51 protein-coding genes (1 of these 51 running past the window's edge) are annotated in these 54,392 nt (G+C 72.7%); 18 read left to right on the forward strand and 33 right to left on the reverse strand.

Annotated features, from left to right (window positions below):
• Positions 1–445, reverse strand: a 445-nt coding sequence (locus VFR90_RS08170) for a DNA polymerase ligase N-terminal domain-containing protein (RefSeq protein ID WP_326405615.1), incomplete at its 3' end; no start/stop codon positions are given.
• Positions 446–457: 12 nt separating this feature from the next.
• Positions 458–1,396: a non-homologous end joining protein Ku gene (gene ku, locus VFR90_RS08175; protein ID WP_326405616.1), complete on the reverse strand. Its 939-nt coding sequence runs from the start codon at positions 1,394–1,396 to the stop codon at positions 458–460.
• A gap of 170 nt (positions 1,397–1,566) precedes the next feature.
• Between ku and VFR90_RS08180 the strand changes: the two genes are divergently transcribed.
• Complete coding sequence (locus tag VFR90_RS08180; RefSeq protein ID WP_326405617.1) at positions 1,567–1,971, forward strand: polyhydroxyalkanoate granule-associated phasin; 405 nt, start codon at positions 1,567–1,569, stop codon at positions 1,969–1,971.
• A 22-nt stretch (positions 1,972–1,993) separates the two neighbouring features.
• On the opposite strand, the gene VFR90_RS08185 is transcribed toward VFR90_RS08180, so the two are convergent.
• Positions 1,994–3,181, reverse strand: a complete 1,188-nt coding sequence (locus tag VFR90_RS08185) for a sensor histidine kinase (RefSeq protein WP_326405618.1) — start codon at positions 3,179–3,181, stop codon at positions 1,994–1,996.
• A 154-nt stretch (positions 3,182–3,335) separates the two neighbouring features.
• A complete protein-coding gene (locus VFR90_RS08190) occupies positions 3,336–5,228 on the reverse strand; it encodes a PAS domain-containing hybrid sensor histidine kinase/response regulator (RefSeq protein WP_326405619.1) in 1,893 nt (630 codons plus the stop codon).
• 90 nt (positions 5,229–5,318) lie between these two features.
• Here VFR90_RS08190 and VFR90_RS08195 point away from each other — a divergent pair, with 90 nt between their 5' ends.
• Entirely contained in the window at positions 5,319–6,689 is a 1,371-nt protein-coding gene (locus tag VFR90_RS08195) for a class II fumarate hydratase (RefSeq protein ID WP_326405620.1), read from the forward strand.
• Positions 6,690–6,731: 42 nt separating this feature from the next.
• Entirely contained in the window at positions 6,732–7,859 is a 1,128-nt protein-coding gene (locus VFR90_RS08200) for a phospholipase D-like domain-containing protein (protein WP_326405621.1), read from the forward strand.
• On the opposite strand, the gene VFR90_RS08205 is transcribed toward VFR90_RS08200, so the two are convergent.
• The 3 genes from VFR90_RS08205 to VFR90_RS08215 all read right to left on the reverse strand — a co-directional run bounded on the left by VFR90_RS08205 (position 7,856) and on the right by VFR90_RS08215 (position 10,229).
• A complete protein-coding gene (locus VFR90_RS08205) occupies positions 7,856–8,881 on the reverse strand; it encodes an SDR family oxidoreductase (RefSeq protein WP_326405622.1) in 1,026 nt (341 codons plus the stop codon). The genes VFR90_RS08200 and VFR90_RS08205 overlap by 4 nt on opposite strands.
• A 31-nt stretch (positions 8,882–8,912) precedes the next feature.
• Positions 8,913–9,431, reverse strand: coding sequence for a pyridoxamine 5'-phosphate oxidase family protein (locus VFR90_RS08210; RefSeq protein ID WP_326405623.1), 519 nt, complete (start codon positions 9,429–9,431; stop codon positions 8,913–8,915).
• A gap of 96 nt (positions 9,432–9,527) precedes the next feature.
• Positions 9,528–10,229 carry a methyltransferase domain-containing protein gene (locus VFR90_RS08215; RefSeq protein WP_326405624.1) on the reverse strand — a complete coding sequence of 234 codons (702 nt, stop codon included), beginning with the start codon at positions 10,227–10,229 and terminating at the stop codon, positions 9,528–9,530.
• A gap of 121 nt (positions 10,230–10,350) precedes the next feature.
• On the opposite strand from VFR90_RS08215, the gene VFR90_RS08220 reads away from it, so the two are divergent.
• Positions 10,351–11,712 (forward strand): PQQ-dependent sugar dehydrogenase, encoded by a 1,362-nt coding sequence (locus tag VFR90_RS08220; RefSeq protein WP_326405625.1) that lies wholly within the window; start codon positions 10,351–10,353, stop codon positions 11,710–11,712.
• The gene (locus tag VFR90_RS08225) at positions 11,709–12,143 is read left to right on the forward strand and encodes a CBS domain-containing protein (protein WP_326405626.1); all 435 of its coding nucleotides are present in this window, start codon (positions 11,709–11,711) and stop codon (positions 12,141–12,143) included. Before VFR90_RS08220 ends, VFR90_RS08225 begins: the two co-directional genes overlap by 4 nt.
• 168 nt (positions 12,144–12,311) lie before the next feature.
• Here the strand turns inward: VFR90_RS08225 and VFR90_RS08230 are convergent, their stop codons facing one another.
• The gene (locus tag VFR90_RS08230; RefSeq protein WP_326405627.1) at positions 12,312–12,944 is read right to left on the reverse strand and encodes a hypothetical protein; all 633 of its coding nucleotides are present in this window, start codon (positions 12,942–12,944) and stop codon (positions 12,312–12,314) included.
• Positions 12,945–13,127: 183 nt separating this feature from the next.
• Between VFR90_RS08230 and VFR90_RS08235 the strand changes: the two genes are divergently transcribed.
• From VFR90_RS08235 to VFR90_RS08245, 3 genes are all read left to right on the forward strand, one after another.
• Positions 13,128–14,414, forward strand: a complete 1,287-nt coding sequence (locus VFR90_RS08235; RefSeq protein ID WP_326405628.1) for a zinc-binding metallopeptidase family protein — start codon at positions 13,128–13,130, stop codon at positions 14,412–14,414.
• 110 nt (positions 14,415–14,524) lie between these two features.
• The gene (locus tag VFR90_RS08240; protein WP_326405629.1) at positions 14,525–15,862 is read left to right on the forward strand and encodes a hypothetical protein; all 1,338 of its coding nucleotides are present in this window, start codon (positions 14,525–14,527) and stop codon (positions 15,860–15,862) included.
• A 106-nt stretch (positions 15,863–15,968) separates the two neighbouring features.
• A complete protein-coding gene (locus tag VFR90_RS08245) occupies positions 15,969–16,208 on the forward strand; it encodes a DUF378 domain-containing protein (RefSeq protein WP_326405630.1) in 240 nt (79 codons plus the stop codon).
• A gap of 33 nt (positions 16,209–16,241) precedes the next feature.
• On the opposite strand, the gene VFR90_RS08250 is transcribed toward VFR90_RS08245, so the two are convergent.
• The gene (locus tag VFR90_RS08250; RefSeq protein ID WP_326405631.1) at positions 16,242–16,442 is read right to left on the reverse strand and encodes a hypothetical protein; all 201 of its coding nucleotides are present in this window, start codon (positions 16,440–16,442) and stop codon (positions 16,242–16,244) included.
• A gap of 123 nt (positions 16,443–16,565) precedes the next feature.
• On the opposite strand from VFR90_RS08250, the gene VFR90_RS08255 reads away from it, so the two are divergent.
• Positions 16,566–17,390 carry an SDR family NAD(P)-dependent oxidoreductase gene (locus VFR90_RS08255; RefSeq protein ID WP_326405632.1) on the forward strand — a complete coding sequence of 275 codons (825 nt, stop codon included), beginning with the start codon at positions 16,566–16,568 and terminating at the stop codon, positions 17,388–17,390.
• A 41-nt stretch (positions 17,391–17,431) separates the two neighbouring features.
• On the opposite strand, the gene rpoN is transcribed toward VFR90_RS08255, so the two are convergent.
• Positions 17,432–18,922: an RNA polymerase factor sigma-54 gene (rpoN, locus tag VFR90_RS08260; RefSeq protein WP_326405633.1), complete on the reverse strand. Its 1,491-nt coding sequence runs from the start codon at positions 18,920–18,922 to the stop codon at positions 17,432–17,434.
• A 274-nt stretch (positions 18,923–19,196) separates the two neighbouring features.
• A complete protein-coding gene (locus VFR90_RS08265) occupies positions 19,197–19,451 on the reverse strand; it encodes a hypothetical protein (protein ID WP_326405634.1) in 255 nt (84 codons plus the stop codon).
• A gap of 140 nt (positions 19,452–19,591) precedes the next feature.
• On the opposite strand from VFR90_RS08265, the gene VFR90_RS08270 reads away from it, so the two are divergent.
• The 3 genes from VFR90_RS08270 to VFR90_RS08280 all read left to right on the forward strand — a co-directional run bounded on the left by VFR90_RS08270 (position 19,592) and on the right by VFR90_RS08280 (position 21,169).
• A complete protein-coding gene (locus tag VFR90_RS08270; RefSeq protein ID WP_326405635.1) occupies positions 19,592–20,149 on the forward strand; it encodes a hemerythrin domain-containing protein in 558 nt (185 codons plus the stop codon).
• Positions 20,150–20,228: 79 nt separating this feature from the next.
• A complete protein-coding gene (locus VFR90_RS08275; RefSeq protein WP_326405636.1) occupies positions 20,229–20,741 on the forward strand; it encodes a hypothetical protein in 513 nt (170 codons plus the stop codon).
• A 116-nt stretch (positions 20,742–20,857) separates the two neighbouring features.
• Positions 20,858–21,169: a BON domain-containing protein gene (locus tag VFR90_RS08280; RefSeq protein ID WP_326405637.1), complete on the forward strand. Its 312-nt coding sequence runs from the start codon at positions 20,858–20,860 to the stop codon at positions 21,167–21,169.
• A 54-nt stretch (positions 21,170–21,223) separates the two neighbouring features.
• Here VFR90_RS08280 and VFR90_RS08285 read toward each other — a convergent pair whose 3' ends face one another.
• Positions 21,224–22,204, reverse strand: coding sequence for a YihY/virulence factor BrkB family protein (locus VFR90_RS08285; protein ID WP_326405638.1), 981 nt, complete (start codon positions 22,202–22,204; stop codon positions 21,224–21,226).
• 89 nt (positions 22,205–22,293) lie between these two features.
• Here VFR90_RS08285 and VFR90_RS08290 point away from each other — a divergent pair, with 89 nt between their 5' ends.
• Complete coding sequence (locus VFR90_RS08290) at positions 22,294–23,571, forward strand: AI-2E family transporter (protein ID WP_326405639.1); 1,278 nt, start codon at positions 22,294–22,296, stop codon at positions 23,569–23,571.
• A gap of 25 nt (positions 23,572–23,596) precedes the next feature.
• Here VFR90_RS08290 and cueR read toward each other — a convergent pair whose 3' ends face one another.
• Positions 23,597–24,031, reverse strand: coding sequence for a Cu(I)-responsive transcriptional regulator (cueR, locus tag VFR90_RS08295; RefSeq protein WP_326405680.1), 435 nt, complete (start codon positions 24,029–24,031; stop codon positions 23,597–23,599).
• Between the two features lie 8 nt (positions 24,032–24,039).
• The gene (locus tag VFR90_RS08300; protein ID WP_326405640.1) at positions 24,040–26,271 is read right to left on the reverse strand and encodes a heavy metal translocating P-type ATPase; all 2,232 of its coding nucleotides are present in this window, start codon (positions 26,269–26,271) and stop codon (positions 24,040–24,042) included.
• A gap of 222 nt (positions 26,272–26,493) precedes the next feature.
• Here VFR90_RS08300 and VFR90_RS08305 point away from each other — a divergent pair, with 222 nt between their 5' ends.
• Entirely contained in the window at positions 26,494–27,654 is a 1,161-nt protein-coding gene (locus VFR90_RS08305) for a glycosyltransferase family 4 protein (RefSeq protein WP_326405641.1), read from the forward strand.
• Positions 27,638–28,198: a phosphatase PAP2 family protein gene (locus VFR90_RS08310; protein ID WP_326405642.1), complete on the forward strand. Its 561-nt coding sequence runs from the start codon at positions 27,638–27,640 to the stop codon at positions 28,196–28,198. Before VFR90_RS08305 ends, VFR90_RS08310 begins: the two co-directional genes overlap by 17 nt.
• Before the next feature lie 7 nt (positions 28,199–28,205).
• Here the strand turns inward: VFR90_RS08310 and VFR90_RS08315 are convergent, their stop codons facing one another.
• Together VFR90_RS08315 and VFR90_RS08320 are read right to left on the reverse strand one after the other, a co-directional pair.
• The gene (locus VFR90_RS08315; RefSeq protein ID WP_326405643.1) at positions 28,206–29,105 is read right to left on the reverse strand and encodes a DUF2334 domain-containing protein; all 900 of its coding nucleotides are present in this window, start codon (positions 29,103–29,105) and stop codon (positions 28,206–28,208) included.
• Positions 29,102–30,409, reverse strand: coding sequence for a glycosyltransferase (locus VFR90_RS08320; RefSeq protein WP_326405644.1), 1,308 nt, complete (start codon positions 30,407–30,409; stop codon positions 29,102–29,104). The genes VFR90_RS08315 and VFR90_RS08320 overlap by 4 nt, the downstream gene beginning before the upstream one ends.
• 74 nt (positions 30,410–30,483) lie before the next feature.
• Between VFR90_RS08320 and VFR90_RS08325 the strand changes: the two genes are divergently transcribed.
• Complete coding sequence (locus VFR90_RS08325) at positions 30,484–31,533, forward strand: DNA topoisomerase IB (protein ID WP_326405645.1); 1,050 nt, start codon at positions 30,484–30,486, stop codon at positions 31,531–31,533.
• On the opposite strand, the gene VFR90_RS08330 is transcribed toward VFR90_RS08325, so the two are convergent.
• From VFR90_RS08330 to VFR90_RS08390, 13 genes are all read right to left on the reverse strand, one after another.
• Complete coding sequence (locus tag VFR90_RS08330) at positions 31,478–32,875, reverse strand: hypothetical protein (protein ID WP_326405646.1); 1,398 nt, start codon at positions 32,873–32,875, stop codon at positions 31,478–31,480. The genes VFR90_RS08325 and VFR90_RS08330 overlap by 56 nt on opposite strands.
• 444 nt (positions 32,876–33,319) lie before the next feature.
• Positions 33,320–34,753 (reverse strand): hypothetical protein, encoded by a 1,434-nt coding sequence (locus VFR90_RS08335; RefSeq protein ID WP_326405647.1) that lies wholly within the window; start codon positions 34,751–34,753, stop codon positions 33,320–33,322.
• Positions 34,754–34,867: 114 nt separating this feature from the next.
• Entirely contained in the window at positions 34,868–35,815 is a 948-nt protein-coding gene (locus tag VFR90_RS08340) for a glycosyltransferase (protein ID WP_326405648.1), read from the reverse strand.
• Positions 35,815–36,909: a glycosyltransferase family 9 protein gene (locus tag VFR90_RS08345; RefSeq protein ID WP_414676515.1), complete on the reverse strand. Its 1,095-nt coding sequence runs from the start codon at positions 36,907–36,909 to the stop codon at positions 35,815–35,817. Before VFR90_RS08345 ends, VFR90_RS08340 begins: the two co-directional genes overlap by 1 nt.
• 35 nt (positions 36,910–36,944) lie before the next feature.
• Positions 36,945–37,970: a glycosyltransferase family 2 protein gene (locus VFR90_RS08350; protein ID WP_326405650.1), complete on the reverse strand. Its 1,026-nt coding sequence runs from the start codon at positions 37,968–37,970 to the stop codon at positions 36,945–36,947.
• A gap of 140 nt (positions 37,971–38,110) precedes the next feature.
• A complete protein-coding gene (locus tag VFR90_RS08355; RefSeq protein WP_326405651.1) occupies positions 38,111–39,955 on the reverse strand; it encodes a carbamoyltransferase family protein in 1,845 nt (614 codons plus the stop codon).
• Positions 39,952–41,094 (reverse strand): glycosyltransferase family 9 protein, encoded by a 1,143-nt coding sequence (locus tag VFR90_RS08360; protein WP_326405652.1) that lies wholly within the window; start codon positions 41,092–41,094, stop codon positions 39,952–39,954. The genes VFR90_RS08355 and VFR90_RS08360 overlap by 4 nt, the downstream gene beginning before the upstream one ends.
• The gene (locus tag VFR90_RS08365) at positions 41,091–41,690 is read right to left on the reverse strand and encodes a D-glycero-alpha-D-manno-heptose-1,7-bisphosphate 7-phosphatase (RefSeq protein ID WP_326405653.1); all 600 of its coding nucleotides are present in this window, start codon (positions 41,688–41,690) and stop codon (positions 41,091–41,093) included. Before VFR90_RS08365 ends, VFR90_RS08360 begins: the two co-directional genes overlap by 4 nt.
• 11 nt (positions 41,691–41,701) lie before the next feature.
• On the reverse strand, positions 41,702–43,027 hold the full coding sequence (locus VFR90_RS08370) for a glycosyltransferase family 4 protein (RefSeq protein ID WP_326405681.1): 1,326 nt from the start codon (positions 43,025–43,027) through the stop codon (positions 41,702–41,704).
• Positions 43,028–43,148: 121 nt separating this feature from the next.
• Positions 43,149–43,430 carry a hypothetical protein gene (locus tag VFR90_RS08375; protein ID WP_326405654.1) on the reverse strand — a complete coding sequence of 94 codons (282 nt, stop codon included), beginning with the start codon at positions 43,428–43,430 and terminating at the stop codon, positions 43,149–43,151.
• 96 nt (positions 43,431–43,526) lie between these two features.
• Positions 43,527–44,012: a DUF421 domain-containing protein gene (locus VFR90_RS08380; RefSeq protein WP_326405655.1), complete on the reverse strand. Its 486-nt coding sequence runs from the start codon at positions 44,010–44,012 to the stop codon at positions 43,527–43,529.
• A 27-nt stretch (positions 44,013–44,039) separates the two neighbouring features.
• Positions 44,040–44,435, reverse strand: a complete 396-nt coding sequence (locus VFR90_RS08385; RefSeq protein ID WP_326405656.1) for a hypothetical protein — start codon at positions 44,433–44,435, stop codon at positions 44,040–44,042.
• Positions 44,436–44,478: 43 nt separating this feature from the next.
• Positions 44,479–44,751, reverse strand: coding sequence for a GlsB/YeaQ/YmgE family stress response membrane protein (locus VFR90_RS08390; protein ID WP_326405657.1), 273 nt, complete (start codon positions 44,749–44,751; stop codon positions 44,479–44,481).
• A 279-nt stretch (positions 44,752–45,030) separates the two neighbouring features.
• Between VFR90_RS08390 and VFR90_RS08395 the strand changes: the two genes are divergently transcribed.
• Positions 45,031–46,464: a sigma-54-dependent transcriptional regulator gene (locus VFR90_RS08395; RefSeq protein WP_326405658.1), complete on the forward strand. Its 1,434-nt coding sequence runs from the start codon at positions 45,031–45,033 to the stop codon at positions 46,462–46,464.
• Positions 46,465–46,506: 42 nt separating this feature from the next.
• Here VFR90_RS08395 and VFR90_RS08400 read toward each other — a convergent pair whose 3' ends face one another.
• From VFR90_RS08400 to VFR90_RS08415, 4 genes are all read right to left on the reverse strand, one after another.
• On the reverse strand, positions 46,507–49,206 hold the full coding sequence (locus tag VFR90_RS08400) for a hybrid sensor histidine kinase/response regulator (protein ID WP_326405659.1): 2,700 nt from the start codon (positions 49,204–49,206) through the stop codon (positions 46,507–46,509).
• A gap of 105 nt (positions 49,207–49,311) precedes the next feature.
• A complete protein-coding gene (locus VFR90_RS08405) occupies positions 49,312–50,106 on the reverse strand; it encodes an SDR family oxidoreductase (protein WP_326405660.1) in 795 nt (264 codons plus the stop codon).
• Positions 50,107–50,138: 32 nt separating this feature from the next.
• Complete coding sequence (locus VFR90_RS08410; RefSeq protein ID WP_326405661.1) at positions 50,139–50,675, reverse strand: hypothetical protein; 537 nt, start codon at positions 50,673–50,675, stop codon at positions 50,139–50,141.
• A 38-nt stretch (positions 50,676–50,713) separates the two neighbouring features.
• Entirely contained in the window at positions 50,714–53,476 is a 2,763-nt protein-coding gene (locus VFR90_RS08415) for an ATP-binding cassette domain-containing protein (protein WP_326405662.1), read from the reverse strand.
• Positions 53,477–53,567: 91 nt separating this feature from the next.
• Here VFR90_RS08415 and VFR90_RS08420 point away from each other — a divergent pair, with 91 nt between their 5' ends.
• On the forward strand, positions 53,568–54,392 hold the 5' portion of the coding sequence (locus VFR90_RS08420) for an SGNH/GDSL hydrolase family protein (RefSeq protein ID WP_326405663.1). Its footprint extends 132 nt past the window's final position; 825 of the gene's 957 nt are visible here — the first part of the coding sequence; it begins with the start codon at positions 53,568–53,570; its stop codon lies beyond the right edge, outside the window.

Genomic DNA, 54,392 nt, shown 5'->3' on the forward strand with positions numbered 1-54,392 from the left:
GGAGCCACTTGCGGCGCTCGTCCGACCAGCGCCTGAGCGTCCAGCCGCCGACGAGCTTCTCGCCGTCCAGCCAGAATGAGAGCTGCCCTTCGTCGAGCGAGCCGCTGAGCGGCTCCCAGGTGCCGCGATCCCACACGATCACGGGCCCGGCGCCGTACGAGCGCTTCGGTATGACGCCCTCGAAGTCGCCCCAGGAGAGCGGGTGGTCCTCGACCTCCATCGCGAGCCGCTTCACCGCGGGGTCGAGGCTCGGCCCCTTCGGCACGGCCCAGCTCTTGAGCACGCCGCCCCATTCGAGCCGGAAATCGAAGTGCAGCCGGCGCGCCCAATGCTTCTGGATCACGAAGCGCCAGCCGCCGCCGAGCGCCTCGTTGCCCGAGGGCTCGGGCGTGTGCGCGAAGCTGCGCTTGCGGCGGTAGGCGTCGAGCGCGGGTTCGCGGCGCATCGCCGATGGGCCTCAGGCGGCGCGTCGGTTCGAGCGCGCGCCGGCCTTCGGGGTCTTGGCGGCCTTGCGTGCCGGCGCCTTCGCGTCGCTCGGAGCGGCTTTCGACTTGCCGCCGTCCTTGCCGCCGCCGAGGCTGCGCCGCAGCAGCTCGGTCAGGTCGACGATCTGCGCGCCGGAGCCCGGATCGCGCGGCGCGGTCTCGGCCTTCTCGACCGTCTCCACCTTGCCGGCCTGCGCCTTCAGCTCCACCAGCCGCAGGATCTCTTCCTTGAACGAATCGCGGTGCTCGTCGGCATGCCAGTGCGCGCTCATCTCCTCGATGAGCTGCAGCGCCATCTTCATCTCGGCGTCCTTCAGGTTGCCGCGGCCCGCCGGCGGCAGCGTCAAGTCCTCCCAGGACTTGATCTCGCCGCCCCAGCGCAGCAGGTTCAGCACCAGCGCGCGGCCCGCCGGCACCAGCACCGCGAGGTGCTGCTTGGTCTGGATCACCACCCGCGCGACGCCGACGCGCTGCGCCGCGATCAAGGCCTCGCGCAGCAGCGCGTAGACCTTCTCGCCGCGCTGGATGGGCGCGATGTAGTACGGCCGCTCAAGGTAGACGAAAGGGATCTCGTCGGCGCGGATGAAGCTTTCGATCTCGATCGTCTGCGTCGACTTCGGATAGGCCTTCGCGATCTCGTCGGGCGTCAGCACCACGTAGCGGCCGTCCTCGATCTCGATGCCCTTGACGATGTCGGCGGGCGCGATCTCCTTGCCCGTCTTCTTGTTGATCCGCTTGTAGCCGACCGGCTCCATCGTGCGGCGATCGAGCCAGTCGAAGTCGAGGCCCGAGGACGAGGTCGCGGAATAGAGCGCGACCGGGATGTGCACCAGGCCGAAGCTGATCGCGCCCTTCCACAGCACGCGCGCCGGGCGGGTGCTGGTGTCGGCACGGGGGTCGGAAGCAGCCATGGTCGGCGCAAGAGGTTCGGTCGGGCCTCATGGTGGGACGGCCCGCTGCCGCGTTGCGCCCGGCAAGCGCGCGCCGGGCTGTAGGAATCGGCCGCGTGTGCAGGCGCGTGCCCCACTGCAGCACGCCGGCGGCCCACACTGCGTGATCGTCTTCAAAGCAGGAGTTCGCCGTGGCCGCCCGCCGTCGCTCGACCCAGTCCCTCGCGCTCCAATCGGCCGAACTGGCCTTCGCCGCGCCGCAGGTCGTTGCGCACCGCCTGACGCGCTTCGCGCAGAGCGGCCATGCGCCCAGCCTCGCCGACCAGCGCGAATGGATGCTGATGGGCACCGAGAAGCTCGCCGCCTTCAACGAGTCCTGGATCGCGGTCGGCATGGAGTTCTGGCGCATCCAGCAGCGCCAGGCCATCGCGCTGATGTCGGCCTTCACCTGGCCGTGGCTGCCGAAGCCGGCGGCCTGGTCGGCCGGCCGCGCGCAGCGCGACGCGCTCGCGATGGCCGCGCTCGCGCTCGCGCCGGTGCATCGCAGGGCGGTGGCGAACGCGAAGCGACTGGTAGCAGTGCGTCGATCGGCCTGAGCGCCGGCGCTCGCTCCGAGTCTTAACCGGCCACCGGCAGCTTCAGCACGAACTCGCTGCCGTGCCCCGGCCCGGCGCTGAACGCCGCGAGGCTGCCGCCGTGCAGCTCCGCGAGGCCGCGCGCCAGCGCAAGGCCGATGCCGAGGCCGCCCTGCGCCCGGCTCGCGTCGCCGTGGGCCTGCGAGAACATGTCGAAGATCGATTCGAGCGCGCCCGGCTCGATGCCGATGCCGTCGTCGCGCACCCGGATCGCGACCAGGCTGCCCGCGCGCTCGGCCGTCAAGGAGAGCCTGCCACCGGGCTCGGTGAACTTGGCGGCGTTGGTCAGCAGGTTGGCAATCAGCTGGGCGAGCCGCAGCGGGTCGGCCTCGAGCCGGCACGCGGCGTCGGGCAGCGTCACCGCGAACGCGTGGCGCCGCTCCTCGATGCGCGAGCGCGCGGTCTCGATCGCGGCGTCGATCACTTCGCGCAGTTCGACGCTGCGGCGCTGCAGCACGAGCTTGCCGCGGGTGACGCGGCCGATGTCGAGCAGGTCGTCGAGCAGCCGCGCCATGTGGCCCGACTGGCGTTTGACGATCTCGCAGGCCCGCGCGCGATCGGCCTCGGGCACGCCGGGCATCGTCAGCAGCGTCGCGGCGGTGCGGATCGGCGCGAGCGGGTTGCGCAGCTCGTGCGACAGCACCGCGAGGAAGCGGTCCTTGCGGCGGTCTTCCTCGGCGAGCCGCTGCTTCGCGAGCACCTGCTCGGTGGTCTCGTTGCACAGCATCAGCACGCCGCCGACGCCGTTCGGCGCGTCCGGGTCGTCGATCGGGCTGTAGCTGTAGGTCCAGTAGATCGGCCGGTGCTCGCCGTGGCGGCGAAACGGCACGAGGTGGTCGCGATGCCAGGTGGCGCCGCGCCCGGCCATCACCTGCTCCACCTGCGGTCCGATGATCGGCCAGATCTCGGCCCAGGCGCGCGCCGCGGGCGCGCCGAGCATCGCCGGGTGCTGCTCGGGCCCGAGCGAGGCGCGGTAGGCGTCGTTGTAGAAGCAGCGCAGCTCGGCGCCCCACATCACGAACACCGGGTGCTGCGTCGTCAGCGCGAGCCTCGTGACGGTGCGCAGCGGCGCGGGCCACTGCTCGGGCGCGCCCAGCGGCGTCGCGTCCCAGGCGAAGGCGCGGATGCGCCCGGCCATCTCGCCCTCGCCTTGCAAGAAGTGGTGGGGCATGGCGGATCGCAGCGAGGCGCCTAGAGCAAGCCGCGCGGCACGGTCGTGGCATCTGCACACGCCGGACCCACCGGCAACCGCCGCCGATCCGGCTTCGCCGGGCCGCCGGCGGCGCGCCCTTGATGGGAAGCGGCGAAGCCGCAACGGGGGTGGGTCATACCGTTTGCGCGATCCAGCGCGACAGCTCGTCCAGATCGACCGGCTTGGTGAAGTGCGCCTCGAAGCCCGCGGCGATCGCGCGCTCGCGGTCGGCGGTCTGGCCCCAGCCGGTGAGCGCGGCCAAGCGCAGCCGCAGTGCGTCGTGGTCGGCGCGCAGCTTCTGCGCGACGGCATGGCCGCTGAGCCCCGGCATGCCGATGTCGAGCAGCGCGATGTCGGGCCGCCAGGTGGTCGCGACCGCGAGCGCCTGCTCGCCGTCGTGCACCGCGCGCACCTCGTGGCCGTCCAGGCGCAGCAGCGTCGCGAGCATGTCGGCCGCGTCGACGTTGTCATCGGCCACCAGGATGCGGCGCGCGAGCGCGTGCACGCGGCGGTCCTTCGCGTCGTCGCCGGCACGCGGTGGCGGCGGCATCAGCGGCAGTTCGATCACGAAGGCGCTGCCCTGGCCGAAGCCCTCGCTGCGCGCCTTGATGCTGCCGCCGTGGCGCTGGATCACCTCGCGCGCGACCGCGAGGCTCATGCCCAGGCCGTGCGGCATCGCCGGGGCGTGGTCGGCGGCGCTGGGCTCGGGCGTCTGCACGAACATCGCGAAGATCGATTGCAGCGAATCGCTCGCGATGCCGATGCCGTCGTCGCGCACCTCGATCACCACGTGGTGGCGTTCGCAGCGCGCCTCCAGCTCGATGTTCCCGCCCTGCGGCGTGTAGCGCGCCGAGTTCGACAGCACGTTGGTCAGCGCCTGCGTGAGCCGCACCGCGTCGCCCTTCAGCCAGACCTCGCCCGGCGGCAGGCTCACCCGCAGCTCGTGCGACTTGCCTTCCATCGCGGGCTGCACCGCGTCCACCGCGCTGTCGACCACGCGCGCCAGCGTGATCGGCTCCAGCTTCATCGCCAGCCGCCCCTGCGAGATGCGGGCGATGTCGAGCAGGTCGTCGAGCAGCTGCGCCATCTGGCGCGTCTGGCGTTCGATCACCTCCTGCGCCTGCTGGCGCTGCGCCGGCTCGGCGCGCGCCGAGCCGAGCACGCGCGCCGCGCTGCGCAGCGGCGCGAGCGGGTTGCGCAGCTCGTGGGAGAGCACGTGCAGGAAACGGTCCTTGCGCCGGTCGGCGTCGCGCAGCGCCTCGACCGCGAGGCGCTCGTCGTCGACGTCGTTGCAGCAGCCGACCCACTCGCGCACCGCGCCGCCCGCCTCGACCAGCGGCGTCGCGCGCCACATCACGTGCCGGAAGCGCCCCGAGGCCGCGTGCCGCAGCCGGGCGTTGACCTGCAACGGCACCGCGGCTTCGCAACTGCGGCGCCACTCCATCGCGAAGCTCGGCTGGTCGTCGGGGTGCAGCGCGGCGACCCAGCCGAGGCCCTCGTACTGCGACCAGCGCTGGCCGGTGTAGAGCTCCCAGGCGGGCTGCGGCGTCGCGAAACGGCCGTCGCGATCGGTCGTCCACGTCAGGTCGCTGACCACGCGCACCAGCGCGCGATAGCGCTGCTCGCTGCGTTCGAGCGCGGTGGCGCGCAGCTTGCGCTCGGTGATGTCGGCCACGACGCCGATCATCCGCAGCGGCCGGCCGCCGTCGTCGCGGATCACGTGGCCGCGGCTGGCGACCCAGCGCCAGCCGCCCTGCGGGCGCTGCACGCGCAGTTCGGCGTCGTAGTCGCCCTCCTGCAGCGCCTCGCTCGTCAGGCGGCGGTTGCGCGCGACATCGTCGGGGTGCAGGCGCGACTCGAAGTCGTCGTAGCGGATCGGCGCGTCGAAGTCGACATCGAACAGCGCGCGCGCCCGTTCGTTCCAGCTGATGCCGTTGGCCGCGATGTCCCAGTCCCAGGTGCCCATCGCCGCGGCGTCCAGCGCGAGTTGCAGCCGGCTCTCGCTGCGGCGCAAGCGCTCTTCCATCCTCGTCGCTCCCCACCAAGTTGAGCCGGCCAAGGTGGCAAGCCGCATGCCTGTCGATTCGACCGGGTGCCGCGTTTGCCTTCGCCCGTCATGACCGAGCCGACCGCCTCGCCCGAGGACGCCTCCAGCCCATGGGGCGCGCAGACCGAACTGGCGCTGCGGCACTTCGCGATCGGCGAGGAGCGCATGCCGGTCGAGTGGATCCAGGCCTTGCTCGCGCTCAAGGGCGCCGCAGCCGCGGTGAACGGCCGTCTCGGCCAGCTCGACAAAACGCTCGCCGAGGCGATCGACGGCGCCTGCGCGGAGCTGCTCGAGCGCGGCGACGCCATGCAGGACTTTCCGCTGTCGATGTGGCAGTCGGGTTCGGGCACGCAGAGTCACATGAACGTCAACGAGGTGGTGGCCCGACGCGCCGAGCGCCGTCTGCGCGACGCGGGCCGCGACGCCCGGGTGCATCCGAACGACGACGTGAACCGTGGCCAGTCGTCGAACGACATGGTGCCCAGCGCGATGCACGTCGCGATCGTCGTCGCCGCGCAGACGCGGCTGCTGCCGGCGATCGACGTGCTGTCGGCCACGCTGCGCGCGCAGGCCGACCGGCATCTCTCGCTCGTCAAGCTCGGCCGCACCCACCTGCAGGACGCGGTGCCGATGACGCTCGGCCAGGAGATCGGCGCCTGGCAGAGCCAGCTGCTCGCCGGCCGCCGCGCGCTGAAGGACGCGCTGCCTGCGCTGCACGAGCTGGCGGTGGGAGGCAGCGCGGTCGGCACCGGGCTCAACACGCATCCGCTGTTCGGCGCGGACGTCTGCGAGGAGCTGTCGCGCCGGCTCGGCTTCGCGTTCTCGCCGGCGGCCGACCGCTTCGCCGCGCTCGCCGGCCACGAGCCGGTGGTCGCCTTCCACGGCGCGCTGAAGACGCTGGCGGTGGCGCTCGCGAAGATCGCCAACGACGTGCGCCTGCTCGCATGCGGCCCGCGCGCCGGCTTTGCCGAGCTGCGGCTGCCGGCCAACGAGCCGGGCAGCTCGATCATGCCGGGCAAGGTCAACCCGACGCAGTGCGAGGCGCTGGTGATGGTGTGCCACCAGGTGATCGGCAACGACCTCGCGGTGACGCTCGGCGCGGCAGCCGGGCAACTGCAGCTCAACACTTGCAAGCCGCTGATCCTGCACAACACGCTGCGCAGCCTGCGGCTGCTGACCGACGCGCAGAACTCCTTCGAGCGCCACGCGATGCGGGAGCTGGCGGCCGACGAGACCCGCATCGCCGCGCTGCTGCAGCGCTCGCTGATGCTGGTGACCGCGCTCAACCCGCACATCGGCTACGACCGCGCCGCGCGCATCGCCAAACGCGCCCATGCCGAAGGCACGACGCTGCGCGAGGCGGGCGTCGCCGAGGGCCTCGACGCCGGCGACCTCGATCGCTGGCTCGACCCGGCCGCGATGCTCGGACCGCGCGGCTAGGCGCCGACGGGCAAGGCACGCGGCTTGCCGCCGGAGTCGGTCATGCCGAGCACGCCGCCGCGTTTGCCGATCAGCGAGCCGCGTGCCCTGGCCCGGTGGCCGGGCTCGGGCACGGCCGACGACGGCATCGCGCCACCTTCGCCCGCCCCGGCGCCGCCGGTGCCGATCGAGCGGGCGCACGCCCACCAGCTCGTCGAAAGCCTGGGCCGGCCGTTGAGCGCCGGCAACCGCGTCGAGCCGCTGCTCGGCGCGTCGCGGCTCGCCGAGGCGCTGCAGCGCGCGATCGACGGCGCGGTGAACCACATCAACCTGTGCGGCGATCTGGTGCCGGCCGCGGCCGGCGAGCAGCTGGCCGAGCGGCTGGTCGGCCGGCTGCGCGCGGGCGTGAAGGTCAACCTGTGCTGCGAGGGGCACGGCTCGCTCGCCGCGGGCGCCGCCGCGCTCGAGCAGCTCGCGGCCGCCGGCGTCAGCCTGTGCGGGCCGGCGCCGCCGCGCGGCGTGCTGCACGCCTGGGTGCCGTGGTGGCGGCCCACGGCGGCGAAGGCGGCGCCGATGCTGATCGTCGACGGGCGCCGGGCGATCGTGGGTGCCGGCGCCGATGGCGGGGGCGGCACCGCGGGCGAGGCGAACTTCGCGCTCGCGATCGAGGGCCCGGCGCTGCAGCGGCTGCAACGGCGCTTCCTGCGCGAGTGGCTGCACCGTTCGCGCCAGCCAGTGCAGCCAGCACGCTACTTCCCTCCGCTGTTGGTCGCCGGCACCCAGCGCCTGGGCATCACCGACGGCGGCGACGCGGCGCCCGCGCTGCGCGCCTTGCACGACGCGCTCGGCATCGCCTGCGTCGGCGTGAACCTGGTCGCCGCGACGCCGCCGGGGCGGCGGCTGCGGCTGGCACTCGCGTCAGCAGCCGAGCACGGCGTGGTGGTGAACATCCTGCGCAGCGGCCTGGCCGACGCGACCGCCACCGCGAGCCGTTGCTGGACCGCGCTGGAAGACCGCGGCGTTCGCGTGCATGCGCTGCGCGAAGGCGACGACGCGCCGCCGCCCGGCCTGTGCACGATCGACGGCGTGTGGTCGGGCTTCGCCGCGAGCGACAGCGCGCCCGGGCTTGTGGTGCTCGACCGGCCGCTGGCGCGCCGGCTCGAGCAGTGGCTGCGACCCGGGCAGGCCTAGATCGCCCCCACGCTCCCGGTGATCGGCAACACCACGCCGGTGATGTAGCCCGAGCACGCCGGCGCGGCCAGGAAGACGTAGGCCGGCGAGATCTCCTCTGGCTGGGCGGCGCGGTGCAGGTCGGTCTGCTGGCCGAACTGCGCCACCTTCTCCGCCGGCGAATCGGCCGGGTTCAGCGGCGTCCACACCGGGCCGGGCGCGACCGCGTTGACGCGGATGCCGCGCTCGGCGAGGTTCTTCGCGAGCGACTTGGTGAAGGCGTGGATCGCCCCCTTGGTCGTCGAATAGTCGAGCAGCTGCGGGCTGCCCTCGAGCCCGGTGACCGAGCCGGTGTTGAGGATCGAAGCGCCGCGCTCCAGGTGCGGCAGTGCGGCCTTGGCCATGCGCATGTAGCCGAGCACGTTGGTGTGCAGCGTCTCTTCCATGCGTGCGTCGTCAAGGTCTTCGAGCGAGGCCGCATGCAGCTGGAAGGCGGCGTTGTTGACCAGCACGTCCAGCTTGCCGAAGCGTTCGATCGTCGCGTCCACCGCGTGCTTGCAGAAGGCCGCGTCGCGCACGTCGCCCGAGATGGCGAGCGCCTCGCGGCCTTCGGCCTCGACCAGGCGCACCGTCTCTTGCGCATCGTCGTCCTCGTCGAGGTAGGCGAGCGCGACGTCGGCGCCCTCGCGCGCGTAGAGCACCGCGACCGCGCGGCCGATGCCGGAATCGCCGCCGGTCACCAGTGCGACCTTCCCTTCGAGCTTGCCGCTGCCCTTGTAGTCCGGCGCGGCGAAGCGCGGCGCAAGATCGAGCGCCGCCTCGCGGCCCGGCTTGGCGAGGTGCTGCGCGGGCAACTGCTGCGGCTGGTCGCGCGCGCCGGCCTGCACCGGCTCCGGCTTCTTGCTCTTCTCGCTTTTCGCGTTCTCGGGCTTCGCCGGCTTGCCGCCCGATTGCGAGGCATCGCGCTCGTCCTGGCCGCGTTGCAGCGCGCGCTGGCGCTCGGCGGTGTCATGGGCCGCGGAGGCCCAGCGGGTGTCCTTCATCGCTCGTTCCTCGTCGTCGCGGCGCGCGGCGTCATCGCACGCTGACGTGGCCGTGCTCGGTCATGTCGGTCGGCGGCTTGCCGGTGACGGCCGCGCTCGCCATGCGCCACAGCTGCACCAGCTTGCTCTGCTTCACGTCCCAGTAATCGGCGTGGCTGATGGCGACCTTCACCAGCGCGAGGTCGGGATCGTCGAGCCCGCCCGGGAACCAGGCCTTGGTCGTCGGCGACCACAGCTGCTCCTTCTTCGCGCGGTCCTCGCTGATCGTCGCGCGGCCGGAGACGCACACGTAGCTGTCCTTGTCGGTGTCCGAATAGGTGATGCACACCGAAGGATCGGCCTGCAGGTCGGCCACCGCCTCGCCCTGGCGCGACATGAAGAACCACAGCGTCGCGTTCTCGTTGTCCTCGCGATCGAAGCGCGAGTTCTGCGTCGTCATCGGCCGCGAGTGCATGTAGCCGTCGGCATGGTGCGTGGTCAGCATGCCGAACTTGATGTCCTTGATCAGGTTCCAGAGTTGCTCCTTCGCGACGGCGCCGGTCTGTTCCATGACTGCTTCCTTTCGATGGCTCTCGGAGCCCTCGATTCGGCAAGCGCCGTTCCCATTCGGGCCGCGCCGCAAGGCTTGCCGTCCGTTCGCGCCGCGCTAGGCGCAGTGCACGCTCGGGCGCGTCTCGGTGTCGGCGCAGGGCTTGCGGAAGAAGTCGTAGCGATGCCGGCGCCAGCCGGGCACGCACACCGTCGCGGCGCGCAGCGGCCGGAACAGCGTGCGGTGGAACAGCCGCAGCGCCGGCAGCGCCTCGAGCGCGAACGGCCGGCGTCCCGGGCGATCGTTCCACCCGACGATCAGCTCGCCGCCCGGCCGCAGCACGCGGAACAGTTCGCGCAGCGCGCGGTCGGCGCTGTCGACGTCGTCGAGGCCCCAGCCGATCACGCCGTTCATCAGAACGACGTCGAAGCTCTGCGGCTCGAGCGCGTCGCCGAGCTCGCCGAGCGCGCCGACGACGTGCCGCTGCGAACTGCCGTAGCACGCCATCGCCGGGTCGCGGTCGACGGTGACGTAGCGGTGCCGCGGCAGCAGGGCCTCGTAGCCGCGGCTTTGCAGGTGCGTGCCGACCGACAGCAGCGACAACGGCGCGTCGCTGCGCGCGTAGTGGGCGAGGATCACGTCCTCCAGCAGGCGCCGGTCGGCGCTGCGGCGATCGAGCAGCACCGCGGTGCAGCGGCGCAGCAGGCTTGCGCCGCTGCGCAATGCACCGGGCAGGTCCGCCGCGAAAGCCGGCTCCAGCCCTGCGCCGGGCATCGGCTCCGGCGGGGCGAGCGGCGACGGTGACGTGTCGAGGTGCATCCCACCGCGACAAGGGCAAGCCGCATGCCTTCGCATCGCCTCGCCACGGGCCGCGAATCGGGTACAGCCTTTGCCGACGGCGGGGCGACGCTTGTCCCGCCTCTCTTCACCCGTACACCGCATGCCCTACACCTCTCCGACGTTCTTCGGCCGCCTCGGCGTGTCGCTCGCCGCCGCTGCGGCGCTCCTCGCCGGCTGCGGCGATTCGGCGAAGCTGAAGGTGGTCGAAGGCACCGGCCCCTCGCCGCAGCTGCCGCCGCCGCACAAGACGCTGCTGCCGACGGTCAACATCGCGCCCGCGAAGGGCTGGACCGAAGCCCAGCAGCCCAAGCCCGCCGACGGCCAGCGCGTGCAGCCCTTCGCGACCGGGCTGGACCATCCGCGCTGGCTGCTGGTGCTGCCCAACGGCGACGTGCTGGTCGCCGAGAGCAATGCGCCGCCGCGGCCCGAGCGCAAGGGCCTGCGCACCTGGGTGATGAACAAGGTGATGGCGCGCGCCGGCGCCGGCGTGCCGAGCGCCGACCGCATCACGCTGCTGCGCGACGCCGACGGCGACGGCGTCGCCGAGATCCGCCACGCCTTCGCCGACGCCGACGACGGCCTGCACTCGCCCTTCGGCATGGCGCTGGTCGGCGACCGCCTCTACGTGGCCAACACCGACGCGGTCGTGAGCTTCGCCTACAAGCCGGGGCAGACGCAGGCCGAGGGCCGCGCGCAGCGCGTCGTCGAGCTGCCGGCCGGCCCGCTGAACCATCACTGGACGAAGAACCTGATCGCCAGCCCCGACGGCAAGAAGCTCTACGCGACGGTCGGCTCGAACAGCAACGTCGCCGAGCACGGCATGGCCGCCGAGGAAGGCCGCGCGGCGATCTGGGAGATCGACCCCGCGGCGAACACCAAGCGCCTCTACGCGAGCGGCCTGCGCAACCCCAACGGCATGGCCTGGGTGCCCGCCAGCGGCGCGCTGTGGACGGTGGTCAACGAGCGCGACGAGATCGGCAGTGACCTCGTGCCCGACTACATGACCTCGGTGCGCGACGGCGGCTTCTACGGCTGGCCCTACAGCTACTACGGCAAGACCGTCGATGCGCGCGTGAAGCCGCCCGCGCCCGAGAAGGTGGCCGCGGCGATCGCGCCCGACTACGCGCTCGGCGCGCACACCGCCTCGCTCGGCCTCGTCTACAGCGACCGGAACGCGCTGGGCGCCGGCTTCCAGCAAGGCATGTTCATCGGCCAGCACGGCTCCTGGAACCGCGAACCGCTCAGTGGCTACAAGGTCGTGTTCGTGCCCTTCAAGGACGGTCGGCCCGACGGCATGCCGAAGGACGTGCTCGGCGGCTTCCTCGATGCCGAGGAGCGGGCGCTCGGCCGGCCGGTCGGCGTCGCGATCGACACGCGCGGCGCCCTGCTGGTGGCCGACGACGTCGGCAACGCCGTCTGGCGCGTCAGCGCCGCCACCCCCACCGCGCAGGCGCCGCGATGAAGACCGTGGCCGAGGTGATGACGCGCGACGTCGTCTGCGTCTCGCCGGACGACACGCTGCAGACCGCCGCCGCGCGCATGGACGAGCTCAACGTCGGCGCGCTGCCGGTGTGCCGCGACGGCCGCCTGCTGGGCCTGCTGACCGACCGCGACATCGCGGTGCGCGCCTGCGCGGTGGGCCTGTCGCCGCGCACGACGCGCGTGGACGACGTGATGACCGAACCCTGCCGCTACTGCACGCCGAGCCAGGCGGTCGATGCGGTGCTGCGCCAGATGGGCGACCTGCAGATCCGCCGGCTGCCGGTGCTCGACGACCACGAGAAGCTGGTCGGCATCGTCGCGCTCGGCGACCTGGCCGAGATCAGCATCAACGGCGTGGACGCCGCGCTGCGGCGCATCTCGACGCCTTCGCGCCCCGACCGCGCCGCTTGACGGCCGATCGGGTTCGGCGGTTGCCGGGTCCGTGGCGTCAGGCCGCGACTCGCACGCGGGTCGCGCCTTGCTCGGAGGGGCCGGCTTCGAGTCCTCGCCGGCCCGGGCGAACACCGGTCGCCGCGGGTCGGCCCGCGCGCTGCGCGGCCTGACACCCCCGGCGCCGCGTTACGGGGCGGGCGGGTCGTCGTTGCCGCCGGGGGCGCGCAGGCCGCCGAGGATGTCCTTCATGAGCTTGTCGGCCCGGTCGACGTACTTGAGCAGGTTCTCCTGCGTCGCCTCGTCGAGCTTGCTGAAGACCTCGGGCTCGAGCAGCGGCGTCATGCCGTTCAGGGTCTCGACGATCCGCTGGCCGTACAGCATCGGATTGGTCTGCCAGTTGTCCTCGATGTTCTCGAGGTCCTTCTTCTTGTTGCGCATGTAGGCGTCGGCCTTGGCCGGATCGGCCTGCACCTCGGCGAGCGACGGGATCTTCTCGTTGGTCTCGATGAAGTCGAGACCCATCTCGATGAGTCCGGTCAGCTCGTTCTTGAACGCCTGATCCTTCATGTCCCAGTCTTCGGAGCGCAGCACCTGCTGCCACTTCTTGACCTGCTCCTTCATCGACTGGACGCCGCCCTCGGGGTCGGTCTCGAACTTCTTCGCCGCCTCGGCGAACTTGTCCTTCGCCCGCTCGAGGTAGGCCTCGCGCTTTTCGGGATCGTCGGCCAGCGTCGTCTTCTTCGGCGCGCCGGTCTCCTCCGGTGGATCGTTCCGGGTCGGCTTGACCGGGCGGTTGGCGGTGATGGGTGGGACGGACATGATCGCGGCCTGAAGCTGTAGAAGGCTCCGATGCTCGTGACCGCCCGCTGTGGTCGGCTGTGGTTTGCGAAGCGGGGTGCGAACGAGCGAAGCCGGTGCGTTCGCAGCCGCGCCGCCGGGCCCGCTCGCGGACGATGCGGTACGACGCTTGCCCTCAATGCGGTTCACCGCTTGCAGATCCTGATGAACGCCCCCACCGATCCGTTCGACCCCGCGCCGCCGGCGACGGCTGCGGCCCCGGCGGCCGGCCTGCTGCGCCGCCGGCCGGTGACGCGCCGTTCCTTCGTCTGCCAGTGCGGCCGGCCGATCTTCTTTCGCAACAGCCGCTGCCTCGCCTGCCTGCGCCCGCTCGGCTACGAACCGGAGTCGGGCGAGATGCTGGCGCTCGAGGAGGCCGACGCGAGCGGCCTGTGGCGCGCCAGCGGCGCGCATGCGGCGAAGGTGCCCGGGCGCTGGCGCCGCTGCGCGAACCTCGACACCCCTTCCGGCTGCAACTGGCTGCTGCCTGCGCCGCCCGACGCGAGGGGCCAGGAGCCGCCGCCCGCCCCCGACGCCGGAGGCGACGCGCTCGCGCCGCTCAAGCATCAATGCCGCGCCTGCCGCCTGAACCGCACCGTGCCCGACGCGAGCGACGCGGCCGGCGCGCTGTGGTGGGCGCGGGTCGAGCAGGCGAAGCGGCGGCTCGTGTCGTCGCTGATCGCGCTCGGCCTGCCGGTGGCCTCGCGGGTGGCCGAGGATCCCGCGCGCGGCCTCGCCTTCGACCTGCTGCGCCCGGCGCCGAACCAGCCGGTCTCGACCGGCCATGCCGACGGCGTGATCACGCTGAACCTGGAGGAAGCCGACGACGTGCAGCGCGAACGCACGCGCGTCCAGATGAAGGAGACCTACCGCACGCTGCTCGGCCATCTGCGCCACGAGGTCGGCCATTACTACTGGCAGCGGCTGGTCGACGGCGGCCGCTGGCATGCGCCGTTTCGCGAGCTGTTCGGGGACGAGCGCCTCGACTACGCCGCCGCGCTCGAACGGCACTACCGCGAAGGCCCGGCGCCCGACTGGGCGACGCGCTGCGTCAGCCCCTACGCCAGTGCGCATCCGTGGGAGGACTGGGCCGAGACCTGGGCGCACTACCTGCACATCCTCGACACCCTGGACACCGCCACCAGCTTCGGCCTGCATCGCCAGCGCGCCGACGGCTCGATGCTGCCGTTCTCCGCCATCGTGCTGCACGGCGGCAGGGAAGCGCGCGACGGGCCGCCCTTCCTGCCCTTCATCAACGCCTGGATCGAGCTGACGGCGGTGATGAACGAGTTGGCCCGCAGCATGGGGCAGGCGGATCTCTACCCCTTCGTGCTTTCGGCGCCGGCGGTGACGAAGCTGCACTTCGTGCACCAGGTCATCTACGCACGCCGCGAGCGCCGTGCGAGCCCGCGGTCGAGCACCGCCACCGGCACCCGCCGTGCCCAGGACTGAGCCGCAGCGCCGCGGAATAGCGCTTGCCCGAATCGATGCACTGGACGGCGCGACGCGGCGGGGCCGCGTGTGCAGGACCAGATCCACCAGCATCGACGAAAGGACTCGACATGCACAACGACCAAGGCGGCCGCCAGGGCGCATACGGCGGCAGTGACGATCGCGACTGGCGCGAGCGTCAACAGGAACAGCAATCGGGCGGGCGCGGCGGGCGACAGAGCTACGGCCGCGACGACCAGGAATCCGGCTACGGCAGCCAGCAGGGCGCGAGCTTCGGCGGCGGCCAGCAAGGCGGCTGGGGCTCGCAGGGCCACGGCGGCCAGCAGGGCGGCAGCTTCGGCGGTGACTGGCGCGAGCAGCGCGGCGGCCAGGAAGGCCGCCAGTACGGCGGCGCCGGCCAGCAAGGCGGCTCGTCCGACTACGGCATGCGCATGGGCAGCTCGGGCGCCGGCGGCGCCGGCTACGGCAACTACGGGCAGGACTACGGGAGCGACTACCGCTCGCGCGGCGGTGGCCAGGGCGGCGGCGGTCAGGGCTTCGACTGGCGCTCGCGCCTCGGCGAAGGCTCGAACGAGTACGGCCAGGGCGGCTCGCCGGGCCAGCAAGGCGGGCAGCGCTACGGCTCGGAGTGGTCGGGCGGCTCGTCGTCGCGCGGCTACCAGGGCGGCTACCAGGGCGGCGGCGGCCCCCAGCACCAGCGCGGCGGCTACGGTGGTTCGGAATGGGACGCCGGCGGCGGCTCGCAAGGCGGCTATGGGCAGCAGGGCTACGGCCAGCAGGGCTACGGCGGCGAACAGCAAAGCCGCTACGGCCGCGGCCAGCAAGGCGGCCAGGGCGGCTGGGGCGGCAGCCAGCAGGGCTACGGCGGCTACGGCGGCTCGACCGGCGACTCGATGCTGCGCGGCGGCAGCTCGGGGCAGTCGACCAGCGGCTGGTACGGCACCAGCACCGGCGGCCATCACCCCGACCACGACTACCACCAGTGGCGCGAGGACCAGTTGCGCTCGCTCGACAACGACTACCACTCGTGGCGCCAGGACCGCTACCGCAAGTTTTCCGAGGACTTCAACCAGTGGCGCAGCTCGCGCAGCGCACCTGCCGGCCTGAGCGGGCAGCAGGGCCAGGGCACGAGCGGCGGCAGCAGCGGCAGCAGCGGCAGCGACGAGCTCTCGAGCGGCATGTCGGCCGCCAGCTCGCAGCGCGGCGGCCAGGCGAGCGGCCAGCAAGGGGGCGTCAGCAGCAACACGATGAGCAGCGGCGCGCACGCCACCGGCGGCTCGTCGCCGGGCTCGGGCAGCAGCTCGATCGGCAGCGGCTCGCAAAGCGGCAGCGGCTCGAGCGCGGGGTCCGGCGGCTCGGGCAGCGCCTCCGTCTCCGCCAGCGCCCCGGGGCGCAGCGGCTCGGCCGGCGGCAGCGAGAGCGGCTCGGCCGGCTCGAAGTCGCGCTGACGGGCGCGCGTCCCGGGCCGGCCCGGCGCGCAAGCGTCGGGCCGGCTTTTTCACGAGGCCGTCGAGCGCCCCGATCTCGAACCGCCCCGCACCCCGAGGAACTCCCATGAACCGTTCGACGCCTGCCCCCGCGCCCAGCCGCGGCCTTTCCGCCCTTTCGATCGTCGCGATCGTGCTGTTGATCGTCGGCGGGTTGAACTGGGCGCTCGTCGGCCTGTTCGGCTTCGACCTGGTCGCGACCGTCTTCGGCGGCTTCAACCTCGCGAGCCGCGCGGTCTACGTGCTGGTGGGCATCAGCGCGGTGGCGGCGATCTTCATGCTGCCGCGCATCACGCGGCTGAGCTGAGCGCGCAGGCCGCGGCCCGCGGGCCGTGGCGCTTCAGTCGTAGCCCTTGCTGACGTTGTCGAGCGCATCGCGCTCGCGCTGCATCGCCTTGCGCGTGGCCGCGTCGTCCTTCGGCGGGCCCTTCTCCTCCTTCGACACCTCGTTGCCGCTGCCGGGACGATCGGGCTGGATCGGATCGGCGCGGCGTGGCGTCGACGACGGAGGGGTCAGGGAATCGGGCTTGCTCATGCTCATCGTGCACCTCGGCTTGATGGGTCAAGCGTGGCAAGCGGGATGCCGCCGCGCAGGCATGCATGCCGCGGTCCCGTCCTTGCCGGGCCAGGGGCACCCCCTGCCACCTTCGTGCAAGGCCCGACGATGAACAACGCCACCTCGACCTCACCCACCTCGTTCTCTCCGCCGTCCATGCGCCCGCTCGCGGTCGTCACCGGCGCGTCCTCGGGCATCGGCCTGGAGCTCGCAGGCTGCTGCGCGGGCGCAGGCTTCGACCTCGTGATCGCCGCCGACCGCGACCTCGGCGCGGCCGAGCAGCGACTGAAGGCGGCCGGCGCGGCCGTGCAGTCGGTGCAGGTCGATCTGGCGACGCGCGCCGGCGTCGAGGCCCTGCTCGGCTGCGTGGACGGCCGCCCGGTCGACGCGCTGCTCGCGAATGCGGGCCAGGGCCTCGGCCACGCCTTCCTCGACCAGCCCTTCGACGACATACGCCACATCATCGACACCAACATCACCGGCACGCTCTACCTGATCCAGCGACTGGGCCTGCGCATGCGCGCGCAGCGCCGCGGCCGCATCCTGATCACCGGCTCGATCGCGGGCTTCATGCCCGGCACCTTCCAGGCCGTCTACAACGGCAGCAAGGCCTTCATCGATTCGTTCTCGTGGGCGCTGCGCAACGAGCTGAAGGACAGCGGCGTGACCGTCACCTGCCTGATGCCCGGCGCGACCGACACCGACTTCTTCGCGCGCGCCGACATGCTCGACACCAAGGTCGGCGCCAGCAAGCACAAGGACGATCCGGCCGACGTGGCGCGCACCGGCTTCAAGGCCATGATGGCCGGCGAAGGCGACGTGGTCGCCGGGCTGAAGAACAAGCTGCAGGTCGCCGCGGCCGCGGTGACGCCGTCGTCGATGCTGGCCGAGTCGCACCGCAAGATGGCCGAGCCGGGATCGGCGAGGAAGTGACCCACCCGTTGCGGCTTCGCCGCTCGGGCGGATTTCCGTCGCTAGGCCGCGACCGCGCCGTGGCGCCGGCGGCGTTCGACCGCTTCGATCTTCAACAGCTGCCGGTACTTGGTGACCGTGCGCCGCGCGACCACCAGGCCCTGGCGCGCGAGCTGGCGCGCGATCTCGGCGTCGGACAGCGGATGGTCGGGCTTTTCGGCTTCGATCATGTCGCGGATCAGGCCGCGGATCGCGGTGCCCGAGCAGCTCGCGCCGCTTTGCGTGGGCATCGCGCGCGAGAAGAAGTACTTCAGCTCGAACACGCCGGCGGGCGTGGCCATGTACTTGTTGTTGGTGACGCGCGAGACGGTCGATTCGTGGATGCCGACCTCGTCGGCCACGTCGCGCAGGCCGAGCGGCTTCATCGCCATCGGCCCGAACTCGAAGAAGTGCTTCTGGCGGCGCACGATCTCCTGCGCGACGCCGAGGATGGTCGCGAAGCGCTGCTCGATGTTGCGCAGCGTCCAGCGCGCTTCCTGCAGGTGCGCCGACATCTCGGTGTTCGGCCCCTCGGCCGCATGCGCGCTGCGGTGGCGCTGGAACATTTCGGCATAGACCTTGTTGAGCCGCACCCGCGGCGCGATCACCGGGTTCAGGCTCACCGTCCATTCGCCGCGCACCTTGCGCACGATCACGTCGGGCGTCAGGTACTGCGCGCCCGAGCCGCCGTAGCGCCAGCCGGGGCGCGGGTCGAGCCGGCGGATGCGGTCGCACACGGCTTCGACGGCGATCGGGCTCAGCTCGAGCGCCTTGGCGAGGCCGGAGATGTCGCGCGCCGCGAGCTGGTCCATGCGCTCGTCGACGATGCGGCGCGCGAGCCGGCGCTGCTCTTCGTTCTCGATCGAATTCAGCTGCAGCCGCAGGCATTCCGCGACGTTGCGCGCGCCGACGCCGGCCGGCTCCAGCGCCTGCACGCGGGTCAGTGCGATCGACAGCTCGTCGGGCGAGGCCGGCGGATCCAGCTGCGCGATCTCGATCAGCTCCGTCAGATCGAAGCGCAGGTAGCCGTCGTCGTCGAGCGACTCGACCACCGCCTTGGCGAGCAGCAGGTCGCGCATCGGCAGCGGCATCACGTTGAGCTGGCTGTGCAGGTGGTCGTGCAGCGAAACCTCGACGGCCATTGTGTCCATCGAACTGAGATCGCCGTCCTCGTTGAGGCGGCGCGAAGCGGCCGAGCCGTCGCGCTGCCAGCTGTCGCGCTCGCCGTCGTATTCGCCGCCCATCGCATCGAGGGCGCTGCGCGCTTCCTCGCCGTCGGCGCCGAGCGGCGCGCCGAAGCCGTCGTCGACCATCGGCGTGTCGGCCAGCGGCGGCTCGATGCCGTCGGCCGAATCGTTTTCCTCGGCCTCGAGGAAAGGGTTGCGGCCAAGCGCGTTGCGTACTTCTTGTGCGAAGTCGATCGACGAGAGCTGCAGCAACCGCACTGCATGCTGCAGGCGGGGTGAGAGCGTCGGCTGCTGCCGATGGTCGAAACGCAACACGGTGGAGTTCATGGGCATCCTGGGACGGGCTTCGCAAGCCGGGTTTCGGGCGAGGCCGCAGCGGCGAGACGCGCGGCACGAAAGGTGGAATGCGAGCACTTATGCAACGCCCATGCCGCGCTGCACGAACCGCCGCGGTCGGCCGGCCGATCCAGCGCGAAGCCAGCATCCATGCGGCTTTCCGCGCCGTCCTCCATTGCGCCGGCGACGCGGCGCGCGCCGCGGCCTCGTCACATTGACGGCGGCGGGAGCGAAACTTGCCGCAAGAAGCGCTGAGGGCTTTTCGCTAGCTGCGCTTCAGGCGGCGGTAGACCTCGTCGGTCACGGGCAGACGATCGGTGTCCTGGCGGCCGCTCGCGACATCGTCGTACGCCTTCTCGCCGATCGGGTCGGGCGAAGCTTGCGCGCTGTCGGTGGATTCGTCGCGCTCGTGCGGCAGCCGCCCGCGCGGGTTGTCGCTGCGCGCCGGGTGCACCCGTGCCTCGCCATCGGACTCGAGGTCGGCTTCGGGCTCGATCGGCGGTGGTGTGGGGCGGTTCATGGTGGGCTCCGGTCGGGACGGCCGACGTGGCTCGATCCGTGGTCGGCCGTTCAGGCAGCCGCCATGCCCACCAGGGTGGCGGCATGGCCCTTGCCGATCCGTCGGGAGATGCAGCCTGCATCGCTCATTCGGAGAACCCCATGCCCACGACCAACCGCAGCTCGTCCGCCACGTCCAAGTCGTCTGAAACCCGCAGCGCGAACAAGGCGCGAGACGAAGCGATCGCCATGCTCAAGGAAGACCACAAGCGCGTGAAGAAGGCCTTCAAGGAATTCGAGAAGCTCGAAGACAGCGAAGACCAACAGGTGCGCCAGGCGCTGGTCGAGCGCACCTGCGCCGAACTGACGATCCACGCGATGCTCGAGGAGGAAATCTTCTACCCCGCCGCGCGCAACGGCGTGAAGGAAGAGGACCTGATCGAGGAAGCGGAGGTCGAGCACGCCAGCGCGAAGCAGCTGATCGAGCAGCTCAAGCAGATGGAGCCCGACGATCCCAAGTACGCCGCCACCTTCACCGTCCTCGGCGAATACGTCGAGCACCACGTGAAGGAAGAGGAGAACGAGATGTTCCCGCAGGTCTCGAAGTCGAAGGAGATCGAGTGGGAGAGCATCTGCGAGCAGATGACCGCGCGCCGCACCGAGCTGATGGAGCAGATGCTGCCTGCCGAAGACGGCGAGGAAACGAAGGGCAGCCACTGAGCGGCACTGCGCACCGCGTCGGCGAGCCACGGGCACCCGACTTGCCTTCGTCGGTGCGTCATCACTGCAAGGAGAGCGCATGGGCGCCGACGAGCATCACAGCCTGGGCGTGTTCAAGCCGGTCGGCCATGTGGTCGTGTCCTTCCCGAGCGCCGATCAGGCCGGCGCGGCACGCAAGGCGCTTGCCGATGCGGGCCTCGGCGGCCAGGGCGCGCTGCGCTACTACACCGACCGCGAGATGCTCGAACAGATCGACCACGACCTCGCTCATGCGAGTCCCGTGGCGGGCGTCGGCCAGGAGCTGAACCTCGTCAAGGCGCACCGTGTGCTCGCCGAGCGCGGCTACCACTGGCTGGTGGTGCCCGCATCGCGCGACGCGCTCGCGCAGCAGGTGGCCGACATCTGCCGCGAGCACGGTGCCGAGCGCGCGCAGTCCTACGGCCGCTTCATCATCGAAGAGCTGATCGTGCGCGACAGCGACGAGCAGCAGTTCGCCGAATCGCCCGATCGCGGGCTCGATGCAGGCACGCCTTCGGGCACCGAGGCCGAGCGCACCCGCATGCGCCCCGGCGGCGACGAGCCGGGCCGTTGAGGCGCGGTCGGCGCCGCGACGCCGCTTCGGGCGCGCGATTTGCCAAGTGCGGTCACGGCCCGTCGCAGCGTGACGGGCCGATCGCGAAACAGGGCCTCAGCCCGTAAGGAGCATCCATGCATCGAAAAATTTCTCTTGCAGTCGTGTGCGGCGCTTTGCTGCTGGGCGGCGCCGGTTGTGCCGTCAGCGACGGCCAGAGCTCGACGGGCCAGTACGTCGACGACGCCACCATCACCTCGCGCGTCAAGGCGAGCTTCGCCAAGGACAAGGAAGTCAGCGCGATGCGCATCAACGTCGAGACGCTCAACGGTCTGGTGCAGCTGTCGGGCTTCGCCGCCTCGGAGGCCGAGCGCCAAAGGGCCGCCGAGCTCGCGGGGAGCGTGCCGAACGTGAAGTCGGTGCGCAACAACATCCTCGTGCGCGGCTGACCGAGCCGGCTCGCGGCGGCGCCCGCCGCCGCGGCCGCCGGCCCGCCCGAAGCATCAGGCGTGTGCCGGCTGCTGCGGCTGGCGGCGCAGCTCGTCGTCAATGCGCCCGACCGCGGCGCCGTACAGCAGGATCTGCGACGAGTAGTACACCCACATCAGCAGCACCACGAAGGACCCGGCCGCGCCGTAGCTCGAAACGAACGACGCGCGTCCCAGGTACAGCCCGATCAGGGTCTTGCCCACCGCGAACAGGCCCGAGGCGACGATCGCCGATAGCCACGCCGCGCGCTTGCTCGGCGGGCGGTCGGGCAGCCAGCGCAGCAGCGCTGCGAAGGCCACCGTCAGCACCGTCACCGTCAGCGCGAAGTCGACCAGCGACACCAGCGGCGCGATGAACTCGAAGCGGTGCGTCAGCGTCGAGGCGATGCCGGCCGCCGTCGCGCTCACCAGCAGCGAGACGATGGCCAGGAAGCCGAAGCCCAGCAGCAGCGCGAAGGCGCGCAGCCGCACGCGCAGGAAGGTGCCGACCGGCGATGCCGTCGGCGTGATCCGCGCGACCGCGTTGAGCGCGGCGCGCAGCGCGGCGAACACGGTCGAGGCGCCGATCAGCAGCGTGGCGATGCCGATCGCCGCCGACACGCCGCCGGCCGGTGCGCGCCAGGCATTGGCGATCAGGCTTTGGATCGCCTCGGCCGCGGTGCTGCCGACCAGCCCGGCGATTTCCGCGACGATCTGGCCACGCGCCGCCTCCGGCCCGAACACCGTGCCGACGACCGCGATCGTGATCACCAGCAGCGGCGCGAGCGCGAACACCGTGAAGAAGGCGATCGAGGCGCCGAGCGAGGAGCCGTCGACGTCGACCCAGCGGATCGCCGCCAGCACCGCGACGCGCAGCGTGTGCGCCAGGCGCGGCGGCAGCCGGCGGGCGGCCCGGTCGAGCCAGGCGGGCATCGCGTCGTCGGCGTGCGGCGCCTGCACGGCGGACACCGGCGCGGCAATCGGCGCGGACGGTGCGGAGGGAGCGGATGCGTTCATGGCGTGCGGGAAAGTGGGGGCTGCCCAGCCCTCCGGCACGAAAGATGCCCACGGCGCCGGTGGACCAACCGCCGCCCCCGACTGTCGCCGTGCCCTGGCACGCAAGCTGGGTCGGCAAGGGCCTGTTCGCGATCGCGCTGATCTTCCTGTTGAAGGAGGCGCAGCCGGTGCTCGTGCCGATCACGGTCGCCATCGTGATGACCTTCGTGCTCGCGCGGCCGGTGCGCGCCCTGCACCGTCACGGCATACCGCAGGCGGTGGGCGCCGGGATCGTGGTCGTGGCGCTGATCGCGGGCATCGTGCTGATGGCCGGCTCGCTGGCGGGCCCGGCGGCCAAGTGGTGGGAACGGGCGCCGACCACCGTCGCGCAATTGGTCGAGCAGTGGGAGCGCGTGCGCGCGACGATCCCCATCCTGCGCGGGCGCGAGCCGGCGCTGGTGGTCGCGCCGCCGCTGGCGCCCGCCGGCGGCGCGCCGGCAAGCCCCGCGCGGCGCATCGCGAACGAGCGTGCCGCCGAGCGCGAAGCCGCGCAGCGCATCGCCGAGCAACGCGCGGCACCGGCTGCCGCGCCGCCGGCCGACGCGCTCGGCTCGACCATCGCCGCCGAAGGCATCGCGCTGACCCGGCTCGTGCTCGGCCGCTTCGTGAGCTTCGGCATCGCGACGATCGCGACGGTGATGCTGCTGTACTTCCTGCTCGCCTCGGAGCACTGGATGCTTTCGCGCGCGGTCCAGGCGCTGCCGCGGCGCCGGCATCGCTTCCGCGTGCTGGTCGCGGTGCGGCGCGCGCAGCGCGACGTCGGTCACTTCCTCGGCACGCTGGCGATCGTCAACCTGGGCCTGGGCGTGCTCACCGCCTTCGCGGTCGCGGCGCTCGGGCTGGAGAACCCGCTGTTGTGGGGCACGCTGGCCGGCGCGCTCAACTTCATCCCCTACCTCGGGCCGCTGCTGATGGCCGGGCTGCTCGCCCTGGCCGGCGTGCTGAGCTTCGAACACGTCGGCGCGATGCTGGCGCCGGCGATCGCCTTCCTGGCGTTGCACGGGCTGGAGGCGAACTTCATCTCGCCGTGGCTGATCGGCCGGCGGGTCTCGCTGAGTCCGGCGGTCGTGTTCGCCTCGGTGATGCTGATGGGCTGGCTGTGGGGCGTGGCCGGCGCGATGCTGGCGGTGCCGCTGCTCATCGGCCTGCGTTGCGGCCTGCGCTGCGTGCGCAGCTGCCGGCCCTGGTGCGTGGCGCTCGAAGGCCACACGCGCGACCTGCCGACCCTGCAGGCGCTGCTGCAACGCAAGCGCGACGTCGGCGCCGACGCCACGGTGCTGCGAGGCCCGCACGCCGCCGGGCAGAAGCCGCCGCGGCGCCCGGCGTGAGGCCCGGGCCTCGCCGGTCGCGTCGTCAGGGGTGCGGCCGACCGGCGGGCGCACGGTGCGCGACGGCGGCGCGGCCCGATCCGAGCGCTTCGATGATCGGGCAGTCGGGCCGGTCGTCGCCGTCGCAGCCGCGCACCAGGTGTTCGAGCGTCGCCTTCATCGCCTGCAGCTCGGCGAGCTTGGCTTCCAGCGCGTCGATGTGCGCCTGCGCGAGCGCCTTCACCTGCCGGCTCGATCGCCGGCGGTTCTGCCACAAGCCGAGCAAGGCGCGGATCTGCTCGAGCGGGAACCCGAGGTCGCGCGCTTGGCGGATGAAGCGCAGCGTGCCGATCTCCTTGTCGCCGTAGCGGCGGTAGCCGGCGGCGGTGCGCGCCGCTTCGGCGAACAGGCCGAGACTTTCGTAGTGCCGAATCATCTTGGCCGAGACGCCGGAAGCCTTGGCGGCCTCGCCGATGTTCATCGACGCGTTCATGCCTCCTCCCCTTGCGCGCTGCCCTGCCAGCGCCGCAGCGTCAGCGCGTTGAGCACCACGCTCACGCTGCTGAACGCCATCGCCGCGCCGGCGATCACCGGACTCAGCAGCCCGAAGGCGGCGAGCGGGATGCCGACGATGTTGTAGGCAAAGGCCCAGAACAGGCCCTGCCGGATCTTCGAATCGGTGCGGCGCGAGATGTCGAGCGCATCGGCGACGAGCCGCGGGTCGCCGCGCATCAGCGTGATGCCGGCGGCTTCGGTGGCGACGTCGGCGCCGCCGGCCATCGCGAAGCCGACCGACGCGGCGGCCAGCGCGGGCCCGTCGTTGAGGCCGTCGCCGACGAAGGCGACCACTTCGCCGGCATCGCGCAGGCGCTGCACCAGCGCCGCCTTGTCGGCCGGCAGGACTTCGGCGTGCACGTCGTCGATGCCGAGCGCCGTGCCGACCGCCTGCGCGGCGCCGCGGTTGTCGCCGGTGAGCATCACCGTGCGGATGCCGAGCCGGTGCAGCCGCTCGACGGCGCCGCGCGCGGCCGGCTTGACGGTGTCGCCGAAGGCCAGCAAGCCGAGCAGTCCGGCGCCCTCGCCGTCGCGGCGCACCAGCCAGGAGACCGTGCGGCCCTGCGCTTCGAGGCGCCGCGCCTCGCCGGCCAGCGCACCGGCCTCGACGCCCGCCTCGTTCAGCCAGCGCGTGCTGCCCAGCACCACCGCGCGCCCTTCGACCCGGCCTTCGATGCCGCGGCCGGCGAGCGCCGTAGCGTCCCGCGCTTCGGGGATCGCGAGCCGCTCCGCACGCGCCGCCTCGAGCACCGCGAGCGCGAGCGGATGGCTGCTCGTGGCCTGCAGCGCCGCGGCGGTCGCGAGGACCTCGTCGCGCGCACGGCCGGGCGCCGGCGCCACCGCGACGAGCGACGGCCGGCCCTCGGTCAGCGTGCCGGTCTTGTCGAAGGCGACCACGCCGACCGCGTGCGCGACTTCGAGCGCCTCGGCGTCCCGGATCAGGATGCCGCGCCGTGCCGCCACGCCGGTGCCGGCCATGATGGCCGTCGGCGTCGCGAGCCCCAGCGCGCAGGGGCAGGCGATGACCAGCACCGCGACGGCGTCGATCAGCGCCTGCTCCACCGTCGCGCCGCGGGCGAGCCAGCCGGCGAAGGTCAGCGCGGCGATGCCAAGCACCACCGGCACGAACACCGCGCTGACGCGATCGACCAGCCGCTGGATCGGCGCCTTGCCCGCCTGCGCCGACTCGACCATGCGGATGATCCGTGCGAGCGTCGTCTCGGTACCCACGGCCGTCGTGCGCACCACGAGCCGCCCCTCGGCATTGATCGCGCCGCCGGTCACCCGGTCGCCGCGGCCCTTGGCCACCGGCAGGCTCTCGCCGGTGATCAGCGATTCGTCGACGTGGCTGCGGCCTTCGATCACCTCGCCGTCGGCCGCGACGCGATCGCCCGGCCGCACGACCACCAGGTCGTCGAGGCGCAGCTGCTCGATCGGCACCTCCACTTCCGCGCCGCCGCGCCGCACGCGCGCGGTCGTCGGCCGCAGCGCGCCCAGGGCACGGATCGCGTCGGCCGTCTGCCGCTTCGCGCGGCCTTCGAGCCACTTGCCGAGCAGCACCAGCGTGATCACCGCGGCCGAAGCCTCGAAGTACAGGTGCGGCGTGCCGCCGTGCGCCGCCAGCGAGCCATGCCGCCACAGCAGGTAGACCGACAGCCCGTAGGCGGCCGAGGTGCCGAGCGCGACCAGCAGGTCCATGTTCCCGCTGCCCGCGCGTAGCGCCTGCCAGCCTGCCCGGTAGAAGCGCGCGCCGAGGACGAACTGCACCGGCGTCGCCAGCGCCAGCTGCCACGCGCCGGGGAGCATCGCGTCGATGCCGAACGGCTGCAGCAGCATCGGCAGGAGCAGCGGCACGGTGAGCACGGCCGCGACGAGCGCGGGCCACCACGAGGCAGGCCGCGCTTCCGTGCCCTGCCGCACCTGCGCCGACTCCACGGACTCCTGCGACCGGTAACCCGCCTGTTCGAGCGCGGCTCGCAAGGCCGCCGCAGGCACCGCGGCGTGCGTCTGCACCGTGGCCTTCTCGGTCGCGAGGTTGACGCTGGCGCTCTCGACGCCCGGCACCTTGCGCAGCGCCTTCTCCACGCGCATGACGCAGGAGGCGCAGCTCATGCCTTCGACATGCAGCGTGATGGGCGGATGGCGGCGGAGCGCGGCGCTGTTCATCGGACGGTCTCTCGAAGCGGCGATGAGCGCATCTTCGAGGTTCCCACGGTGGGAAGGTCAAGCGGCAGGGTCGCGACCGCGGTCGCCGTGCGGGCTTCTCAGCGGTTGGCTCGCGCGCCGTCGACGCGCTCGCGCCGACTCGCGCTCGGCGGCCACGCGCGGACGGTTCGGGCACCGCGTTTGCCGGAGCCCGGCGTCCCGTTCCCACGTCCGCCGCCCGCCATGCGCATCGCCTACGTCACCGAGACCTACCCGCCCGAGATCAACGGCGTGGCCTTGACCGTCGAGCGCTGCGTCGCGCACCTGCGCGCGCGCCACGGGCCGGTGCTGCTGGTGCGGCCGCGTCAGCGCGACGAGGCGGCGCGCGACGATGCCGAGGAATGGCGCACCGCCGGCGCGCCGATCCCGATGTACCCCGCGCTGCGCTTCGGCTGGGCCACCGCCGGCGCGGTCAGGCGCCGGCTCGGCCGCTTCCGGCCCGACCTCGTTCACGTCGCGACGCCCGGGCCGCTCGGCCATGCCGCCGCGCGCGCCGCGGTGGCGATGGGCCTGCCGTTGACGATCGACTTCCGCACCAACTTCCACAGCTACAGCCGCTACTACGGGCTCGGGCTGCTCGAGCCGATGGTGTGCCGTTACCTGCGTTCGCTGCACGACCGCGCCGACTGCAGCTTCGTGCCGACGCGCGCGATGGTCCGGCAGCTCGAAGCGCAGGGCTTCGACCGGCTCGCGGTCGTCGGCCGCGGCGTCGACGCGCGACGCTTCACGCCGGCCAAGCGCTCGGCCGCGCTGCGCCTGTCGTGGGGTGCGCGCGACGACGCGCCGGTGCTGATCGGCGTCGGCCGTCTGGCGGCGGAGAAGAACGTCGCGCTCGCGCTGGCGGCCTTCGACGCGGTCAAGGCCGCGAACCCGCGCGCACGGCTGGTGCTGGTGGGCGACGGCCCGCTCGAGGCGCGCCTGCGCGCGCAACGCAGCGACGTGATCTTCGCCGGCGTGCAGCGCGGCGAAGCGCTCGCGATGCACTACGCCAGCGCCGACCTGATGCTGTTCCCGAGCGAAAGCGAGACCTTCGGCAACGTCACGCTCGAGGCGATGGCCAGCGGCCTCGCGGTCGTCGCCTTCGATCTCGCGGCGGCGGCCGAGCACATCGTCGACGGCGCCAGCGGCTGGCTCGCGCCGCCGGGCGACGCGCAGGCCTACGTGCAGACCGCGCTCACCGCCGCGCTCGCCGCGCCCGAGGACACCCGGCCGCTGCGCCGCCGTGCCCGCGAGCACGCGCTTGCGCACGGCTGGCCGGAGGTGCTGGAAACGTTCGCAGCGCGGCTCGCGCGCCACGCGATGCACGGCGCGACCGAAAGGTGGCGCGATGTCGCCCTGGCCTGAACAGCGCGAACGTTGGGCCGGGCGGCTGGCCGAACGCGATCGGCTCTGGGCGATCTCGCTGCATCGCGCCGCGGCCTGGCCGCAACTGGTGCTGCTGCTGCTCGGCGTGAGCCGGCTGGCCGACGGCGTGCTGTGGTACGTGCTGATGGCGCTGCTGCCGCTGTTCGACGCGGTCGACGGCCGGCGCGCGGCGCTGGAGATGCTCGCGATCGGCGGCTTCAACCTGGTGCTGTACCTCGGCGTGAAGCACTGCGTCGGCCGCCCGCGCCCCTTCGTCGCCTGCCCGGAGAGCTTTCGCGCCTGCGCGCGCGCGCTCGATCGCTTCAGCTTCCCGAGCGGCCACACGCTGCATGCCTTCGCTTACTCGGTGCTGCTGAGTTACCACTATCCGCACATGGCGCCGCTGCTGTGGGGCTTCGCGCTGCTGGTGGCGCTGTCGCGCGTGGTGCTCGGGCTGCATTACCCCGGCGACGTGCTGGCCGGCGCCCTGACCGGCGCGCTGACCGGCGGCGCGATGGTCGTGATCGGCAGCGTGATCGGCTAGGGCTTGCCTAGCACTCGCGCGCGACGACCGGCAGCGCCGGCAGTGGCGCAGCGTTGGTGGCCGGCACGGCGGCCTGCCTGCTGTACGGCGATGCCGCGTTCCAGCCGGCGATGCGCGCCGCCACTTCCGCCATCGTCACCGGCTCGCGGTGTTCGCGCTGCCGCTCGACGAGCCGGATCCACGCGCGCCGCACGCTCTGGTGGCGCACGTCGCCCGGGTGCAGTTCGATGCGCGACAGCCAGCGATCGCGCTGCTGCCACGCGACGCCGGCGTTCCATGCGCACGACAGCGCGCGCCGCCAGGCGCTGCGCGTGCTGTAGACGACGCTCTGGCTCGCGAGGCTGCGTTGCGGCCGCGGCCCTTCGTCGAAGGCGCGCCGCGGCCGCCAGGTGTGCACCCGCGCCAGCGTGCAGGCGTAGCGGAAGCCCGCGCGCTCCACTTCGGCGAGCGAGGCGGCATTGATCAGCCACGCCGGCGGCACGAAGCCGTGCAGCGGCCAGCCCCGGCGCTCGAACCAGGCGCGGCCCGCGGCGATGCGGTGCGCCGCCTCGGTGGCGTCGAGCGCCGCGAACTCGCCCTCGCCGGCGGTGTAGCGGCGGCGCTTCCAGCGGTCGATCGCGCCATGCGGCGTGCCGTCGTCCAGGTGCCGCCAGCCGTGCAGCGCGAGTTCGTCGCCGAGCGCGAGCGCGCGGTCGAGCGCACCGATCATCCGCGGCCCCAGCGCGTGGTCGTGGTAGCGCGGAACGACCAGCCAGGTCTTCCGGAGGCCGGGATCGATGTCGTGCAGCAGGCGCTCGATGCGCTGGCAATCGGCCCAAGTGGGCGGCGCGACGTCATGGATGACGACCGCCATCACCGGCGGCAGCGCCGGATCGTCGATCAACCGCGGCGGCGCCGGGTCGTTCATGGCCCCTGCCAGGCGATGCTCGCGTCGTGCGCCGCGAGGCTCGCGACCGGCTTCAGACCGAGCAGCGCGTCGTAGTGGCCGAGCAGCCGCGGCAGCATGCGGTCCCAGCGGAACTGCAGCGCGTGCTGGCGCGCCGCCCGCGCCCAGCGCTCGCGCGGCACGCTGCACACCGAGCGGATCGCCTCGGCCCAGGCGTCCGGCCGCGCGCTGTCGATCGCGAGGCCGGCGCCCGGCGCGCAGATCTCGGCGAGCCCGCCCGCCGCGCGCACCACCACCGGCGTGCCGCAGGCCATCGCCTCGAGCGGGGCGATGCCGAAGGTCTCCTGGTCGCCCGCATGCACGAAGGCGTCGACGCCGGCCATCAGCCGCGCGAGCGCCGGTGGGTCCGGCTCGTAGGGCAGCACGCGCACGCGCTCGTGCGCCGAAGGGCGCGCGGGGCCGGCGCCGACGAGCAGCAGCGCGTGCTCGGGGCCGAGCCGCTTCAGCGCCTCGACCAGCAGGCCGAGGTTCTTCTCCGGCGCGAAGCGGCCGGCGTACAGCAGCAGCTTGGTGGCCGGCGCGAGGCCGAGCCGCTCGCGCAGGCCCGGCTCGGCCGGCTGCGGGCGGAACACCGCCGTGTCGACGCCCATCGGCTGCTGCCGCACGCGCGCGAGCCCGAGCGCGCCCAGCCGTTCGGCGAGCGCGCGGCCGGGCGCGAGCACCAGGTCGAACTCGCGGTACACGTGGCGCAGGTAGCGCTCGGCCGCATGCCGCGCATGGCGGCGCGCGAGCGCATGGCGGCCGGCGCAGCACTCGGCCATCGCCGGCAGGTCGCTGTGGCAGAAGGCCACCGTCGGCACGCCGAGCGACTGCCCCGCGTCGAGCGCCGCCCAGGCAAGCCGGAACGGATCGCCAGCTTCGATGACGTCGGGCGCGAGCGCCGCCATCGCGCGGGCCGCGGCGCGCCGGCCGAGCACCAGCCGGTAGCCGCCCGAGCCGGGCAGCGGCACTCCGCCGAGGTCGAGGCCGATCGAGGGGTCGAGCCCGGGCGCGGCGATCGCGTGGCGCCACAGCGGGCGCAGCGCGTCGCGCTGCAGCGGCTGGCCGCTTGCGAGCCAGTCGCGCTTGGTGAGCAGGTAGCGGCGCACGCCGCCGCCGGTGGCGCTCCAGAACATCGTCGTGTCCAGCAGCAGCGGGCGGCTGTGCGCGTCGCGCGGCAGGCGCGGCGCGCTCGGCGGCGCGACCGCGGCGGCAGCGATCGCGCCGAAAGGCCGGCTGTCGATCAGCGTGCCGTGCAGCGCGCGCGGCGGCAGGAAGGCGTCCATGGCCGCGAACGGCAAGCGCTGTTCCCGCGGGCACGCCGGATGCTGGCGTTGCCGGATCGGCCGTGAATTCCGACATGCCGCCCGCGACCCGACTGATCCACACCGACGACCGCGGCCCCGGCCTGCGCCGCGTGCGCAAGGGGCGGGGCTTTGCCTACCTCGACCCCCAGGGCCGCGCGCTGCGCGACCGCGCCGAGATCGATCGCATCCGCAAGCTGGCGATCCCGCCGGCCTACACGCAGGTGTGGATCTGCCCCCGGCCCGACGGCCACCTGCAGGCCACCGGCCGCGACGCGCGCGGGCGCAAGCAGTACCGCTACCACCCCGAATGGCGGCGCGTGCGCGACGACGGCAAGTTCGATCGCCTCGTCGAATTCGGCCGCGCGCTGCCGCGCATCCGCGCGCGCGTCGCGACCGACCTCGCGGCGACGCCGCCGACGCGCGCCACCGTCGTGGCCACGCTGGTGCGGCTGCTCGACGCGACCTTCGTGCGCATCGGCAACCCGCAGTACGCGCGCGAGAACGGCTCCTACGGCCTCACAACGCTGAAGCCGCGCCACGCCGACGTGAGCCGCGACGCGGTGCGGCTGCACTTCAAGGGCAAGAGCGGCATCGAGCACGACGTGCGGCTCGACGACCCGCGCGTCGCGCGCATCGTGCGCCGATGCCGGCAGCTGCCCGGCCAGCAGCTGTTCACCTGGCGCGACGAGCGCGGCGAAATCACGCCGGTCGGCTCGGCCGAGGTCAACGACTACATCGCGGATGCGGCCGGAGCCGACGCGCCGCGCTTCACCGCGAAGGACTTCCGCACCTGGCACGGCAGCGTGCTCGCGCTGGAACTGGCCGGCGGCACCGAGCCGCTGACGGCGCCGCAGATCGTCAAGCAGGTGGCCGAGCGGCTGCGCAACACCGCGGCGGTCTGTCGCAAGTCCTACATCCACCCGAGCGTGCTCGAGCATTGCGCGAGGCGCCTGGCGCAGGACGGCGAGGCCGCCGGCGTCGAGCGCACCGCCGCGCCGCGCCGAGCCGCCGGGCTGGCCGCGGCGGAGCGGCGGCTGCTCGAACTGCTCAGCCCCCGGCCGCGCGGGCGTCGCGCGGCGCCTCCTGCTTGCTCACTTCCCTGATCGCGCTGCTCAGAGCGCGGCTGTCCTTGTCGAGGATGAACTGCATGACGGCGCCCGGCTGCTGACGCAGCAAAGTCTCCGGGTCGAAGCCCATGGCCTTGCCGAACCGCTCGATCGACTTCAAGGCGACGCTCATCCGCCGGCCGAGCTGGTCCTGCGTGTCCAGCTTCTCGGCGCTCGCCTGGAACTGCGTGCCGGCGCTCAGGTGAATCGCGAGTTCGCGCAGGTGGTTCTCGTCCTGGTGCGAAGTGATCGACTTGAGGTCGACGTTCGCGAGCAGCGCATTCATGCGCTCGCCGACGCTGCGCTCGAGCAGCGGCTTGACGCCGGCATCGGCGCGCTCGCGAGGACGGGCCTGTGGCGCATCCGGTCCGCGCTCCGGGCGCATCGGCGCTTCGTCGACCGGGCTGCGGCGCGTGCGCACGCTGGAGGGCTGGGAACGCGTCGGCTCCGTCCTCGCCTCCTGCCGCACCGGGCGGTCGGCTCGCTCGTCGGCCGCGTAGCGGCGGGGCCGGCTCGGGCTCGGTTCCGCAGCGGCCGGCTGCCGCCCGTACGACTGGGCAGCCTTCGGCTCCACCTCGGCGCGGCTCGGTGCCGGCCTGCGCGGGCTCGCGAATTCCGCGCGCGTCTCACTCGGCCTGGGCTGCTGCCTCGTCGCGGCGCTTGACCGGTCGTCCCCGGCGCCGCGGCGCGTGCGCGCGGCGCTTTGCTGCTGCACCGACGCCTTCAGCTGATCGAAGCCGGGGGCCACCTTGATCCCCATCTCCACTCGTCTGCGCGCCAGTTCGTACGCCTTCTTGTATTTCGCCTCGTCGGCGGCATACCGGCGCTCGTCAGGCATTTCGCTTGGCAAGGTGCGCGCGTCGGTGCGGTTATCTCGCGCCCACTCGTTCTCACGGTCGATCTCGTGCTGCTCGGTCGGCCGGTAGTGCATGGTCGGCTTCTCGATACCCATGCTCTTCAACTGCGCCTCGACCTCTTTGTGCAGCGCACGCGCCTTCTGCTCTTCCGCGCGCTCCCGCGCGCGAGCCGCGTTGCGGGCGGCGGTCGCTTCCTCGTCGATCACCGTCTCGGGCGTGAAGTCGGGCATCGTGCCGGTGCCTTGGTATTCCGCCGCCTTGATCCGTGCCTCCCGATCGACCGGCAATTCCTTCAGGATCGGCGCGTTGTCCCGCTCCTCCTGGAACTCCGCGAGCATTTGATGCAGCGATGGCTGCTTCTTGGTTTCCGTCTGGTAGGCCCTCGCTAACCACGGATCGGGACCAAGGTGGTCGTGGGTCTCCACCTCCTCGCGTTCGTGGCGCGGCTCCCAGTCGTCGGTCTCCATCGCGTTCTTCAGCATGCGACCGAGCGCGTTGCCGCCCTGCATCACGTTCTTGCCCGCCGAAGCGACGCCCTTGCTCAGCTGCTTGCCCACCGAGCCCATCCAGCTCGACGGGCTCGATGAGGCCGACCGGCGGCTCGACGCCTCGCTCGGCAGGCGTGATTCGCGCATCGAGCGGTTCGCGTCGCCCGTCGCATCACCGGCCCGCGGGCCGTTGCCGATCTGCGGTCCCCGATCGGCATTCGACCTGGCCTGCGTGCGTCCGTCCGACGACGATGAACGGGCCTCCGGCTCGGAGGAGCGCGTGCGCGTCGAGCTGTTCCAAAAAAGTTTCATCGCCGTTCCTTGCGTGTCACCAGAGCGCTGCAAGCCTAGGCCGCCCCGAGCCGGCCCCGCAACGGCGGACGAACCGCTGTGGCGGGGCGCGAAGCTCTCGGCGACACGGCAAGAGCCTCATCGCGGTCATTTCGACTTGGCCTTCTTCGGCTTCTTGTTGCCGTCGGCATCGGACTTGCGGTCGTCGTCCTTGACCTTGCCCGAGTCCTTGTCGGCCTTCACGTCCTTGTCGCCCTTGTCGTCCTTGTCGGACTTCACCTTGCCGGAGTCCTTGTCGGCCTTCATGTCCTTGTCCGCCTTGGCCTTGCCGGAGTCCTTGTCGGCCTTCACGTCCTTGTCGGTCTTGGCCTTGCCGGCGCCCTTGTCGGACTTCACGTCCTTGTCGTCCTTGCCGTCCTTGTCGGCCTTGGTCGTGCCGCCCTTGCCGGACTTCACGTCCTTGTCGGCCTTGTCGGCCTTGGTCGTGCCGCCCTTGTCGGACTTCACGTCCTTGTCGTCCTTGCCGTCCTTGTCGGCCTTGGCCGTGCCGGCGTCCTTGTCGGACTTCACGTCCTTGTCGTCCTTGTCGGCCTTGGTCGTGCCGCCCTTGTCGGCCTTCACGTCCTTGTCGTCCTTGTCGGCCTTGGTCGTGCCGGCGTCCTTGTCGCCCTTCACGTCCTTGCCGTCGTCGTCGGCCTTCACGTCAGCGTGGTCGCCGACCTTGCTGGAGCCTCCGTGGCCGCTGCTGCTCATCAGCTTCGATGCGCCTTTGCGCACCATGTCCCAGACAGCGCTGCCGCCCGAGCCGTGAGACCCGTGGGACTCGTGCGAGCCTTCCGCGTGGCTGTCTCCATGGTCGTCGTCGTGCCCGGCCTGCTTGACGTGCTCGCCGTGGCCGCTGCTGCTGCTCATCAGCTTCGATGCGCCCTTGCGCAACGTGTCCCAGACGGAACTGCCCGAGCCATGAGATCCATGCGAGCCTTTCGCGTGGCTTTCGTGGTCGTCGTCGTCATCGTCGTCGTCGTCGTCATGCTCCGCACGGCCGGCATGCTGCACATGCTCGCCATGGCCGACGGCGGGCCGGCTCATCGAGTTGATCCACGACTTCGCCGACATGCCGCTGCCGAAGTGGCTCGCGGCTTCGTCGCCGGCGGGTTCGAAGCGCGGGATGGTCCGCCCGAAGCCCGCGTCGCCGAAGGCTTCGCTCTGCCGTTCGAGCACCGAGCCGCGTGAAAGCATCTGCATGCCCGCCACGTCGGGCCCGCCGCGCTGCAGGTGCAGGGCCTGCTCGCCCAAGCCATGCTGCTCCAGCATCGGTCCGCGTGAAACGATGTGCATCGCGGCGCTGTCGCTGCCAAGCTTCGGCAGCTGCAACGCACGGTTGGCGTGCTCGTCGTGCACCACCACCGCGGTCGGGCCGCCGCGTAGCCCCATGTGCTCGGCGATCCCCGGCGGCAGCGCCTTCGGGACGATGCCCAGCATCGCGCCGGCGCCGTGCTGATGCGCCGCCTCGGGCTGGCCGGCCTTGCCAAGTTCGCCCGGTACGGAGATCTTCTTGACGATTTGGGTCATGAAACTCATGGCGATCCCCGGCTATGGATGCAGTCGCTTCGAGCGTAGCGGCGCACCCCTGGCCCGCCGGAGCGGCGCCGAAGCGCTGTGACGGTTTGCGAAGCGCCGTCGCCGCGGGCCGCCTCAGCCGGCGACGTCGCGCAGCGCCGCGTTCCAGTCGGCGACGAAGCGCTCGATGCCGAAGCGCTCGGCGGCGGTGCGCCGCGCGCCCTCGCCCCAGCGGCGCGCGAGCACCGGGTCGCGGGCCAGTTCGCGCATCACCTCGACGAGCGGCTCAAGCCGCGTGTCGGCCCAGCCGTTCTCGCCGTTGCGGATCACCGTCGCCATCTCGGTGGTGGCCAGCGCGACGATCGGCAGGCCGACCGTCATCGCCTCGACGACCGCGAGGCCCATGCTGGTCCAGCGGATCGGGTTGAAGAACCAGCGGTGCCGCGCCATCAGCCCGGGCAGCCGGTGCTGGTCGACCTCGCCGGCGCCGCCGGGCAAGGCCGTGCTGCCCATGCCGACCAGCGTCAGCGGCACCTGCTCGGCACACCGCTCGTAGACGTCGCGCCCGAGCCGGCGCCCGCGCTTCGCGAGGTGGTTGACGACGACGATGCCGCGCGCCTGGTCGCCTTCGTAGACGGCCGGCGCGACGAGGCGCACGCCGTGCTCGATCACGCGCACCGGCGTCGCGCCGGCATCCCACATCAGCGCGTTGAACGGCGTCACCTGCACCAGCAGCGCGCCGGGGTCGTCGCACCAGTGGCGGGTGTCGCTGGGGTGCTGCTGCGGCGGGTCGTGCTCGATCACGATGCGCGGCAGGCGGCGCTGGGCTTCGCTGAGCAGTTCGAGGCGATCGACCTCCCAGGCGCGGCGCGACTGGTAGACGACCACGTCGAAGTCCATGCGCTGCAAGGCTTCGACCGGCGCGTCGTGCACGTGCTCGCCCCAGGGGAGGCTGCCGCTGCGGCCCGTGCGGTGCGGCGAGCCTTCGGCGTCGCGCACCAGGTAGAGCTCGTGCGGGATCTGCGCCAGGTTGTAGAGGTAGTTGCCGTGGACGTGCCACGTCAGGATGCGCAGCCGGCGCATCAGCAGGCCACCGGCAGGCGCCGCGCGGCGGCGAGCACCTGATCGACGTGCACGCCGCTCGCGCAGGCGTGGCCGGTCGGGCAGACCGCGTGGGCGCAGGGCCGGCACTCGACCGGCTGCCACAGCACCGGGTGCAGCGCGGCGTCCAGCGGCGCCCAGCGCGCGACGTCGGCGCCGCAGCTGACGACCACGCTCGGCGTCGCGAGCGCGCTCGCCACGTGCGACAGCCCGGTGTCGTTGCACACGACCAGCTCCGCCCCCTCGACCAGCGCGCCCAGCGTCCACAGGCTGGTGCGGCCGGCGAGGGCGAGCGCCGGGTGGCGCATCGCGCGCGCAAGCGCATCGACCAGCTCGCGCTCGGGCTCGCCGCCGGTCAGCACGACGGTGAGGCCGCGCTCGGCCAGCGCATCGGCGACCGCCGCGAAGCGCTCGATGCCCCAGCGCCGCGACGGCAGCTGCGAGCCCGCATGCACGCAGGCGTAGCGGCGCGGCGGCGCGCCGTCGAACAGCGCGCGCAGCTCGCGGCGATCGGCCTCGTGCACGGGGAATTCCAGCTCGCGGCCTCGGGGCGCGAAGCCGAGCGCGGTCGTCAGCGTGAGCAGGCGATCGATCTCGTGGCCTTCGTCGGGCCAGCGCGCGAACCACGGCCCGTTGGCCTGCGGCCACCACGCCACCTCGTCGCGGAAGCCGGCGATCCGCCGCGCGCCGAAGCTCGCGACCAGCGGGTTGGCGATGCGGCCGCTGCCGTGCAGCTGCACCGCGAGATCGAACCGGCGGTCCTGCACCTGCGCGAGGAAATCGGGCAGCACGCGCACGTCGCAGGCGCGCTCGGGCAGGCCCGGGTAGCCCGGGAACTCGATGAAGCGATCGACCGGCGCGAGCCGCTCGGCCAGGCCGCGCATCCACGGCAGCCCGATCAGCGTGATCTCGGCATCGGGCAGGCCGGCACGCAGCGCGCGCAGCGCCGGCACCGCGCAGAGCATGTCGCCCAGCATCAGCGCGCGAAAGACCGCGACGCGCTCGATCGACGGGTCGCCGGCGAGCCGCGGCGCGCTCGGCACCGGCGGCGCGGCCACGGGCCGGCGCGGCGGCATCGCGACGGTCGCGGGCGCAGCCACCGCCGCGCGCCTCACCAGAACCAGACCCGCCAGTGCAGCGCGCCGCGCAGGCGCCAGTACACCGAAAGGAAGGGGATCAGCGCCGAGGTCGCCAGCATCTCGGCGACGTGCCGGGGATCGCGCGAAGTGCGCGCGAGCCGCCGGCCGGCGATCCACAGCACCTGCGCGCCGGCCATCGCGGCGCAGGCCGCGGCCAGCGTGCCGGCGCCGGCGAAGGCGGCGACCAGCGCGACCAGCGCCAGCGCGACGATCGCGTAATAGTGCCACGGCGGCGTCGCGCGGATGCGCTGGCGGTAGCGCTGGCGATGCTTCTTGTAGAGCAGCGCGTCGAACATCACGTTGCGCTGCTGGCGCAGGCTCACGCCCCAGGGCTCGGGCCGCACCGGATGCACGACGACGGCCTCGGCCGCTTCGCCGATCGGGCCGACCTCGGTCTCGAGGCGGAACTGCAGATCGGAGTCCTCGCGCCACGGGCGGGTGAAGCGCTCGTCAAAGCCGCCGACCTTCTCCAGCGCCGCGCGCCGCACGAAGGCGTTCGCGGTGACGAACTCGGCGCGTTCGAGCCCCTGGGTCATCCGCTCGTGGTCAGTCGGCTGCGAGGAGACCGGCACGCGCACGCGCCCGTGCACCGCCGCCTGCCACGGCGCGAGCGAGCGTTCGCCCTGGGCGAGCCAGTCGCGCTCGGGCACGGTGTCGTCGTCGGTGAAGGCGATCAGCTCGCCGCGCGCGGCACGCCAGCCGGCGTTGCGCGCGACCGCCGGGCCCTTGCCGCGCAGCGGGCGCAGGTAGCGCAGCGCCGGCCGCTGGCGCGCATGCACGCGGCGGCGCAGCTGCTCGACGAGCGCGCGCGTCGCGTGGTCGTGGCCGTCGTCCACGACGATCACCTCGTAGGCGTGCGCGCTCAGGTCCTGCGACAGCAGCGCGTGCAGGCAGCGCAGCAGCATCGCCGGGCGGCGGCAGGTCGGCACCACGACGGAGATGCGCGGCCGCGCGAGCGGCAGCGGGGTCGGCGATTCGAAGTCGAAGGTGTCGTTCATCGCGAGTCCTCTTGTGCAGGGACCGAGCGACCGCCGCGAATCCGGCTGCGCGGAGCCGCCGGCGGGGCCGCCAGGGCCACGAGAAGGCCCTTTCCGAGGTCCACGGGGGAGCGGCGAAGCCGCAACGGGGGTGGTCGTCATCACTTCTCGATCAGGAAGGGGCCGATGGCCAAGGCATCGAGCGGCGTGGTGAAGAAGGCCTCCAGCGCGTCCTGCGGCCGGCACACCACCGGCTGGCCGCGCACGTTGAACGAGGTGTTGACCAGCACCGGCACGCCGGTGCGGCGCTCGAAGGCCGCGAGCAGCGCGTGGAAGGCCGGGTTCGTCTGCGCGCTCACCGTCTGCACGCGCGCGGTGCCGTCGCTGTGGCAGGCCGAGGGGATGCGCTCGGCGCAGCCCGCCTTGGTGCGGTAGACGAACAGCATGAACGGCGCGGTGCCCCCGTTCGCCTCGGCCGGCTCGAACCACTGCGCGAAGCGCTCTTCCAGGATCGCCGGCGCGACCGGCCGGAAGTCCTCGCGGTCCTTGAGGTCGTTGAGCCGCTGCTGCATCGCCGGGTCGATCGGCGAGGCGAGGATCGAGCGGGCGCCGAGCGCGCGCGGGCCCCACTCCATGCGACCCTGGTACCAGCCCACGACCGCGTTGCGCGCGAGCAGCTCGGCGGTCGCCTCGGCGAGGTCGTCGGGCCGGCGGTAGTCCAGCTTGGCCCAGCGCAGCAGTTCCTCGATCTGCGCCTCGGACCAGGACGGCCCGAGGTAGGCGTGCTCCATCGTCCAGCGCCGCTCGGCCAAAGGCACCGCGACCGGCTCGTTCGGCGCCGGCTCGGCCACCGGCGCGACGCTCTCGTGCGGACGTTCGCGCGCGTCGATCCACAAGGCCGCGCCGAGCGCGGTGCCGGCGTCGCCGGCCGCCGGCTGCACCCAGACCGCGTCGAACAAGCCGCTGTCGCGCAGCTTCGCGTTCATCACGCAGTTCAGCGCGACGCCGCCGGCCATGGCGAGCTTCGATTCGCCGCTCGTCTCGCGCAGCCAGCGCGCGAGCTTGCCGACGGTGTCCTCCAGCACCACCTGCAGCGAGGCGGCGATGTCGAAGTGATGCTGCGACAGCGGCTCGTCGAGCGCGCGCGCCGGCCCGAGCACGCGCGCCATGTCGATCGCCTCGATGCGGTAGCGGCCGTCGCTCCCCACGTGCACGTGCTGTTCGAGCGCGCCGGCCAGCTTCGGCCGGCCGAGCGCGGCCAGCGCCATCACCTTGTATTCGTCGCTCGAGCCGAGGAAGCCCAGGTGCATCGTCACCCGCTCGTACAGCAGCCCGAGCGAATGCGGCATGCGCACCTCGCCGAGCGGGCGGTAGCTGCCGGCGCGGCCCTGCTCGTGGCCGCGGTAGACGCCGTAGGTGGTGGTCGCTTCCTCGCCGCGGCCGTCGAGCGTGAGCACCGCGCAGCGGTCGAAGGGCGCGGCCAGGAAGGCGCTGGCCTGGTGGCACAGATGGTGATCGACGTGATGGAAGCGCCAGCGCGGCTGCGCCTGCCCGGCCGGCTTCGCGAGCCGGCGGCGCAGGTGGTGCGGCGCGCCGTCGGCCAGGTGGCGCGGCACGCTCTGCATGTAGGCGAGGAACAGCGGGTCCCAGCGGTTGTCCCACGCGCGCAAAGCGCGCACTCCACGATCCTCGCGCGTGGGGCGCGACTCGGCGTCCGGCAGCACGAACGGCCCGGCAGGCGAGAGGCCGTCGTCGCGGTGCGCGACGAAGGCCTGCGGGTCGAAGCTGTAGGCGACGTGGTCGACGTCGTGCAGCTTGATGCCCGCCGCTTCGAGGCAGTGGTCGATCGCATGGAAGGGCAGCTCCCAGGCGCTGAACGGCAGCGCGCGCTTCGCGTGCTTGATGCGCGTGTAGCGCTCTTCCTCCGAAGCCGCGACGACGAGCCCGTCGACGACGATCGCCGCCGACGAATCGTGGAAGGCGGCGTTGATGCCGAGCGTGATCATGCAAAGGCCTCGTGATGGCGCGCCACGACGGCGCCGTTCGTCCCGATCAGTTCCATCGCCGCCTGCACGGCCTCGGCGACCTCGACGCCGAGCAGGCAGGCGTGGTGCCCTTGCGGGCAGACGCTCTTCAGGCAGTCGCGGCACGGCACCTCGCGATGCAGCACCCGCGCGTTGGCCTGCCAGGGCGTGTGCTGCGGATTCGTCAGCGCATAAAGCTCGACCAGCGGCGTGCCCAGCGCCGCCGCGATGTGCGCCGGCCCGCTGTTGTTCGCGAGCAGCAGCCGCGCCTCGGCGATCAGCGCCGCGAGCTCGCCCAAGCTCAGGTCGTCGAGCACCAGCGACGGCAGCCCGCCCAGCGCCGCGCGCGCCGCCTGCAGCAGCGGCGCCTCGCCGGGCCCGCCGGTGAAGACGACGCCGAGGCCGCGCGCGCGCGCGATCTGCGCTGCCGCCGCCCCGAAGCGCTCGGCCGGCCAGCGGCGCGACGGCGCGCTCGCGCCGGGATGCACGACGACGAAGCCGCCGCGGCCGGGCAAGGCCTGCGCGACGCGCTCGCACATGCGCCGCCGCACCGCGGGCTCGCAGCGCAGCCGCAGGCGGGTATCGAGCGCATGCATGCCGACCGAGGCGACGAGGTCGAGCTGCCGGCGCACCTCGTGCCGCAGGCCGGGGCCGACCTCGTCGCGGTCGCGCACCCAGTCGCTCAGCAGCGCATAGGGGTTCTCGCGGCTGTGCGCGAGCCGCAGCTCGATGCCGGCCATGCGGCAGACCAGCGCCGCCGGCAGCGCGCTTTGCGTGCAGACGGTGAAGATCACCGCCGCGTCGAAGCCGCCGTCGGCCAGCCGCTCGACGAGGCGGCGCTCGACCACGCCAGGGACCGCCTGCGACGCCGCCTTCACGCCGGCGGCGACCCACGGGGCCTCGACCGCGATGCTCGCGTCGATGTCGGGCAGCAGCGGCACCGCCTGGGCGGCGCCGGGCGAGGCGAGCAGCGTGATCTGCGCGGCCGGCAGCCCGGCGCGCAGCGCGGCGATCGCCGGCGTGGTCATCAGCAGGTCGCCGAGGTTGTCGAGCCGCACCACCAGCAGGCGGCGCACGCGACGCCAGCGGCGGATGCGGTCGAGATCGATGGCTTCGCTCATCGCCGCTGCGCGCTGGCTTCGGCGCCGCCGTCGTCCGCGCTGCCGCGGTGGCGCAGGATGTGGCTGGCAGCTTCGAGCAGATCGGCGCAGCGCCGCTCGGGCGTGCGCAGCGGGCTCATGCGCCAGACCGTTTCGTTGCCGACGTCGAGCAGCAGCGAGCGCGCGCCGGCGCGCCGGCCGGCTTCGACGTCGTCGAGGATGTCGCCCACCATCCAGGAGGCCGCGAGGTCGAGCCGGTGCGCGACCGCCGCCTGACGCAGCATGCCGGGCGCGGGCTTGCGACACAGGCAGGAGTTCGTCGGCGTGGCGGGCGCATGCGGGCAGACCATGAAGTCGGTCAGCGTCACGCCGCCTTCCTCGCGGATGCGCGTGCGCAGCGCGTCTTCGAGCACCTGGAACTCGGCGCGCCGGAAGCGCCCGAGCGCGAGGCCCGGCTGGTTGGTGACGACCACGAGCGCAAAGCCCGCATCGGCCAGCGCGCGCAACGCGGGCAGCGCGCCGCGGGTGAAGCGCAGCTGGCTCGGATCGACGTTGTAGGGCACGTTCTCGACCAGCGTGCCGTCCTTGTCCAAGAACACCGCGGGGCGCAGCGCCATCGAAGCGGGCCTCATGTGGACGAGCCGAGCGCGTGCACGCGCTCGAACGCGGCGCCCGGCACGAGATGCAGCGAAGGCAGCGTGCCCAGGCGCGGCTGCGCGTCCGCGGGCCGGCGCCGCGCAAGCCGCACCCAGCGGAACACCTCGAGCAACTCGCTGGCGACCTGCTCCCAGGTGAAGTTCGCCCGCACCCGCTTGAGCCCGGCCGCGCCGAGCGTGCGCGCATGCAGCGGGCGGCGCGCGAGCAGGTCGAGCCGCTCGGCCAGCGCCGCGTCGTCCTTCGGCGGGACGAGGTAGCCGGTGCGGCCGTCGACCACCGAATGCTGGATGCCGCCGACGCGCGAGCCGACCACCGGCGTCGCGCAGGCCATCGCCTCCAGCGGCGTGATGCCGAAGGGCTCGTACCAGGGCGTGGTGACGAAGACATCGGCGGCCGAGTACCAGCGCGCGAGATCGTCGCCGCCGCGCGCGCCGACGAAATGCACCCGGTCGCCGGCACCGCATTCGGCCGCGACGCCGCGCAGCCGCGCGATCTCCGGGTCGCGCTGCTCGTCGGGGCACGGGCCCGAGCCGCCGACGACGTACAGCCGCGGCCGCAGCGCCGCGTCGAGCCGCGCGACCGCGCGGATCACGTTGTCGATGCCCTTGCGCGCGACCAGCCGGCCGAGCTGCAAGACGATGAAGGCGTCGTTGGGCAGGCCCAGCGCCGCCCGCGAGGCGCCCTTGCCGAGCGGGCGGAAGCGCTCGGTGTCGACGCCGCAGGGCACGCTGTGGATCTGTCCCGGCGACGCACGGTAGAGCTCCACCAGATCCTTCTTGTCCTGCGGGCATTCGGCGATCACCGCGTCGCTGCGCTGGACGAGCCGGTCCTCGATGGCGAGGCGGTCCTCGGGGAAGACGTCGCTGCCGCCCTGGTGCAGGCGGCGCACGCGGCCCAGCGCGTGGAAGGTCGTCACCAGCGGCAGGCCGAAGCGCCGCTGCAGCCGCATGCCGACCCAGCCCGACATGAAGAAGTTGGCGTGGATCACGTCGTAGCGCCGACTCGCGGCGACCGCGCGCTCGGCCTGGCGTGCGAACTGCGGCATGTGCTCGAGCAACCGCTCCTTCGCCACGAAGCTCGCCGGCCCCGCGTCGACGTGCAGCACGCGCAGGCCTGGACGCAGATCCACGACCGGCCGCTGCGCCGGCGCATCGCGCCGCGTGAACACGTCGACCTGGTGCCCCGCTTGCGCGAGACAGCGGCCGACCTGGGCGACGTAGACGTTCTGGCCGCCGCAGTCGACGCCGCCAGGCTGCGCGAGCGGTGAAGCGTGCTCGCTGATCATCGCGATACGCAGGTGATCGGAATGCATGGTGTTTTCGCGGAGGGTGAGAAGCGGTTCGCGCCTTAACGGCAATCACCGTGCCGAAGCGCTTCTCGGGCGCTTCATCGACCGCCGCGCCCCGCCCGCGCGAACCTCACCCGACCGAGCTGCCCGAAATGCCGGGCTTGCGATCGCTCGTCGAGGCCTCCGGCTCCTGCAGCGCGTCGTTCTGCACGCCGGGCGCGAGCAGGTCGTCGGTGCGGGCGGTCTTCAGCGCCGTGTTGGCAGCCGGCACGTTGCCGCCCTCGCCTTCCCAGCGCTGCAGCGGCTCGGCCTTCGTGCCTCGCGGGGCTTGCAGCTGGCGCTGCCGGCGCAGGCTCGAATAGACGCTGAAGCCGACGAGGCCCAACGCGGCGGTGGTGATCAGGGATTTCATGGCGCTTCTCCTGTGAGAGGCACCGGTCTCGGACGCCGATGCCGCAAGGCGGTTCGGCAAGCGTCATGCCGCGCGGAGCGCGAGCGCTTCAGCGCTTCAGCGCTTGATCGCGCTGATCTGCCCGTCGGGCTCCATGTAGGCCTCCTTGACCACTTCGAGGCGCTCGATGCCCTGCTCGCGCAGCTTGAACACCAGATCCTCTCGGGTCATCAGCTCGCGGCGCATGTTCGCTTCGACGAAGCGGCCGCGTCGCACCAGCAGCAGCGGCTGGGGCGCGGTGAAGCGGCGCAGCGGCGGGAAGCGCCAGCTCGCCCAGTCGACGAGCAGGTTCCAGCCGGCGAGCGTGGCGACCAGCAGGAAGCCTTCGGCGATCGTCTCGTACTGGCCGCCCATCGCGTTCTGCGAGGCGTCGGCGATCAGCACGATGAGCAGCACATCGGCGATGCCGAGGCCGCTCACATCGCGCCGGAGCACAACGCGGAACAGGCCGAACAGGAACCAGTAGACGGCCGTGCCGCGCAACACCAGTTCGAGCGGCGAGGTCCTGAACTCGAACAGCTGGGCGACGTCGTGGGCCGTCATCGGCGGCTCCACGCGCGCCCGGCCCGATCAGTTGCTGCGGCCCATCCGGCCGAACACCATGCCGGCAACGAAGGCACAGGCGACCCAGGTCAAGGGATGCTGGCGCACCGAGGCGCGCGAATCCTCGGCCCAGCGTTCCTGGGCGGCGCCGAGCTGGTCGGCCCGCCGGCTGAGTTCGCCGCCGGCCTGATCGGCGCTGCTGCGCAGCCGATCGACCGCGGGCGCGACGCGCTCGAAGGTGCGATCGACCAGCGCATGCGCGCCGCTGGCCACGCGCTCGGCAAGCCGGCGCAGATCCGCGCTGCGGCGGCCGGGCTCGGCCGAACCGTCGCCGTTGCCTGCAGAAAGCCCCGCGGCGCCGGACGACTCGCCAGCGGTAGGGAACGGCGGGACGGAGGATGAGGAGGAGGGAAAGGTGGCCATGTCAGCGTCCGGGAAAGTGAGAGGAAGAAGACGGCAGAAGCGACTAGCGCGCCGTGCCGCGCCGCAGCAGGTTGACGATCGCCAGCAGGATCACCGCGCCGAGGAAGGACACGAGCAACGCGCCGATGCTGAAGGCGCCCTGGTTGATGGTCGGCAGGCCGAGCAGCGGCGAGATCAGCCAACCGCCGAGCGCGGCACCGACGATGCCGACCACGACGTTGAGGATCACGCCCTGTTGGGCATCGGTGCGCATCACCTTGCTGGCGGCCCAGCCCAGCAAACCACCGACCACGAGCCACACGAGAAGATTGACCATGACGGGCCTCGAAAAAGTAGTGACGGAGTGCATCACCAGGGGCAACGGCTGTGCCCAGAAAAGACAGCGTCGCAAGCGTCGCTCAGGCCTTGTCCTACAAGCCGGTGGCGTCCGGTCGATTAATGTGAGGTTCGAAGACGGCGGCGTCTTACATTGCTACGGCAATCGCTACGTGCGTCGCGGCTTCTTACCTCGCGTCGCCGCCCCGTTGCCACCGTCGCCTCGCCGGCGCCAACTTCGCCGCCGGTGGCCCACCGAACACGACCCAATTCCCGCCCCATGCCTCACGCCCTGATCGTCGAAGACGACGCCGACGCCGCCGAAATGATGGCGGCGCTGGTTGCCAACGAGAAATTCACCGTCGCGACCGCACTGAGCTTGCGCGACGCGCGCCGCCAGATCGCGATGCAGCCGCCCGACCTGGTGCTGCTCGACCTGCAGCTGCCCGACGGCAACGGCATGGATCTGCTGAAAGAGAACGAGGTCCTCGCGCATGCCGAGATCGTGCTGATCACGGGCCATGCGAGCCTGGAAAGCTCGATCCAGGCGCTGCGCCTCGGCGCTGCCGACTACCTGGTCAAGCCGGTCAATTTCAAGCAGCTGCAAGGCATCCTGTCGCGCGTGACCAAGCCCTCGGTGCTGAAGGCCGAGCTCGACACGCTGCAGAAGCAGTGGGAGAAAACCGGCCGCTTCGGCCACCTCTACGGTCGCGCGGCGCCGATGCGCCGGCTCTACGAGCAGATCTCGCGCGTGGCAGGCACCGCGGTGACGGTGTTCATCACCGGCGAAAGCGGCAGCGGCAAGGAGGTCGTCGCGCGCACCGTGCACGACCTCAGCCGCCGCCGCAAGGAGCCCTTCCTCGCGGTCAACTGCGGCGCGATCTCGCCGAACCTGATGGAGAGCGAGATCTTCGGCCACGAGAAGGGCAGCTTCACCGGCGCCGACCGCCAGCACCTCGGCTTCTTCGAGCGCGCCCACGGCGGCACGCTGTTCCTCGACGAGATCACCGAGATGCCGCTCGAGCTGCAGGTGAAGCTCCTGCGCGTGCTCGAGACCGGCACCTTCATGCGCGTGGGCTCGACGCACACGCTCGAAAGCGACGTGCGCGTGATCGCCGCGACGAACCGCGCGCCCGAGGAGGCGGTCGCGAGCGGCAAGCTGCGCGAGGACCTGCTGTACCGGCTCAATGTCTTCCCGCTGCACCTGCCACCGCTGCGCGACCGGCTCGACGACGTGCCGCTGCTGGCCGAGCACTTCCTCACCGCGATCGGCGAACAGGAAAAGCGCATGAAGCGCTTCGCGCCGACGGCCGTCGAGGCGCTGCAGCACCATCACTGGCCGGGCAACGTGCGCGAGCTGCGCAACGCGGTGCAGCGCGCCTACGTGATGGCCGAGGCCGACATGGTCAGCGCCGACTGGCTGCCCGGCGGCGCCGCGATCACCGCGCCGGCGGCGCCGGCGGCCGCGGCGCAGGCCGAGCCGCTGCGCAGCGGCGCTGCGGTCACGATCCCGATCGGCACCTCGATGGCCGAGGCCGAGCGGCTGCTGATCCTCGCGACGCTGCGGCACTGCGACCACCACAAGGAGCGCACCGCCGCCGTGCTCGGCATCAGCCTGAAGACGCTCTACAACCGGCTCAAGGACTACGCGCGCGACCAGCAGGGCGAAGGCGGCACGGCCGAGTCGGGCAGCAACGAGAGCGTCGCCGCCTGAGCGGCGACGGGCCGCGCGCCCTCGCGCGCGACCGCACCGGCTTCAGTCCTCGCGCACCGCCGGCTCGGCCACCGCGGCGGGCGCTTGCTCGATGCCCTCGAGCAGCGCATCGAGCGCGGCCGGGTCGACCGGCTTGACCCAGTGCTCGTCGAAGCCGGCGGCGATCGAGGCCGCCTGGTCGCGCTCCTGCCCCCAGCCGCTGACGGCCACGAGCCGCATCGCGCGCCCCCACGGCTCGGTGCGCAGCCGGCGAGCGAGGTCGTGACCGTCGAGGCCGGGCATGCCGATGTCGAGCAGCGCGAGCTGCGGCCGGAAGGTCTCGGCGCGCTGCAGCGCGTCGAGGCCGTCGTGCGCGACGCGCGTGTCGTGGCCGCGCAGCCGCACGATGGTGTTCAGGCTGTCGGCGGCGTCGATGTTGTCGTCCGCGATGAGCACGCGCAGCGCGGTGCGCGTGTGCCCGCGCGCGTCGGTCGTCACGATGCGCGGAGGTGCCAGCGCGCCCTCGCCGACCGGCGCGGCCAGCGGCAGGCGCACGACGAAGCGGCTGCCCTGCCCCGGCCCGCGGCTCGAGGCTTCGAGCTCGCCGCCGTGCATCAGCACCAGCTTGCGCGCGATCGCCAGGCCGATGCCGAGGCCGCCGCGGCTGCGGTCGAGCGTGCGGTCGACCTGCGTGAACATCTCGAAGACGCGCGGCAGCATGTCGGCGGCGATGCCGCGGCCGTCGTCCTCGACGCTGATGCGCGCCCATTCGCCGTCGGGTTCCAGGCTCACCCGCACCCGGCCCTGCTGCGGCGTGTACTTCGCGGCGTTGTTCAGCAGGTTGGCGACGACCTGGCAGACGCGCGTGACGTCCGCATCGATGAACAGCGGCTCGGGCGGCAGCGAGATGGTGAGCCGGTGGCCGGCGGCCTGGATCAGCGGCTGGCTGGTCTCGACCGCCTCGCGCACCGCGTCCGCCGCGTCGATGCGGTGGCGCTGCAGCTCCAGCTTGCCGCCGCTGACGCGGGCGACATCGAGCAGGTCGTCGATCAGCCGGACCATGTGCGCGATCTGCCGCTCCATGATCGACAGCGGTTTCTCGACCGCGGCGTTCGCGCCGGACAGCACACGCAGCAGGTGCACGCCGTTGCGCAGCGGCGCGAGCGGGTTGCGCAGCTCGTGCGCCAGCGTGGCGATGAACTCGTCCTTGCGGCGGTCGGCCTCGGCCAGTGCGTCCTCGGCCTGCTTGCGCTCGGTGATGTCCTCCGCCATGTAGCAGTAGCGCGCCGCCGCGTCGGTGCCGGGATCGACCGCGCAAACCGTCGCGCGGTACCGCATCGTCTGGCCCTGCATCGCCTGCGAGTACTCGAAGACCAGCGGCACGCCGAGCGTGGCGCTGCGCTGGTAGTGCGTGCGCCACAGCGCGATCATCTCGGGCGTCGCCCCCAGCTCGCTGGCGCGTCGGTTCTCGGTGGCGCCGGGCGGCACGCCGAAGATGCGGCAACTCACGGGGTTGTCGTGCAGATGCAGGATGTCGCCGTCGTCGGTCAGCGAAACCACGCCGAGCCCCGCCGGCGCGTTGTCGAAGAAGGCGCGCAGCGTCGCGTCGGTGCGGCGCAGCGAGGCCTCGATCTGCACGCGGTCGGTGATGTCGGCGAACAGCAGCAGGCTGCCGGTGACGCGGCCGGAGGTGTCGGCCAGGGGCGCGGCCGACATCCGCACCTCGACGCTGCGGCCGTCGGCGCGCGCCAGCGAGGCCTGCGCGTCGCTGAGCACCACGCCGCGGCGCACCTGCTCGATCTGCTCCGCGAAGGCGGCCTCCGCCTCGGGCGGCACGACCGCCAGCGGCCGATCGACCGCCTCGCTGGCCGAAAGCCCGAAGAGCCGTTCGGCCGCGCCGTTCCACAGCCGCACGACCGCCGGTTCGTGGTCGAGCACGACCACGCCGAGCGGCGAGGACTGCACCACCACGTACAGCGCCTCGTGCGCCTGCAGCAGCCGCCGCTCCGATTCGCGCAAGGCGCCGACGTCGCGGAACACCCGCACCGCGCCGACGCGGCGGCCGCCCTCGTCAAAGATCGGCGCGACCGAAGCCTCGATCGCGACCGCGGCCGCCTCGCCTTCGCGCCGGCGCAGCCGCCCGCTCTGCGGCGGCTGCGGCCCGGGCGACGCCGGCGCGGCGACGTGGTCGAACTCGACGTCGAAGACCTCGCCCAGCGGCCGGCCGATCGACTGCGCGACGCTCCAGCCGGTCAGCCGCGAGGCTTCGGCGTTGGTCGAGACGATGCGGTCCTCGGCGTCGCTGACCAGCACGCCGTCGGGGATCGAGGCCAGCGTGATCGCGAGCCGGCGGCGTTCGGTCTCGCAGGCTTCCTCGGCGGCGCGCCGCTGCTCGACTTCGCGCACCAGCCGCCGCCGCGCGCGGTGCAGCGCGTGGCCGAACAGCACGATCAGCCCGGCCGAGAAGGCGTAGCCGCCCGCCGCCGCCAGTTCCAGCGGGCCCCAGCCCTGCGCGAACCAGCTGTCCGGCATGAACCACTGCCGCGCGGCGATGAAGCCGAGCAGCGCCACCGCCACCGCCGGCAGCGCGCCGGCGACCCACACCGCGACCGCGACGGCGCCGTACAGCGTCACCAGCGGCATGCGATCGCCGAGCATCGGCTGCAAGGCCCAGCGCAGCAGCAAGGCCAGGCCGAGCGCGAGCGCGGCCCAGGCCCAGCGGCGCGGGCCGATGTCGGCAGGCGAAGTCGAAGGCGACGGCATCGTCGGCATGGTCACACAGCCCCGCCGGCGAATGCGGGGGGCGCCCGCCGCGTTCGGGGCTGTCGGTCTCGAGGGTTCAGGGCAGAGGGATCGGCAGGGCTCCGGTCAGGGCCAGGAGGTCTCGCGCATGGGCAGCACCATCAGCTCGGGGATCACCGTCTCCTCGGGCTGCGTGAGCACGAAGAGCACGCTGCGCGCGACGTGCGCAGGGTCCTGCAGCACGCCGGGGTCGATGTCGGGGAAGCGGTCGAGCAGGAACGGGGTGCGCATGCCGCCGGCCACCACCGCGCAGACCTTGATGCCCTGCGGCCGCAGTTCCGCGTGCAGGGCGTGCGAGAGCCCCAGCAGCCCCCATTTCGTCGCGTGGTAGGCGCTGGCGTTGGGCCAGGCGCGCTTGGAGGCGGTCGAGGCGATGTTGACGATGTGCCCGCGCACGCCGCCCGCGCCGCCCTGCGCGAGCATCCGCTGCGCCGCGTGCTTGGCGACGAAGAAGGGCCCGCTCAGGTTCGTGCGCACGATGCGGTCCCAATCCACCGCCTGCAGCTCGCCGATCGGCGCGGTGACGTCGACCGCCGCGTTGTTGATCACCGCGTCGAGCGAGCCGCAGACCTCGGCGACCTCGGCCACCAGCTTCTGCACCGCCATTTCGTGGCCGACGTCGACCGCGAAGGCGCGCGCCTCGACGCCGGTGTCGCGCAACGCGGCCGCGGCGGCTTCGGCGCCGTCGAGCATCAGGTCGGCCACCGCGATGCGCGCGCCGGCCGCGCCGAGCGCCTTGCCGATCTCGGCGCCCAGCCCGCGCGCGCCGCCGGTGACGAGCACCGTGCGTCCGGCGAGCGGGCCCTGCGGGCCGGCCCCGGCGGCCGGGGGTTGCACGAGGCTGGCGAGCTTGTCGGTCATGGGTCTTCCTTGGAGGTCGTCGATCGGTGGGTTCAGCAGGCGAGCGACTGCCGCTCGCGCACGGCACGCGCATGGCGCTCCCACGCCATCGCGCGCAGGTTCGCGGCGACGGCGGTGCCGATCGCCTCGTCGTACCAGCTCTCGGCGCCGCTGACCGCGACGACGATGCCGTCGAGCACGACCGCGCCGTGCAGCAGGCTGTCGCCGCGGCGCAGCAGGTGCGCCAGGCCGGCATGCACCTTCGCGCCCGAGGCGTCGAGCCGCCAGCTGGTGCGCGCCTTCGCGCGCGCGAATTCGAGGTAGTCGGCGTCCCATTGCGAGCGGGGCTTGCCGAAGCTCGCGGTGTGCAACACCGCGTCCTCGAAGCCGGCGTCGCCCGGCTGCAGGCCAGGGTCCATCACGACGATCGCGATCACGCCGCTGCCGCACATCTCGTGCTGGCCCAGCACCGCTTCGATCATCGGCTCGGCAAGGTCGACGGCCCGGCGCGCGGTTTGCGCATCGGCGTAGCAGCTGCGCGCCGCGTCGAGCGTCGAAGCAAGTGGTGCAGTGGGCGGAGGCGGCGTCATGGCAGCCGCTTGGGCAAGCGACATGCCCGGCCAGCCACTCAACCCGCCCCGCGCGTCGCGCCGGCAAGCGCGGCCAGCGTCGAGATCAGTTCGCGCGGATCGGCCGGTTTGCCGAGGTGGCTCTGGAAGCCGGCAAGCAGCGCTTCGACGCGGTCGCTCGCCTGCGCGTGGCCGGTGAGCGCCAGCGCGGGCAGGCGCTGCTCGAGCGGCACGCCGCGCTCGGCTTCGAGCCGGCGCAGGCCGCGCACGACGTCGTGCCCGTCCTCCTCGCCCAGGGAGATGTCGCAGACGAACAACTGCGGCCAGGCGCTCGCCGGCTGCGCGCGCAGCCAGTCCAGCGCCGCGTCGCCGCGCTCGAAGCCGAGCACCGTCGCGCCGCGGGTCTCCAGCATGCCGGCCAGCGCTTCGAGCGCGTCGCGCTGGTCGTCGATGCACAGCACCGCGAGCCCGTCGAGCCGCGTCGAGGCCTCGGCTTCGGCATGCCGGCTCGTGGCGGGCACCGCGATCGCGCGCAGCGGCAGCTCGACCACGTAGCGCATCCCGTGCGCGGCGCCGGGCGCTTCGATGCGGAAGCGCCCGCCCTGGCGCTCGATCACCGAGCGCAGCGCCAGCGGGTCGAGCGGCTCGCCCGGCTCGGGCCGCGCCGCGTCCGCGCCGGCACGGCCGCGCCGGGCCGGCGCGACGGGCGTCGCCGCCTGATGCCGCCCGTCGGTGACGGCGAAGCGCAGCTCGGGCCCCGCGCGTTCGAGCCGCAGCGCGATGCGCCCGCCGGGCGGCGTCGCCTGCAGCGCGGCCTGCAGCACCGCGTGCAGCGCGTCGCCGAGCGCGTGCGGGTCGCCGGTGACGCTGGCGTCGCCGGTCAGCAGCTCGGTGTAGAGCCGCACCTGCGCCGCGTCGAGCGCCTCGCGCAGGCCGTCGACGATCGGCGCGAGCAGCAGCTCCAGGTTGACCGGCTGGCGCGCGAGCTTGCGTTCGAGCTGCTCGAACTGCCGCTGCTGCAGCTGCAGGCTCCACAACTGCGCATACAGGCCGTCGCGCTCGAGCAGCGCCTCGTGGCGGCCGCGCTCGACGATGCGGCCCTTGTCCATCACGACGATCTCGTCGGCATTCACCACCGTCGAGAGCCGGTGCGCGATCACGAGCGTCGTGCGCTCGCGCGACAGCCGTTCGAGCTCGGTCTGGATGGCGCGCTCGGCGCGGGTGTCGAGCGCCGAGGTCGCCTCGTCGAAGATCAGGATCGGCGCGTTCTTCAGCACCGCGCGCGCGATCGCGATGCGCTGCTTCTCGCCGCCGGAGAGCTTCAGCCCGCGCTCGCCGACGACCGTGTCGTACTGCTGCGGCAAGGCGGTGACGAACTCGTGCACCTGCGCGGCCTTCGCCGCCTCGACCACCTCGGCCACGCCCGCGCCGAGCCGGCCGTAGGCGATGTTCGCGACGATCGTGTCGTTGAACAGCACCGTGTCCTGCAGCACCACGCCGATCGCGCGGCGCAGCGAGGCGAGCGGCACCGCCGCGACGTCCTGCCCGTCGATGGTGATGCGGCCGGCTTGCGGATCGTGCTGGCGCAGCAGCAGGCGCGCGAGCGTCGACTTGCCCGAGCCGCTGCCGCCGACCACCGCCACCGTGCTGCCGGCGGGGATCGAGAGGCTCAGGTCGGCGATCACCGTGCGGCCCGGCTCGTAGCCGAAGCTCACCCGCTCGAAGGCGACCGCCGCGCCGCGCAGTTCGAGCTCGCGGGCCTGCGCGGCGTCGCGCACCTCGGGCTCCTCCTCGAGCAGCGTGAACAGGCGCTCGGTGTTGACCAGCGCGTCCTTCGCCTCGCGGAACACGAAGCCGAGCGCGTTCAGCGGCAGGCAGATCTGGATCACGTAGGCGTTGACGAGCACCAGGTCGCCGACGGTCATCGCGCCGCGCGCCGTCTGCTCGCCCGCCAGCAGCATCACCGCGGCCACGCCCAGCGCGATGATGGCGCCCTGCCCCACGTGCAGCGCCGACAGCGCACGCTGGCTCGCGAGCTGCTCGTCGATCGCCTGCGACCACAGCCGGTGGTGGCGCTCGCGTTCGTGGGCCTCGGTCGCGAAGGCCTTGACCGCGTCGAAGTTGATCAGGCTGTCCACCAGGTGCGCGGCGGCGCGCGCGTCCATGTCGATCAGCCGGCGCTGGTGCACGACGCGGCGCTGCGTCAGCGTGACGGTGTAGGCCGCATAGAGCACGAAGGTCGCGAGGATCACCGCGGTGAAGCTCCAGCCGTAGCCGGCACTCATCACCAGCAGCACCGCGGAGAACTCGATCAGCGTGGGCACCACGGTGAACAGCGCCGCGCCGAGCAGGTAGCCGATGCCGCGCGTGCCGCGCTCGACGTCGCGCAGCACCGTCCCCGTCTGCCGGCGCGCATGGAACCGGTGGCCGAGCGCGAGCAGCTGGGCGAAGCTGCGCTCGGCGAAATCGGCGACGGTGGCGTGCGTGACGCGCGCGAAGACGAGGTCGCGCAATTCGGTGAACAGCGTGCTGGAAAAGCGCAGCAGCGCGTAGCCGACCAGCAGGAAGACCGGCACGACCAGCACCACCGGCACGTCGGCCGCCGGCGGGCCGACGACGAGGCCGGCCACGTCGCCGGCCAGCCCGCCCGGCGCGCTGAAGCGATCGACGACCTTCTTCAGCAACCAGGGCACCGCGACGCCGGCAAGCTTGGCCGCCACCAGCAGCGCCAGCGCCAGCAGCGCGCGGCGCCGGTGGCGCCAGATGGAAGACCACAGCGCGGCGAACACGCGCGAGCGGAACGAGGCTTCGTCCTGCAGCATCGCCGCCTGTTGGCGAACGGCATGCCTGCCTCCGCGCGCGGCGGCACGGGCCTTGCCGAAACGGCTTCGAAGCGATGACACGAAAGCCTCGATGCCTGCCCACGAACCTCGATCGATCCCGTCCGATGCGCGCGCCGCCTTCGCCGCGCTCGGCCTACTGCTCGGCGCCGGCGCCTTGCTGCTCGCGCAGACGCAGCGCATCCGCCGGCTGCTGCCGGCGGCGCGCGCGGTCGCGCGGCACACGCGGCGCTTCGAGCGCGAGCACGTCGACGGCGTCGCGCAAGGCCGCGTGCTGATCCTCGGCGACTCGACCGCGGTGGGCGTCGGCGCGGACGACCCGCGGCACTCGCTGGCCGGGTGGCTCGCGCACGACCTGCCGCGCTCGCAAATCGTCAACCTCGCGCGCTCGGGCGCGACGGTGGCCGACACGCTCGACGACTACGAGGCCTGGCTCGCGACGCAGCCGGCTGAGGCGCCGCGTTTCGATCTCGTCGTCGTGCAGGCCGGCGGCAACGACGCGCTGCGGCACACGCCGCTCGCGCGGGTGCGTGCCGACGCCGACCGGCTGCTGCGCCGGCTGGGGCGCGAACAGGCGCGCCGCTGCGTCTGGCTGGGGCCGGCGAACATCGGTCTCGCGCCGGTGTTCATCGCGCCGTTCTCGTGGTGGATGAGCTCGCGAACGCGGCGCGTCGTCGAAGCGATCGAGCGTTGCGCGCATGCGCACGGCGCGCGCTTCGTGAGCTTCTGGCGCACGCGCGACGAAGACCCGTTCTCGCGCGACGTGCCCACCTGGTACGCGCGCGACGGCCTGCATCCGAGCGCGAACAGCTACCGCTGGTGCTATCGGCAAGCGCTGCACGAGCGCGTGCTGCATCTGCGTGGCCAGCTGCGCCGCGACACGTGGCGCATGCGCGCC

This window comes from Methylibium sp., assembly GCF_035762065.1.
Taxonomy (GTDB): Bacteria; Pseudomonadota; Gammaproteobacteria; order Burkholderiales; family Burkholderiaceae_C; genus Methylibium.

Excerpts from the sequence above, each read along its gene's own strand:
- ku (WP_326405616.1), bottom strand. The coding sequence starts at position 1,396 with ATGGCTGCTTCCGACCCCCGTGCCGACACCAGCACCCGCCCGGCGCGC.
- VFR90_RS08185 (WP_326405618.1), bottom strand. The coding sequence starts at position 3,181 with ATGCCCCACCACTTCTTGCAAGGCGAGGGCGAGATGGCCGGGCGCATC.
- VFR90_RS08190 (WP_326405619.1), bottom strand. The coding sequence starts at position 5,228 with ATGGAAGAGCGCTTGCGCCGCAGCGAGAGCCGGCTGCAACTCGCGCTG.
- VFR90_RS08195 (WP_326405620.1), top strand. The coding sequence starts at position 5,319 with ATGACCGAGCCGACCGCCTCGCCCGAGGACGCCTCCAGCCCATGGGGC.
- VFR90_RS08200 (WP_326405621.1), top strand. The coding sequence starts at position 6,732 with ATGCCGAGCACGCCGCCGCGTTTGCCGATCAGCGAGCCGCGTGCCCTG.
- VFR90_RS08205 (WP_326405622.1), bottom strand. The coding sequence starts at position 8,881 with ATGAAGGACACCCGCTGGGCCTCCGCGGCCCATGACACCGCCGAGCGC.
- VFR90_RS08210 (WP_326405623.1), bottom strand. The coding sequence starts at position 9,431 with ATGGAACAGACCGGCGCCGTCGCGAAGGAGCAACTCTGGAACCTGATC.
- VFR90_RS08215 (WP_326405624.1), bottom strand. The coding sequence starts at position 10,229 with ATGCACCTCGACACGTCACCGTCGCCGCTCGCCCCGCCGGAGCCGATG.
- VFR90_RS08220 (WP_326405625.1), top strand. The coding sequence starts at position 10,351 with ATGCCCTACACCTCTCCGACGTTCTTCGGCCGCCTCGGCGTGTCGCTC.
- VFR90_RS08225 (WP_326405626.1), top strand. The coding sequence starts at position 11,709 with ATGAAGACCGTGGCCGAGGTGATGACGCGCGACGTCGTCTGCGTCTCG.
- VFR90_RS08230 (WP_326405627.1), bottom strand. The coding sequence starts at position 12,944 with ATGTCCGTCCCACCCATCACCGCCAACCGCCCGGTCAAGCCGACCCGG.
- VFR90_RS08235 (WP_326405628.1), top strand. The coding sequence starts at position 13,128 with ATGAACGCCCCCACCGATCCGTTCGACCCCGCGCCGCCGGCGACGGCT.
- VFR90_RS08240 (WP_326405629.1), top strand. The coding sequence starts at position 14,525 with ATGCACAACGACCAAGGCGGCCGCCAGGGCGCATACGGCGGCAGTGAC.
- VFR90_RS08245 (WP_326405630.1), top strand. The coding sequence starts at position 15,969 with ATGAACCGTTCGACGCCTGCCCCCGCGCCCAGCCGCGGCCTTTCCGCC.
- VFR90_RS08250 (WP_326405631.1), bottom strand. The coding sequence starts at position 16,442 with ATGAGCATGAGCAAGCCCGATTCCCTGACCCCTCCGTCGTCGACGCCA.
- VFR90_RS08255 (WP_326405632.1), top strand. The coding sequence starts at position 16,566 with ATGAACAACGCCACCTCGACCTCACCCACCTCGTTCTCTCCGCCGTCC.
- rpoN (WP_326405633.1), bottom strand. The coding sequence starts at position 18,922 with ATGAACTCCACCGTGTTGCGTTTCGACCATCGGCAGCAGCCGACGCTC.
- VFR90_RS08265 (WP_326405634.1), bottom strand. The coding sequence starts at position 19,451 with ATGAACCGCCCCACACCACCGCCGATCGAGCCCGAAGCCGACCTCGAG.
- VFR90_RS08270 (WP_326405635.1), top strand. The coding sequence starts at position 19,592 with ATGCCCACGACCAACCGCAGCTCGTCCGCCACGTCCAAGTCGTCTGAA.
- VFR90_RS08275 (WP_326405636.1), top strand. The coding sequence starts at position 20,229 with ATGGGCGCCGACGAGCATCACAGCCTGGGCGTGTTCAAGCCGGTCGGC.
- VFR90_RS08280 (WP_326405637.1), top strand. The coding sequence starts at position 20,858 with ATGCATCGAAAAATTTCTCTTGCAGTCGTGTGCGGCGCTTTGCTGCTG.
- VFR90_RS08285 (WP_326405638.1), bottom strand. The coding sequence starts at position 22,204 with ATGAACGCATCCGCTCCCTCCGCACCGTCCGCGCCGATTGCCGCGCCG.
- cueR (WP_326405680.1), bottom strand. The coding sequence starts at position 24,031 with ATGAACATCGGCGAGGCCGCCAAGGCTTCCGGCGTCTCGGCCAAGATG.
- VFR90_RS08300 (WP_326405640.1), bottom strand. The coding sequence starts at position 26,271 with ATGAACAGCGCCGCGCTCCGCCGCCATCCGCCCATCACGCTGCATGTC.
- VFR90_RS08305 (WP_326405641.1), top strand. The coding sequence starts at position 26,494 with ATGCGCATCGCCTACGTCACCGAGACCTACCCGCCCGAGATCAACGGC.
- VFR90_RS08310 (WP_326405642.1), top strand. The coding sequence starts at position 27,638 with ATGTCGCCCTGGCCTGAACAGCGCGAACGTTGGGCCGGGCGGCTGGCC.
- VFR90_RS08315 (WP_326405643.1), bottom strand. The coding sequence starts at position 29,105 with ATGAACGACCCGGCGCCGCCGCGGTTGATCGACGATCCGGCGCTGCCG.
- VFR90_RS08320 (WP_326405644.1), bottom strand. The coding sequence starts at position 30,409 with ATGGACGCCTTCCTGCCGCCGCGCGCGCTGCACGGCACGCTGATCGAC.
- VFR90_RS08325 (WP_326405645.1), top strand. The coding sequence starts at position 30,484 with ATGCCGCCCGCGACCCGACTGATCCACACCGACGACCGCGGCCCCGGC.
- VFR90_RS08330 (WP_326405646.1), bottom strand. The coding sequence starts at position 32,875 with ATGCTGAAGAACGCGATGGAGACCGACGACTGGGAGCCGCGCCACGAA.
- VFR90_RS08335 (WP_326405647.1), bottom strand. The coding sequence starts at position 34,753 with ATGAGTTTCATGACCCAAATCGTCAAGAAGATCTCCGTACCGGGCGAA.
- VFR90_RS08340 (WP_326405648.1), bottom strand. The coding sequence starts at position 35,815 with ATGCGCCGGCTGCGCATCCTGACGTGGCACGTCCACGGCAACTACCTC.
- VFR90_RS08345 (WP_414676515.1), bottom strand. The coding sequence starts at position 36,909 with ATGCCGCCGCGCCGGCCCGTGGCCGCGCCGCCGGTGCCGAGCGCGCCG.
- VFR90_RS08350 (WP_326405650.1), bottom strand. The coding sequence starts at position 37,970 with ATGAACGACACCTTCGACTTCGAATCGCCGACCCCGCTGCCGCTCGCG.
- VFR90_RS08355 (WP_326405651.1), bottom strand. The coding sequence starts at position 39,955 with ATGATCACGCTCGGCATCAACGCCGCCTTCCACGATTCGTCGGCGGCG.
- VFR90_RS08360 (WP_326405652.1), bottom strand. The coding sequence starts at position 41,094 with ATGAGCGAAGCCATCGATCTCGACCGCATCCGCCGCTGGCGTCGCGTG.
- VFR90_RS08365 (WP_326405653.1), bottom strand. The coding sequence starts at position 41,690 with ATGGCGCTGCGCCCCGCGGTGTTCTTGGACAAGGACGGCACGCTGGTC.
- VFR90_RS08375 (WP_326405654.1), bottom strand. The coding sequence starts at position 43,430 with ATGAAATCCCTGATCACCACCGCCGCGTTGGGCCTCGTCGGCTTCAGC.
- VFR90_RS08380 (WP_326405655.1), bottom strand. The coding sequence starts at position 44,012 with ATGACGGCCCACGACGTCGCCCAGCTGTTCGAGTTCAGGACCTCGCCG.
- VFR90_RS08385 (WP_326405656.1), bottom strand. The coding sequence starts at position 44,435 with ATGGCCACCTTTCCCTCCTCCTCATCCTCCGTCCCGCCGTTCCCTACC.
- VFR90_RS08390 (WP_326405657.1), bottom strand. The coding sequence starts at position 44,751 with ATGGTCAATCTTCTCGTGTGGCTCGTGGTCGGTGGTTTGCTGGGCTGG.
- VFR90_RS08395 (WP_326405658.1), top strand. The coding sequence starts at position 45,031 with ATGCCTCACGCCCTGATCGTCGAAGACGACGCCGACGCCGCCGAAATG.
- VFR90_RS08400 (WP_326405659.1), bottom strand. The coding sequence starts at position 49,206 with ATGCCGTCGCCTTCGACTTCGCCTGCCGACATCGGCCCGCGCCGCTGG.
- VFR90_RS08405 (WP_326405660.1), bottom strand. The coding sequence starts at position 50,106 with ATGACCGACAAGCTCGCCAGCCTCGTGCAACCCCCGGCCGCCGGGGCC.
- VFR90_RS08410 (WP_326405661.1), bottom strand. The coding sequence starts at position 50,675 with ATGACGCCGCCTCCGCCCACTGCACCACTTGCTTCGACGCTCGACGCG.
- VFR90_RS08415 (WP_326405662.1), bottom strand. The coding sequence starts at position 53,476 with ATGCTGCAGGACGAAGCCTCGTTCCGCTCGCGCGTGTTCGCCGCGCTG.